At 60.5% G+C, this 55,718-nt stretch carries 55 protein-coding genes and 1 pseudogene; 34 read left to right on the top strand and 22 right to left on the bottom strand.

The features are described from left to right. Nucleotides 1–238, top strand: a 238-nt coding sequence (locus NF876_RS23120; protein WP_315975065.1) for an adenylate/guanylate cyclase domain-containing protein, incomplete at its 5' end; no start/stop codon positions are given. A 524-nt stretch (nucleotides 239–762) separates the two neighbouring features. Then, nucleotides 763–1,785 carry a TRAP transporter substrate-binding protein gene (locus tag NF876_RS23115; RefSeq protein WP_262270895.1) on the top strand — a complete coding sequence of 341 codons (1,023 nt, stop codon included), beginning with the start codon at nucleotides 763–765 and terminating at the stop codon, nucleotides 1,783–1,785. Nucleotides 1,786–1,894: 109 nt separating this feature from the next. Here the strand turns inward: NF876_RS23115 and NF876_RS23110 are convergent, their stop codons facing one another. The 3 genes from NF876_RS23110 to NF876_RS23100 all read right to left on the bottom strand — a co-directional run bounded on the left by NF876_RS23110 (nucleotide 1,895) and on the right by NF876_RS23100 (nucleotide 4,482). Continuing rightward, on the bottom strand, nucleotides 1,895–2,677 hold the full coding sequence (locus NF876_RS23110; protein WP_373696707.1) for a GntR family transcriptional regulator: 783 nt from the start codon (nucleotides 2,675–2,677) through the stop codon (nucleotides 1,895–1,897). A gap of 63 nt (nucleotides 2,678–2,740) precedes the next feature. Then, nucleotides 2,741–3,190, bottom strand: coding sequence for a type II 3-dehydroquinate dehydratase (aroQ, locus tag NF876_RS23105; RefSeq protein WP_262270893.1), 450 nt, complete (start codon nucleotides 3,188–3,190; stop codon nucleotides 2,741–2,743). A gap of 623 nt (nucleotides 3,191–3,813) precedes the next feature. Next, nucleotides 3,814–4,482, bottom strand: coding sequence for a TetR/AcrR family transcriptional regulator (locus tag NF876_RS23100; RefSeq protein WP_262270892.1), 669 nt, complete (start codon nucleotides 4,480–4,482; stop codon nucleotides 3,814–3,816). Between the two features lie 451 nt (nucleotides 4,483–4,933). Here NF876_RS23100 and NF876_RS23095 point away from each other — a divergent pair, with 451 nt between their 5' ends. From NF876_RS23095 to NF876_RS23040, 12 genes are all read left to right on the top strand, one after another. Continuing rightward, nucleotides 4,934–5,794, top strand: a complete 861-nt coding sequence (locus NF876_RS23095) for a shikimate dehydrogenase (protein WP_262270900.1) — start codon at nucleotides 4,934–4,936, stop codon at nucleotides 5,792–5,794. Nucleotides 5,795–5,841: 47 nt separating this feature from the next. Further along, nucleotides 5,842–6,453, top strand: a complete 612-nt coding sequence (locus NF876_RS23090) for a TRAP transporter small permease (protein WP_262270891.1) — start codon at nucleotides 5,842–5,844, stop codon at nucleotides 6,451–6,453. Continuing rightward, nucleotides 6,450–7,730 (top strand): TRAP transporter large permease, encoded by a 1,281-nt coding sequence (locus tag NF876_RS23085; protein ID WP_262270890.1) that lies wholly within the window; start codon nucleotides 6,450–6,452, stop codon nucleotides 7,728–7,730. The genes NF876_RS23090 and NF876_RS23085 overlap by 4 nt, the downstream gene beginning before the upstream one ends. Nucleotides 7,731–7,798: 68 nt before the next feature. Continuing rightward, nucleotides 7,799–8,815 carry a TRAP transporter substrate-binding protein gene (locus tag NF876_RS23080; protein ID WP_262270899.1) on the top strand — a complete coding sequence of 339 codons (1,017 nt, stop codon included), beginning with the start codon at nucleotides 7,799–7,801 and terminating at the stop codon, nucleotides 8,813–8,815. Nucleotides 8,816–8,901: 86 nt separating this feature from the next. Further along, complete coding sequence (locus NF876_RS23075) at nucleotides 8,902–10,794, top strand: bifunctional sugar phosphate isomerase/epimerase/4-hydroxyphenylpyruvate dioxygenase family protein (protein ID WP_262270889.1); 1,893 nt, start codon at nucleotides 8,902–8,904, stop codon at nucleotides 10,792–10,794. Nucleotides 10,795–10,866: 72 nt separating this feature from the next. After that, nucleotides 10,867–11,592 (top strand): protocatechuate 3,4-dioxygenase subunit beta, encoded by a 726-nt coding sequence (pcaH, locus tag NF876_RS23070; RefSeq protein ID WP_262270898.1) that lies wholly within the window; start codon nucleotides 10,867–10,869, stop codon nucleotides 11,590–11,592. 4 nt (nucleotides 11,593–11,596) lie between these two features. Beyond that, nucleotides 11,597–12,226 (top strand): protocatechuate 3,4-dioxygenase subunit alpha, encoded by a 630-nt coding sequence (gene pcaG / locus NF876_RS23065; protein WP_262270888.1) that lies wholly within the window; start codon nucleotides 11,597–11,599, stop codon nucleotides 12,224–12,226. Nucleotides 12,227–12,248: 22 nt separating this feature from the next. Then, nucleotides 12,249–13,097 (top strand): 3-oxoadipate:acetyl-CoA acetyltransferase, encoded by an 849-nt coding sequence (locus NF876_RS23060; protein WP_262270887.1) that lies wholly within the window; start codon nucleotides 12,249–12,251, stop codon nucleotides 13,095–13,097. Between the two features lie 40 nt (nucleotides 13,098–13,137). After that, complete coding sequence (pcaDC, locus tag NF876_RS23055; RefSeq protein ID WP_262270886.1) at nucleotides 13,138–14,322, top strand: bifunctional 3-oxoadipate enol-lactonase/4-carboxymuconolactone decarboxylase PcaDC; 1,185 nt, start codon at nucleotides 13,138–13,140, stop codon at nucleotides 14,320–14,322. Nucleotides 14,323–14,354: 32 nt separating this feature from the next. After that, nucleotides 14,355–15,089 (top strand): CoA transferase subunit A, encoded by a 735-nt coding sequence (locus NF876_RS23050; RefSeq protein ID WP_262270885.1) that lies wholly within the window; start codon nucleotides 14,355–14,357, stop codon nucleotides 15,087–15,089. Further along, nucleotides 15,089–15,769, top strand: a complete 681-nt coding sequence (locus NF876_RS23045; protein WP_262270884.1) for a 3-oxoacid CoA-transferase subunit B — start codon at nucleotides 15,089–15,091, stop codon at nucleotides 15,767–15,769. Before NF876_RS23050 ends, NF876_RS23045 begins: the two co-directional genes overlap by 1 nt. Before the next feature lie 303 nt (nucleotides 15,770–16,072). Beyond that, entirely contained in the window at nucleotides 16,073–16,594 is a 522-nt protein-coding gene (locus tag NF876_RS23040; protein ID WP_262270883.1) for a Rossmann-fold NAD(P)-binding domain-containing protein, read from the top strand. Between the two features lie 290 nt (nucleotides 16,595–16,884). On the opposite strand, the gene NF876_RS23035 is transcribed toward NF876_RS23040, so the two are convergent. The 3 genes from NF876_RS23035 to NF876_RS23025 all read right to left on the bottom strand — a co-directional run bounded on the left by NF876_RS23035 (nucleotide 16,885) and on the right by NF876_RS23025 (nucleotide 20,376). Further along, nucleotides 16,885–18,324 (bottom strand): amidase, encoded by a 1,440-nt coding sequence (locus NF876_RS23035; RefSeq protein ID WP_262270882.1) that lies wholly within the window; start codon nucleotides 18,322–18,324, stop codon nucleotides 16,885–16,887. A 126-nt stretch (nucleotides 18,325–18,450) separates the two neighbouring features. Continuing rightward, complete coding sequence (locus NF876_RS23030) at nucleotides 18,451–19,647, bottom strand: MFS transporter (RefSeq protein WP_262270881.1); 1,197 nt, start codon at nucleotides 19,645–19,647, stop codon at nucleotides 18,451–18,453. Between the two features lie 81 nt (nucleotides 19,648–19,728). Continuing rightward, on the bottom strand, nucleotides 19,729–20,376 hold the full coding sequence (locus NF876_RS23025; RefSeq protein ID WP_262270880.1) for a GntR family transcriptional regulator: 648 nt from the start codon (nucleotides 20,374–20,376) through the stop codon (nucleotides 19,729–19,731). 206 nt (nucleotides 20,377–20,582) lie between these two features. Between NF876_RS23025 and NF876_RS23020 the strand changes: the two genes are divergently transcribed. The 5 genes and pseudogenes from NF876_RS23020 to NF876_RS23000 all read left to right on the top strand — a co-directional run bounded on the left by NF876_RS23020 (nucleotide 20,583) and on the right by NF876_RS23000 (nucleotide 27,759). After that, nucleotides 20,583–22,043 carry an SLC13 family permease gene (locus NF876_RS23020; protein ID WP_262270879.1) on the top strand — a complete coding sequence of 487 codons (1,461 nt, stop codon included), beginning with the start codon at nucleotides 20,583–20,585 and terminating at the stop codon, nucleotides 22,041–22,043. 52 nt (nucleotides 22,044–22,095) lie between these two features. Further along, nucleotides 22,096–23,472: a malonyl-CoA decarboxylase gene (locus NF876_RS23015; RefSeq protein ID WP_262270897.1), complete on the top strand. Its 1,377-nt coding sequence runs from the start codon at nucleotides 22,096–22,098 to the stop codon at nucleotides 23,470–23,472. A 62-nt stretch (nucleotides 23,473–23,534) separates the two neighbouring features. Further along, nucleotides 23,535–25,058, top strand: a complete 1,524-nt coding sequence (locus tag NF876_RS23010) for a malonate--CoA ligase (RefSeq protein ID WP_262270896.1) — start codon at nucleotides 23,535–23,537, stop codon at nucleotides 25,056–25,058. A 957-nt stretch (nucleotides 25,059–26,015) separates the two neighbouring features. After that, nucleotides 26,016–26,700: pseudogene (locus tag NF876_RS23005) on the top strand (IS6 family transposase). 243 nt (nucleotides 26,701–26,943) lie between these two features. Next, nucleotides 26,944–27,759, top strand: a complete 816-nt coding sequence (locus tag NF876_RS23000) for a class I SAM-dependent methyltransferase (RefSeq protein WP_262270878.1) — start codon at nucleotides 26,944–26,946, stop codon at nucleotides 27,757–27,759. Between the two features lie 178 nt (nucleotides 27,760–27,937). Here NF876_RS23000 and NF876_RS22995 read toward each other — a convergent pair whose 3' ends face one another. Then, entirely contained in the window at nucleotides 27,938–28,336 is a 399-nt protein-coding gene (locus tag NF876_RS22995) for a PRC-barrel domain-containing protein (protein ID WP_262270877.1), read from the bottom strand. Between the two features lie 173 nt (nucleotides 28,337–28,509). Here NF876_RS22995 and NF876_RS22990 point away from each other — a divergent pair, with 173 nt between their 5' ends. Together NF876_RS22990 and NF876_RS22985 are read left to right on the top strand one after the other, a co-directional pair. Further along, entirely contained in the window at nucleotides 28,510–28,746 is a 237-nt protein-coding gene (locus NF876_RS22990) for a hypothetical protein (RefSeq protein ID WP_262270876.1), read from the top strand. Between the two features lie 143 nt (nucleotides 28,747–28,889). After that, nucleotides 28,890–29,144, top strand: coding sequence for a hypothetical protein (locus NF876_RS22985; RefSeq protein WP_262270875.1), 255 nt, complete (start codon nucleotides 28,890–28,892; stop codon nucleotides 29,142–29,144). Between the two features lie 248 nt (nucleotides 29,145–29,392). On the opposite strand, the gene NF876_RS22980 is transcribed toward NF876_RS22985, so the two are convergent. The 3 genes from NF876_RS22980 to NF876_RS22970 form a co-directional block, all read right to left on the bottom strand. After that, a complete protein-coding gene (locus NF876_RS22980) occupies nucleotides 29,393–29,629 on the bottom strand; it encodes a hypothetical protein (protein ID WP_262270874.1) in 237 nt (78 codons plus the stop codon). Further along, nucleotides 29,622–29,915 carry a hypothetical protein gene (locus tag NF876_RS22975; RefSeq protein WP_262270873.1) on the bottom strand — a complete coding sequence of 98 codons (294 nt, stop codon included), beginning with the start codon at nucleotides 29,913–29,915 and terminating at the stop codon, nucleotides 29,622–29,624. Before NF876_RS22975 ends, NF876_RS22980 begins: the two co-directional genes overlap by 8 nt. Before the next feature lie 1,117 nt (nucleotides 29,916–31,032). Further along, on the bottom strand, nucleotides 31,033–31,293 hold the full coding sequence (locus NF876_RS22970; protein WP_262270872.1) for an SWIB/MDM2 domain-containing protein: 261 nt from the start codon (nucleotides 31,291–31,293) through the stop codon (nucleotides 31,033–31,035). A gap of 193 nt (nucleotides 31,294–31,486) precedes the next feature. On the opposite strand from NF876_RS22970, the gene betA reads away from it, so the two are divergent. Beyond that, a complete protein-coding gene (betA, locus tag NF876_RS22965) occupies nucleotides 31,487–33,157 on the top strand; it encodes a choline dehydrogenase (RefSeq protein ID WP_262270871.1) in 1,671 nt (556 codons plus the stop codon). Nucleotides 33,158–33,524: 367 nt separating this feature from the next. Further along, nucleotides 33,525–34,103: a hypothetical protein gene (locus tag NF876_RS22960; RefSeq protein ID WP_262270870.1), complete on the top strand. Its 579-nt coding sequence runs from the start codon at nucleotides 33,525–33,527 to the stop codon at nucleotides 34,101–34,103. 391 nt (nucleotides 34,104–34,494) lie between these two features. Here the strand turns inward: NF876_RS22960 and NF876_RS22955 are convergent, their stop codons facing one another. Both NF876_RS22955 and NF876_RS22945 read right to left on the bottom strand, forming a co-directional pair. After that, entirely contained in the window at nucleotides 34,495–34,698 is a 204-nt protein-coding gene (locus NF876_RS22955) for a hypothetical protein (protein ID WP_262270869.1), read from the bottom strand. Between the two features lie 595 nt (nucleotides 34,699–35,293). Continuing rightward, a complete protein-coding gene (locus NF876_RS22945) occupies nucleotides 35,294–35,503 on the bottom strand; it encodes a cold-shock protein (protein ID WP_262270868.1) in 210 nt (69 codons plus the stop codon). A gap of 192 nt (nucleotides 35,504–35,695) precedes the next feature. Between NF876_RS22945 and NF876_RS22940 the strand changes: the two genes are divergently transcribed. Continuing rightward, complete coding sequence (locus tag NF876_RS22940) at nucleotides 35,696–36,394, top strand: hypothetical protein (RefSeq protein WP_262270867.1); 699 nt, start codon at nucleotides 35,696–35,698, stop codon at nucleotides 36,392–36,394. Between the two features lie 150 nt (nucleotides 36,395–36,544). Continuing rightward, on the top strand, nucleotides 36,545–36,778 hold the full coding sequence (locus NF876_RS22935; RefSeq protein WP_262270866.1) for a hypothetical protein: 234 nt from the start codon (nucleotides 36,545–36,547) through the stop codon (nucleotides 36,776–36,778). 90 nt (nucleotides 36,779–36,868) lie between these two features. On the opposite strand, the gene NF876_RS22930 is transcribed toward NF876_RS22935, so the two are convergent. From NF876_RS22930 to NF876_RS22920, 3 genes are all read right to left on the bottom strand, one after another. Then, nucleotides 36,869–37,309 carry a flavodoxin family protein gene (locus NF876_RS22930; RefSeq protein WP_262270865.1) on the bottom strand — a complete coding sequence of 147 codons (441 nt, stop codon included), beginning with the start codon at nucleotides 37,307–37,309 and terminating at the stop codon, nucleotides 36,869–36,871. A 238-nt stretch (nucleotides 37,310–37,547) separates the two neighbouring features. Further along, nucleotides 37,548–38,102, bottom strand: a complete 555-nt coding sequence (locus tag NF876_RS22925; protein ID WP_262270864.1) for a DNA-3-methyladenine glycosylase — start codon at nucleotides 38,100–38,102, stop codon at nucleotides 37,548–37,550. Nucleotides 38,103–38,147: 45 nt separating this feature from the next. Then, entirely contained in the window at nucleotides 38,148–38,636 is a 489-nt protein-coding gene (locus NF876_RS22920) for a YciE/YciF ferroxidase family protein (protein WP_262270863.1), read from the bottom strand. Nucleotides 38,637–38,779: 143 nt separating this feature from the next. Between NF876_RS22920 and NF876_RS22915 the strand changes: the two genes are divergently transcribed. Continuing rightward, on the top strand, nucleotides 38,780–39,988 hold the full coding sequence (locus NF876_RS22915) for a coiled-coil domain-containing protein (RefSeq protein ID WP_262270862.1): 1,209 nt from the start codon (nucleotides 38,780–38,782) through the stop codon (nucleotides 39,986–39,988). Between the two features lie 188 nt (nucleotides 39,989–40,176). On the opposite strand, the gene NF876_RS22910 is transcribed toward NF876_RS22915, so the two are convergent. Beyond that, entirely contained in the window at nucleotides 40,177–40,386 is a 210-nt protein-coding gene (locus NF876_RS22910; RefSeq protein ID WP_262270861.1) for a hypothetical protein, read from the bottom strand. Between the two features lie 401 nt (nucleotides 40,387–40,787). Beyond that, nucleotides 40,788–41,609, bottom strand: coding sequence for an SHOCT domain-containing protein (locus NF876_RS22905; RefSeq protein WP_262270860.1), 822 nt, complete (start codon nucleotides 41,607–41,609; stop codon nucleotides 40,788–40,790). 488 nt (nucleotides 41,610–42,097) lie between these two features. Between NF876_RS22905 and NF876_RS22900 the strand changes: the two genes are divergently transcribed. The 5 genes from NF876_RS22900 (at nucleotide 42,098) to NF876_RS22880 (ending at nucleotide 48,711) form a co-directional block, all read left to right on the top strand. Continuing rightward, complete coding sequence (locus tag NF876_RS22900) at nucleotides 42,098–42,901, top strand: PQQ-dependent sugar dehydrogenase (protein WP_262270859.1); 804 nt, start codon at nucleotides 42,098–42,100, stop codon at nucleotides 42,899–42,901. Nucleotides 42,902–43,386: 485 nt separating this feature from the next. Continuing rightward, the gene (gene istA / locus NF876_RS22895) at nucleotides 43,387–44,922 is read left to right on the top strand and encodes an IS21 family transposase (protein ID WP_262270858.1); all 1,536 of its coding nucleotides are present in this window, start codon (nucleotides 43,387–43,389) and stop codon (nucleotides 44,920–44,922) included. Between the two features lie 14 nt (nucleotides 44,923–44,936). Further along, nucleotides 44,937–45,680 (top strand): IS21-like element helper ATPase IstB, encoded by a 744-nt coding sequence (istB, locus tag NF876_RS22890; RefSeq protein ID WP_262270857.1) that lies wholly within the window; start codon nucleotides 44,937–44,939, stop codon nucleotides 45,678–45,680. Nucleotides 45,681–45,758: 78 nt separating this feature from the next. Continuing rightward, nucleotides 45,759–46,028, top strand: a complete 270-nt coding sequence (locus NF876_RS22885; protein WP_262270856.1) for a hypothetical protein — start codon at nucleotides 45,759–45,761, stop codon at nucleotides 46,026–46,028. A 1,840-nt stretch (nucleotides 46,029–47,868) separates the two neighbouring features. Further along, nucleotides 47,869–48,711: a hypothetical protein gene (locus NF876_RS22880; RefSeq protein WP_262270855.1), complete on the top strand. Its 843-nt coding sequence runs from the start codon at nucleotides 47,869–47,871 to the stop codon at nucleotides 48,709–48,711. Between the two features lie 194 nt (nucleotides 48,712–48,905). Here NF876_RS22880 and NF876_RS22875 read toward each other — a convergent pair whose 3' ends face one another. Both NF876_RS22875 and NF876_RS22870 read right to left on the bottom strand, forming a co-directional pair. Continuing rightward, nucleotides 48,906–49,346, bottom strand: coding sequence for a MucR family transcriptional regulator (locus NF876_RS22875; protein ID WP_262270854.1), 441 nt, complete (start codon nucleotides 49,344–49,346; stop codon nucleotides 48,906–48,908). Nucleotides 49,347–49,960: 614 nt separating this feature from the next. Beyond that, on the bottom strand, nucleotides 49,961–50,395 hold the full coding sequence (locus NF876_RS22870; RefSeq protein ID WP_262270853.1) for a hypothetical protein: 435 nt from the start codon (nucleotides 50,393–50,395) through the stop codon (nucleotides 49,961–49,963). A 1,106-nt stretch (nucleotides 50,396–51,501) separates the two neighbouring features. Between NF876_RS22870 and NF876_RS22865 the strand changes: the two genes are divergently transcribed. After that, nucleotides 51,502–52,668, top strand: coding sequence for an ATP-binding protein (locus NF876_RS22865; protein ID WP_262270852.1), 1,167 nt, complete (start codon nucleotides 51,502–51,504; stop codon nucleotides 52,666–52,668). Between the two features lie 214 nt (nucleotides 52,669–52,882). Next, nucleotides 52,883–53,221: a hypothetical protein gene (locus tag NF876_RS22860; RefSeq protein WP_262270851.1), complete on the top strand. Its 339-nt coding sequence runs from the start codon at nucleotides 52,883–52,885 to the stop codon at nucleotides 53,219–53,221. A gap of 15 nt (nucleotides 53,222–53,236) precedes the next feature. Here the strand turns inward: NF876_RS22860 and NF876_RS22855 are convergent, their stop codons facing one another. From NF876_RS22855 to NF876_RS22845, 3 genes are all read right to left on the bottom strand, one after another. Further along, a complete protein-coding gene (locus tag NF876_RS22855; RefSeq protein WP_262270850.1) occupies nucleotides 53,237–53,479 on the bottom strand; it encodes a phage tail protein in 243 nt (80 codons plus the stop codon). Further along, entirely contained in the window at nucleotides 53,466–54,443 is a 978-nt protein-coding gene (locus NF876_RS22850) for an antitoxin Xre/MbcA/ParS-like domain-containing protein (RefSeq protein ID WP_262270849.1), read from the bottom strand. Before NF876_RS22850 ends, NF876_RS22855 begins: the two co-directional genes overlap by 14 nt. A gap of 84 nt (nucleotides 54,444–54,527) precedes the next feature. Further along, nucleotides 54,528–54,995, bottom strand: coding sequence for an MbcA/ParS/Xre antitoxin family protein (locus NF876_RS22845; RefSeq protein WP_262270848.1), 468 nt, complete (start codon nucleotides 54,993–54,995; stop codon nucleotides 54,528–54,530). A gap of 138 nt (nucleotides 54,996–55,133) precedes the next feature. Here NF876_RS22845 and NF876_RS22840 point away from each other — a divergent pair, with 138 nt between their 5' ends. Beyond that, the gene (locus tag NF876_RS22840) at nucleotides 55,134–55,481 is read left to right on the top strand and encodes a hypothetical protein (RefSeq protein ID WP_262270847.1); all 348 of its coding nucleotides are present in this window, start codon (nucleotides 55,134–55,136) and stop codon (nucleotides 55,479–55,481) included. Nucleotides 55,482–55,718 lie beyond the last annotated feature (237 nt).

Below are 55,718 nucleotides of genomic sequence, written 5' to 3'. Positions count from 1 at the left end.
AGTGAACGTGGCGCAGCGCTTGGAAGAGGCTTGTGAACCGGGCCGCGTGAATATCTCCGCCAGCACCTGGCATCAGGTCTCCCGTCTGTTCGAGACCGAACCCCGTGGCTCGGTTCAGGTAAAGCATGTCGGGGCCATCGATATGTACTTCCTCGATCGTATCCACCCGGACTTCTGTACGGATTCAGAAGGCGTCAGCCCAAACGAGGCGTTCTGGCGGGCCAGCGGCACCGGATGAAGGGTGGCATCTGAAAACCTTGTGATCTGAGATGCCAAACATAAACTTGAGCTTCCCACAGAGCGAAATCTTGGGTTGAGCAGTGGCGGTGACGGTGGGGCAACGCGTCAGACGAATGTCAGCCCTTGGCAGGTAGTGTTGATAAAGTCCAAAATGTAGCTGAAGCGATCAACATCTGGCTCTGTCCCAGCGAACCAGACCCAACATCCAGTATGTTGAGGAGGCACAAGCGGCGATAAGCTAACGTTCAAAGGATAGCTTTCAACTGTACCTTTCACGGGGCATAACCACGCTGACGTCTTTCTGCCTAATCGCTACGCTGGTTCCGGATGCATTGGGTGAAGTGCGACGCCTTATGGAAAAGGGCTCGCTGTCGATGATGCGGTTCAATAGCCCCAAGAATTCCGAGTGTAGAGGCTCGACCCTGGTGGCGCATGCTGTCGAATTGATAAGCTTGATAAGTAGTCGGGACTTTTGGGCAACAGATGTAGAATGAAGCGCCGGATCCCTTAGAGGAGGAAATGATGGCGATTGGCACACTTCTCTCCACGTCATTGGTCGTCGGTTTATTTCTGCTTTCTCCCGCCCGTGCGGCCGACATCAAAGACCGGACCATCAAGATAGGCATCGGTTTAAGTGCCGACCATCCGCAAGGACAGTCAGTCACAAAGTTCGCCGAGATCGTCAGTCAGAAGAGTGGCGGCAAGATCAAGGTGCGCCTCTTCGCAGGTGGTGCTCTCGGGAATGACGTTACGATGATCTCGGCCCTCCAGGGCGGCACACAGGAGATGACCATCCCCGACACCTCAACTCTGGTTGGGATTTCCGGGTTGAAGGAATTCGGACTGATCAATCTGCCGTTTCTGATTCAAAGCGGCCAAGAAGCCGATGCCTTATTGGACGGCCCGTTCGGGCAGAAGCTCATGGCCAAGCTTCCCGAGAAAGGCTTGATAGGGTTCGGGTTCTGGGAAAATGGCTTCCGTCAGGTAACCAACAGTCGCAGGCCGATCACCAAAGCGGAGGACTTTGCAGGCCTTAAGCTACGAGTCATTCAAAACCCGCTGTTCATCGACACGTTCCGGGAACTCGGAGCCAATGCGGTTCCGATGCCCTTCACAGAGGTTTATACCGCCCTTGAGACTAAGACCATCGATGGGCAGGAGAACCCGCTCGCCACCATTCTCGCGTCGAAGTTCTACGAGGTACAGAAATACGCAGTCCAGTCCAACCATATCTACAGCGTTTGGGCTTTCCTGATGAGCAAGCGATTCTGGGATCGTCTCACGCCGGACGAGCAGGCCCTCATCACGGACGCTGCCAGTGAAGCCAAGGACTTTGAACGGAAGACCATTCGGGCGTTTGAACTTACTGCTCTTGATGAGCTCAAATCTAAGGGCGTGGAGTTTTCGACCTTGTCAGAGGCTGAAGTGACAAAGCTGAGGGAGAAGACCAAGGCCGTGCGGGAGAAGTTCACTGTCGAGTTTGGGCAAGCCGGTGCAGCAGAGATGATGTCGGACTTGGAGCGAATTCGCTCGACCAAACAGTAGTCTTGGCGTGCTATCCGCTTCGACTGTCCATGGAGGTGCCGGCTCTCTTTGTCGGCACCTCGCAGCCACAGCTCCAAGGCCACGCCAAGGCTGCTCAATGCCCGGTGATCTATCCTGAAATTGATCGCGCCCTGGCAGGACGGTCACCGCGCCGATTGACTTGTTTGCCATGTGCGTCATTGGAATTTGTCGGAGCCGATGCTCGTTTGGAAGCAAACGTCGTCACCCAGTTCGTATCACGGACAAGAGCTTCCTCGACGCAGCCTTGGATATGATCAATCAAAACCTGCTGGGCTGTCCCAAATTCTCGCGCCAAGGCGCATTCGAGAAGTTTTTGATGCTGGTTTGCTGCAACTTCGCCGCGGAACACCACTGCTACCATCTGGTAGGGGAGATACTTATCATAAATGGCAGCATGCGTATCGAGAAGCAATTTGGAGCCGCAGGCGGAGATCAGTGCGTGATGAAACTGCCAGTCGGATTGCTTCCAGATCTCTGGCTCGGAGTGGTCGCCGGCAAGCATCCGCTTCTCCAGCACTGATAGCTTATGATGGGCGGCGACAACACGGCTTTCCCACTCCAGATCACCTCGTTGGAAGGACCGCTCCAGAGCGTGACACTCAAGGAGCTGTCGCATTGCCCCCACTTCCCGGAAGTCCTCTGCGGAGACGGGCGCCACCTCAAACCCACGCTGGCCTTCAGCGACGGCTAAGCCCTCTGAGCACAGCCGGCTCAGAAGCTCCCGCAGCGTGCTGATGCTTACACCATAGGCCTCACTGATCCGGTCAAGCTTGAGCTTCTCGCCTGGGATGAGCCGGCCGAACACGATGTCCAAGCGGATCCGGCGATAGGCGGTTTCGCCGACCGTCTCACCCTGCGACGGGTCTGACAGCATAGCCTTACTCCCTTGAACTCCAGCGTGGGGTAAAAACACAAATGGCTGCCGGAGTCGAAGCTATTGTTGGCTCTCATTAATGAGACGTACAAGCCGCTGAAGAGCCAATTGGTAACCTTGCGTACCAAAGCCAGCGATCACCCCGGAGGCAACGGTTGAAACATAGGAATGATGCCGGAACGCCTCACGTTTATGCACATTCGAGATGTGCACCTCAATGATCGGGAACTCGCAGGTGTTCAGGGCATCGAGGATCGCGACGGATGTATGGGTAAAGGCCGCTGGGTTGATGACAATGCCACCCGCTCGCTCCCGCGCCTCGTGGATCCAGTCAATGATCTGATGTTCAGCATTGCTTTGGCAAAACTCAATCTCAAGCTTAAGTTCAGCCCCAACGCGGCGGCATTCTGCCTCTACATCCGCTAAGGTTTCATATCCGTAGATCGCCGGCTGGCGCTTTCCGAGAAGATTCAGATTGGGGCCATTCAAGACATAAACGATGCGGCTCATGGTGGCTTTCCTGCTGCTGTCGGTTAAAGTTGATACTGAGGTTGCATCTCCAGTGAGAAACGCGGCTCCATAAGCTGTTCTGGACCATTGCCCAGGTGATATCCGACAGCGCGAGCCAAAAACGTCAATTCACATCCAAACTTCAGCCAATTCGGCTGAAGGCATCTGCCGTGATGACGCGAGATGCCTCCGTTGGACGCGCACACTATTCTCTGAACGCCACCGCTGCTGTGGAGACCGATGCTTGCGCTGGATGCAGACAATTAAGCATTCGTTGCTCTTGGTATGCATATTGTGCAGGCGAACTATGTCGCGTTTTCGCTGGTGCAGAGCGGCAAGCCGACCCATATTCCTTGGAAAGATTAAGAAGGAAACGCCTGAGGTCACGCTCTCACTGAGAAAGATCCTCTTATGGCCGCTACCCACTTCCCTGCTCAAAACCTGCCCAACCACAAGACAAAAAACCGCACACATTCACTGCTTTTGTTGCTTGGCCAGTTCGTCGCCAAATTGGTTAAGGTTGTGGGAGAGGCGGATCACACCCATCAGGGACTTCGCCGTCAACGCTATGCGTCCCTCCTTGGCTAAGTGCTGGCGTCGCCGTAGCTTATCCGTTCGCGGTATCACTTCCTCAAATAGCGGATAACCGTATCGATTACGGTTTCCCGCCGTTTAGCGAGCATGTCCGCTGACGCCATGTCTCTCTTGAAGATCTGCGAGAAAGTTGCACGGTTCGAGACGTTGAAGAAGCACAAAGCACTGATCGTCATGTGCAGATCGATCTCATCAATGCCTTTCCGGAAGATTCCGTCCTCGACACCCCGCTCGTAGATGCCTCGCAGCGTGTTGATCACAGAGACGTTCAATTCCTGGATTGCTCGGGAGCGTGCGAGATGGACACCTTGGTGGATATTCTCCACCATCACAAGGCGAATGAAATCTTCATTCGAGTTCTGGTAATCAAAGGTGAAGCCCACAAGAGCCCGGATGGCAGCCTCCGGCTCAAGACCGCCTAAATCCAGGGTCGCTTCGATCTGCCTGATGCGCCGGTAGGCGTCTTCAAGCACCGCAACGAACAATCCTTCCTTGTCCTCAAAGTAATAGTAGATCATCCGTTTGCTGGTATTCGTGCGGGCGGCGATCTCGTCGACGCGTGCTCCGCTATAGCCTTTCTCCGCAAACTCCTTGGTTGCGATTGCCAAGATGTTCTGGCGGGTCAATTCGGGATCGTACCCGCCACGGCCGGAAGTCGACCGCTTCGCAACATGACTGGAAGGTTTAACGTCATGCATCGCGGGTACATTCCTCATGACATACCATCGACCTGCCTCTTCTCACCTGATCCTCTTAGGACATAGCTCAGACCTAAGCCCGGTTTGAGAGCAAGATCGTCTGAGCGTCAATATGAAAGCTCCCAACCGCCAATCTAACGGACCGGCGTAATATCCGTTCGCCTAAGGGCAGAGAGAGTTGCGGGAAAAAACACTGATAAGCCCTGTTGACTATACTAACTAGTTCGTACATTAATGATCTCGCCCGTTGGACGCAAGCACTCGAGAGCAGAGAAATGCCTCGATCCCGGGCAATAATGAGGAAACTGCTCCGACCTAAGTGTCGAGCACCAAGAGGGACGTCATGGCCATGCCCACCGACGGCATCCGACGCGCTGATCCCATGCTTCGTGCACGTACCGTCCATTCCCAGTCAGCTGAGACTGGTAGTGATAGCATCGGCACCTCCAGCCTGGCAGCCCAGTACGCCTCCGCCCAATCTGTCCTGGTTGGTCTCGTCGGATCTGGCATCCAAGCCTCCCGTACGCCTGCCATGCATGAGCGCGAAGGAGCTGAGCAGGGCCTCCGGTACATCTACAAGCTGATCGATTTCGACATGCTCCGGCTCGGACCGGAAGCCCTGCCCGAGCTGGTTGCGGCAGCCCGGCGCTTGGGCTTTGCCGGCTTGAACGTCACCTACCCCTGCAAACAGGCCATTATCCCACTGCTGGATGAACTGACACCGGATGCCCAAGCCCTCGGTGCTGTCAATACGGTCGTGTTTCGCGACGGGCGCAGCATCGGGCACAACACCGACTGGTGGGGCTTTGCGGAAAGCTTCAAACGCGAACTGATGGATCTCAGCCGCGATCGCGTTGTGCAGTTCGGGGCCGGTGGCGCAGGGGCCGCTGTGGCACACGCCTTGCTGACTCTTGGCGTCGGCACACTTGAGATTGTCGATACGGACAGGAGCCGTGCTGAGCAGCTCGCTTCCGAACTGAGCAAGCGCTTTGGCGGCGAGCGCGCTGAGGCGGCCGACGACCTTGAGCCGGCGGTGGCGCGTGCAAACGGTATTGTCAACACGACGCCTGTCGGAATGGCCAAATATCCCGGCATGGCACTTCCCGCCCCCCTTCTGCACCCCGGCCTCTGGGTTGCGGATATCGTCTACTTCCCCCTTGAGACGGAACTGCTGCGAGCGGCTCGTGCCCTGGGCTGCCGCACCATGGGCGGCGGCGGCATGGCGGTCTTCCAGGCCGTCGGAGCCTTCCGTCTTTTCACCGGCATCGAGCCCGATCCGGAGCGCATGAGGCAACACTTTCAGTCGATGTGACGCGTCCAACTCACAAACAATAAGGACGCAAACGAGAGGAAACGCCGATGAATATGATCGTGGAAGGCTACTTTAAGCTGCTGAAGATCCTGATTGCCCTCTTCCTGGCCATCATGGTGGTCCTGGTCTTCGGCAATGTGGTGCTGCGCTACGCCTTCAACTCGGGTATCACCGTCTCTGAGGAGCTCTCGCGCTGGCTGTTCGTCTGGCTGACCTTTCTCGGCGCGATCGTGGCTCTACGAGGGCGCGGGCATCTTGGCGTGGACACCCTGGTCAAGCGTCTGCCCAATGTCGGCAAGCGTGCCTGCCTCATCGTCAGCCAAGTCCTCATGCTCTACGCCACTTGGCTTCTCCTGCAAGGCAGCTGGGAGCAGACCCTGATCAACTGGGATGTGGCGGCTCCGGCCTCCGGTCTGTCCACCGGCTGGTTCTACGGCGTCGGTGTGGTGTTCGGCATCTCCACGGGGCTCATTCTGCTTGTCGATCTCTACCGGACTGCGACCGGCAAGCTCTCCGACGAAGAACTCGTCATGGTCAAGGAGTCGGAGGAGCAGGAAGAACTTGAGGCACTCCAGCACGAGCTCGCCGAGCGCGATCGCCGCGAAAGCGCGCTCGCCAGCCAGGCCCCCGAAACCGCAACCCGGAGGGCGCAGTCATGACCATCGCCGTCTTTGTTGGTTCCCTTCTCGGCACCATGGCCATCGGCATGCCGATCGCCTATGCGCTGCTCATCAGCGGCATCGCCCTGATGTACTACATGGACATGTTCGACGCTCAGATCGTGGCCCAGAACATCATCAATGGCGCTGACAGCTTCCCGCTGCTGGCCGTGCCGTTCTTCATGCTGGCCGGCGAAATCATGAACACTGGCGGCCTGTCCAAGCGCATCGTCGATGTGGCTCTGGCGCTGGTCGGGCACGTGAAGGGCGGCCTTGGCTATGTGGCCATTCTGGCCGCCTGCATTCTCTCGGCTTTGTCCGGCTCGGCCGTGGCCGATGCGGCAGCCCTCTCGGCCCTGCTCGTGCCGATGATGGTCAAAGCCGGCCACAGCAAGCCCCTCTCCGGCGGGCTCATCGCCGCCTCCGGCGTCATCGGGCCGGTGATCCCGCCCAGCATCGGCTTCGTGATCTTTGGTGTCGTGGGCGGCGTGTCGATCACCAAGCTGTTCCTGGCCGGCCTGGTTCCCGGCATCCTGATCGGCCTGGGCTTGGCCTTCGCCTGGTGGTGGGAAGTGCGCAAGGAAAACATCGCCAGCCCGCCGAAGAAGTCGGCCGGTGAGATCGGTCGTGCCCTGCGCGAGGGTGTCTGGGCCTTGATGCTGCCCTTCATCATCATCTTCGGGCTGAAGTTCGGTGTCTTCACGCCAACAGAGGCGGCCGTCGTGGCGGCGGTGTACTCCCTGATCGTGGCGGTGTTCGTCTACCGCGAGCTCAAGATCTCGGAGCTGTTTGCCGTCTTCGTGACCTCGGCCCAGACAACAGCCGTCGTCATGCTGCTGGTGGCCGCAGCCCTGGTCTCGGCCTGGCTGATCACGGTGTCGGAGATTGCCACCTCCGTGATCGACCTGCTCCAGCCGTTCATGGGCAACCAGACAATGCTGCTGATTGCCATCATGGTGATTGTTGTGATCGTCGGCACGGCCATGGACATGACCCCGACGATCCTGATCCTGACGCCGATCCTGATGCCGGTGGTCAAGGCAGCAGGGATCGACCCGGTCTACTTTGGCGTGCTGTTCATCGTGAACAACTCGATCGGCCTGATCACGCCGCCGGTCGGCACCGTGCTCAATGTCGTGGCCGGAGTGTCGCGCATCAGCATGGAGGATCTGATGAAGGGCGTGTGGCCCTTCCTGCTGGCGCAGCTTGTCGTGCTGTTCCTGATGGTGCTGTTCCCGCAGCTCGTCATGTGGCCAGCCAAACTGATTGGAGGCTAGCAAGCCCCTCAATACGGAGACCGCAAGAGGCGGCTCCTGACGAAGTACTCAATAGGGAGAGAAAACAGATGAAGCGCGTTTGCACGATGCTTGCCGGTGTGATGCTCAGCGGAGTATTCCTTTTACCAGGCTCAGCCAGCGCCGAAATCAAGGAGCGCACGATCCGGTTTGCGTTCCAGAATGCACAGGAGCACCCGCAGGGCCAGGGAGCCAAGAAGTTTGCGGAGCTGGTTGAGCAGAAGAGCGGCGGCAAGATGAAGGTTCGCCTCTTCCCCAGTGGTCAGCTCGGCGGCGACCTGCAAACCGTTTCATCACTTCAGGGCGGCACCATCGACATGACGGTCCTGAACGCCGGTCTGCTCGTCGGCCAGGTCAAGGAGTTCGGCCTCTTTGACCTGCCGTTCCTGTTTGATAGCGCGAAGCAGGCCGACACCGTGGTGGATGGTCCCTTCGGACAGAAGCTCTCAGAGTCTCTCGTCCCTAAGAACCTTGTCGGTCTCGGCTATTGGGATCTGGGATTCCGCAACCTCACAAACAGCCGACGTCCCGTGACAAAACTTGAGGACATCCAGGGCCTCAAGGTTCGCGTTGTGCAGTCGCCCCTCTACATTGACCTGTTCAACACGCTCGGTGCCAACGCCGTGCCGCTGCCCTTCCCGGAACTCTACACGGCCTTGGAGCAGAAGACCGTCGATGGCCAGGAGAACCCCGCGACCGTCATCCAGACGTCGAAGTTCGCCGAGGTCCAGAAATACCTCACCTTTACCCGGCACGTGTACAACCCGCAGATCCTGATCTTCAGCAAGCGCGTTTGGGATCGCTACGATCCGGAAGAGAGAAAGCTCATCGAAGAGGCCGCTGCTGAGGCGAGAACCTATCAGCGTCAAGTTTCTCGCGATGCCGAGGCCAAGGCGGTTGAGCAGCTCAAGGCCCAGGGCATGCAGCTGACCGAATTGTCTCCGGAGGAGGTCGCAAGGCTGCGCGATAAGGTGAAGCCGGTCACCGAGAAGTTCGCCAAGGAAGCAAACGAGGCTGCATCGAAGGAACTCTTTGCGGAAATCGAAAAGGCTCGTGCAACGCGCTGAGCCCGTTGACTGAGTGATCCCCGTACTGGCGGCCGATCGCCGCCAGCACAACCATCCGCATCTTGCAGAATGAAGGTAGCAAAGCCGTGCAAACCGCCATCGCCACTGTTTGTCTCAGCGGGACATTGGACGAGAAGCTCCAAGCTATCGCGGCAGCTCAGTTCAAAGGAGTCGAGATCTTCGAGAACGACTTGTTGTCGTTCAATGGAACGCCGACGGACGTACGGCGAATGGTCGAAGGCCTTGGCCTTGTTAGCGCTGTCTTCCAACCGTTCCGGGACTTCGAGGGCATGCCGGAGCCAAAGCGCGCCAAGGTATTCTCACGTGCCGAGCGCAAGTTCGACGTCATGCAGGAGCTTGGCTGTGACTTCCTGATGGTGTGCAGCAATGTCTCGCCCGACAGCCTTGGCGGGATAGACCGAGCTGCGGCAGACTTTTACGAACTCGGGGAGCGAGCAGCAAAACGCGGCATGCGGGTGGCATTCGAAGCGTTGGCCTGGGGCCGTCATGTCAATGACTACCGTGAAGCCTGGGAGGTGGTCCGCCGTGTCAACCACCCGGCGGTCGGTCTCGTCCTCGACTCCTTCCATATCCTCGCTCGTGGGACGGATCTGACAGGGATCCGCTCCATCCCCAAGGACAAGATTTTCCTTGTCCAGATGGCCGACGCGCCGCAGCTCGACATGGACTACCTGTCATGGAGCAGGCACTACCGCTGCTTCCCTGGGCAGGGGGATCTTCCCATCGACGCCTTCATGGACGCCCTTCAGGCAACCGGGTTCGATGGCCTGCTCTCGCTTGAGATCTTTAACGACCGCTTTCGAGCGGGCTCTGCCCGCAGCGTCGCGGTGGACGGCCACCGTTCGTTGCTTTTCATGCTTGATCAGCTTCAGAGACGGACGGGTACTCCGGTTCCGGGCCTGCCCAAGCTTCCTCCTCGCGCGACGAGCCACGAGGTGGAGTTCGTCGAATTCGCCATGGACGAGAGAAGTGCCAAGCCTTTCGAGGATGTTTTAACAGGGCTTGGCTTTGCCAAGGCTGGCAAGCATCGCTCCAAGGACGTCACGCACTGGCGGCAGGGCGACATCAATGTCGTGGTGAACAGCGACAAGGAGGGCTTTGCCCATTCCTTCAACATCACCCATGGGCCATCAGTTTGTGCCATCGCCTTGCGGGTCGATGATGCCCCGGCAACAATTGATCGGGCCGTGCGGCTCTTGGAACAGCCGTTTGCACAGCAGGTGGGCCCGGGAGAACTGGACATCCCGGCCGTTCGCGGTCTCGGCGGCAGCCTGATTTACTTCGTCGACCACAAAAGCGGCCTTGACCGACTTTGGGATACGGATTTCGAGCCCGTGGCAGATGGTGCCAGCGATTTTACGGGTGCAGGGCTCACGACCGTCGATCACGTGTCCCAGTCAATGTTCTATGAGGAGATGCTGACGTGGCTTCTCTTCTACGTCTCCTTGCTCGATGTGCAGAAAACGCCGGTTCAGAACGTGATTGACCCTGGGGGGGTCGTGCAAAGTCAAGTGGTGGAGAGTGGGGACGGGGCCTTGCGCCTCATTCTCAACGCCTCTCAGAGCCGGCAGACCCAGTCATCCCGCTTCCTGACCGATATGTTCGGCTCGGGCGTTCAGCATATCGCACTCGCGACCTCGGACATTCTCGCGACGGTCGAACGGCTGAAAGCGAACGGGGTCGAGTTGCTGCCGATCCCGGAGAACTACTACGAAGACCTTGAGGCGCGCGCGGATCTCTCGGAGGAGGAAATTGAGCGGCTGCGGGTTGGCAATATCCTTTATGATCGGGATGGGGCCACTGAGTTCTTCCAGGTCTACACGAGAACCCTTGAGAACGGGTTCTTCTTCGAGATCGTGGAGCGTCGCGGATATCAGGGCTTCGGTGCCGTGAATGCGCCGATCCGCCTCGCGGCACAAACCCGCCTGGCACCGGACCCGACGGTGCCCAAGCACTGAATGTCCAGGAGCGGTTCCATGACCATCGACAGCATCCACAAGGGCACTAAAGCAAATAATTGGGAGGAAGGCATGGGACCTGAAAGCGAGTTCATTCAGCGCGATCGCCGCCTTCATCCACCTGCTTTCACACCCAACTACAAGACAAGTGTGTTGCGGTCTCCCCGCATCCCACTCTGGTCGCTGCAGAATTCCCTCTCAGAGGTGACTGGACCTGTATTTAGTCCTGAGGACATTGGCCCGCTCGATAACGATCTGATCCTGAACTATGCCAAGGATGGTGAGCCGCAAGGCGAGCGGATCATCGTGCATGGCCACGTCCTCGATGAGAACGGACGCGGCGTGCCGAACACGCTGGTTGAGTTTTGGCAGGCCAATGCGAGCGGCCGCTACCGCCATGTCAATGACCGCTATCTGGCGCCGATCGATCCAAACTTTGGCGGCTGCGGCCGCACCCTGACCAATCAAGAGGGTTACTACGCCTTTCGGACGGTAAAGCCTGGGGCTTATCCCTTCCGGAACTTCGTCAACAGCTGGCGGCCGGCGCATATTCACTTCTCGGTCTTTGGCTCCGGCTTTGCCCAACGGCTGATCACCCAGATGTATTTCGAAGGAGATCCACTCCTGGGTCAGGATGTGATTTCTGGAACCATTCCGGACCCAGAGGCCATCCAGCGGTTGGTTGCACCTCTTGATCTAGAGGCTGCCGTGCCGCTCGATTGCCTCGCCTACCGCTTCAACATTGTGCTGCGTGGCCGTCGGTCCACATTGTTCGAAAACAAGCTGCAGGGGAACTAAGGCCATGATTCCATCACGCCCATACAAAGAAAGTTCATCCCAGACAGCCGGTCCCTACGTGCATATCGGCTTGATCCCGCACCAGGCCGGCTTTGACATCTTCAAGAAGAACTTTAGCCATGTGCTCGTGGGGCCCGACACGGTCGGTGAGCGCATTCGTATCGAGGGGCGGATCTTCGACGGCCTGGGAGCGCTGGCGCGCGATGTCCTCGTCGAGATCTGGCAGGCCAATGCGGCCGGCCGTTACAACCACCCCGCCGACCGGCAGGACGACAAGGCTATCGATCCTGCATTCCGTGGCTGGGGCCGAACCGGGACTAACTTCGAAACGGGTCTCTATACCTTCGAGACGGTCAAGCCCGGCCCTGTGATTGGCAGGAGGGGGCACCGGCCCATGGCGCCACACGTGAACGTCTGGTTGGCAGCGCGTGGCATCAACATCGGGCTCAGCACGCGGTTGTACTTCTCCGATGAGGCTGAGGCGAACGCACAGGATCCAGTGCTCAACATCGTCGAGCCGCGTGAGCGGCGGGAGACTTTGATCGCCCGGCGCGAGGAGCGGGAAAGGGAGATCGTTTATGTCTTCGACATCCATCTCCAAGGCGAGCGCGAGACCGTCTTCTTCGATCTCTGAGCATCAACCAAGGACCATTTCGATGAACCCTGTTATCATTGCCGTCGCCATCACTGGGTCGGTGCCACGCAAGAAGGACAACCCGGCGGTGCCGATCCTGCCACCCGAGCAGGTCGAGAGTACGCGCGGGGCATACGAAGCGGGCGCAACACTCGTGCATATTCACGTCCGCAACGACGACGAGACGTCCTCGTCCGATCCAGAGCGGTTCCGGCAGGTGCAGGAGGGGGTGACCCGTCTCTGCCCGGGCATGATCGTCCAGTTCTCCACGGGCGGACGCGGGCGTGACCCGTCGCTGCGCAGCTCTGCGCTCTACTTGCGGCCCGACATGGCGTCTCTCTCCACCGGATCGGTGAACTTCCCGACCATCGTCTATGAGAACCATACGACCCTGGTCGAGGAGATGGCCGACAAAATGAAGGAGTTCGGTGTCAGACCCGAGATCGAGATCTTTGACCTCTCCCACCTGCACGGCGCCCGCCGCTTGGCTGACAAGGGTCTGCTCGACGAGCACCCGCACATCCAGTTCGTCATGGGCGTGCAGAATGCCATGCCGGCCGAGGAAGGGCTGCTTGATATCCTGCTCAATGAAGCCAGGAGGCTGTTCCCGGCATGTACCTGGACGGCGGCCGGCATCGGCCGCCATCAAGCACAAGTCATGGAATGGGCCCTGGAGCGCGGGGCCGATGCGGTCCGTACCGGGCTCGAAGACAACATCCGGGTTACCAAAGAGCGGCTCGCCGCCTCGAATGCGGAACTGGTGTCATTGGCGGCTGACGCGGTGCGCCGCCACGGCCGTCGTGTCGCCACTGCTGACGAGGCCCGCGCACTTCTCGGGCTTAAACCTGCTCAAGGCATACAGGCGGCCTGAGTGAGCCTTAGACCTCTCCGTTTGTGATCGGATGTAATCGATGCCCCTGCTACAAGTAAACGGTGTCGACGTTTTCTATGAACTCAGCGGACCGACCGGTGCACCGGTAGTGGTCTTTTCAAACTCACTCGGCACCACGTTAGCCATGTGGGATGGGGTCGTTCCGGCTCTGCGGGGGAAGTACCAGGTCCTGCGTTACGACACGCGCGGTCATGGTCGCTCTCAGGTTGTGGACACCCCCATCTCGATCGACGGCTTAGCGGCGGATCTCGTCGGTCTTCTCGATGGCCTCAAAATGGCCATGCCCCATGTAGTTGGATTGTCTCTGGGCGGCATGACAGGGCAGGCGCTGGCGAGCCGCTATCCGGATCGCGTGGCCAGCCTGACCTTGATGGCCACCTCAGCTTATATGCCGAGCCAGCAATCGTGGGACGAGCGGGCCTCCCTCGTGCGGGCGCAGGGCACAGTTGCCATCGTCGACGCCACGATGGGGCGCTGGTTCACGCCGGGCTATCCCGCCCAGGCGCCGGAGCGGGTCTCCCCTGTGCGAGAGACCTTCATCGGTATCGACCCGGCAGGCTATGCCGTCTGCTGCAATGCGATTGGGCGCATGGACCTGCGATCTGTCATCGGACGGATCTCCGCCCCAACTCTGGTGATCGCGGGAGCGGATGATCCGGCTACCCCCGTACCGATGGCCGAGGAACTCCGGTCTACGATTCCTGGTGCCGAGATGATCGTGCTTCCTCGCGCCGCGCACCTGCTGGCGGTCGAACAGGCCGAGAAGGTTGGGGCCTATCTGGTCTCGTTCCTGGACCAGCACCGTGGCCGGGAAGGCAATGGAGCCTTGGGCGCAGTGCCATTTAATGTCGGGCTCTTGAACCGCAAGAGCGTGCTCGGCGAGGAGCATGTGGACCGCTCGCTGGCGAAGGCCGGGACGTTCGCCCAGCCCTGGCAGGACTTCATTACCCGCACCGCCTGGGGCGAGGTATGGGGCGACCCACGCCTGCCATGGAAGACACGCTCTCTGGTGACGTTGGCCATGATGGTGGCCTTGCACCGGGAGGAGGAGTTCAAGCTCCATGTGAGGCCGGCGCTGAAGAACGGTGTGACGGCTGATGAGTTGCAGTCCCTGCTCTTGCAGAGCGCGATCTATGCGGGCGTGCCGGTGGCAAATGCCGCATTTCGCTGGGTGAGGGATGTGCTCGGAGACGAGCTTGCGTGACGGGACGATCATGCCAACCGAAAGGGCTGAGAATGGATAAGGTGTACAGCGATGCGCAGGCAGCGCTGGCCGGAATGGTCAAGGACGGCATGACCATCATGGCCGGCGGGTTCGGCCTGTGCGGAATTCCGGAGGCCCTGATCGAGGCGATCCGTGATTCGGGGGCGAAGGGTCTGACCTTCATCTCCAACAATGCCGGCGTGGACGGGATCGGCCTCGGTCGCCTCCTGGAGACCCGCCAGATCCGCAAGATGATCTCGTCTTACGTCGGCGAGAACAAGCTGTTCGCTCAGCAATTCCTCTCGGGCGAGCTGGAGCTGGAATTCAACCCGCAGGGCACGCTGGCCGAGCGCATCCGCGCCGGCGGGGCGGGCATCCCGGCCTTCTACACCAAGACGGGCGTGGGCACGCTGATCGCCGAGGGCAAGGAGGTGCGCGAGTTCGACGGCGAGAAATACGTCATGGAGACGGGCCTGTTCGCCGACATCTCCATCGTACACGCGCATAGAGGTGATACGGAAGGCAATCTCGTCTACCGGAAGACGGCCCGCAACTTCAACCCGATGATGGCGACCGCATCCCGGCTGACCATCGCCGAGGTCGAGAACCTGGTGCCGGCCGGCTCGATCGATCCGGACTGCATCCATACGCCGGGCATCTTCGTGAAGCGCATGGTCCATGTGCCGAACCCGGTCAAGCACATCGAGCAACGCACGACCCGCAAGCGCGCCGAGGCTGCGCCTGCCGGAGCAGGGGAGGAAGTCTGATGGCCTGGACCCGTGAGCAGATGGCCGAGCGCGCGGCCAAGGAGCTGCGCGACGGCTTTTACGTCAATCTCGGCATCGGCATCCCGACGCTGGTCTCCAATTTCATTCCCAAGGGCATGCGCGTCCAGCTCCAGTCGGAGAACGGCATGCTCGGCATGGGTCCGTTCCCGTATGAGGGCGAGGAGGACGCGGACCTGATCAATGCCGGCAAGCAGACGATCACCGAACTGCCGACCACCAGCTATTTCTCGAGCGCCGATTCCTTCGGCATGATCCGCGGCGGCCATATCGACCTGTCGATCCTGGGCGCCATGCAGGTGGCCGAGAACGGCGATCTCGCCAACTGGATGATCCCGGGCAAGATGGTCAAGGGCATGGGCGGCGCCATGGACCTGGTTGCCGGGGTGAAGCGCGTCGTCGTGGTGATGGAGCACGTGGCCAAGGCCAAGGACGGCTCCGAAGACCCCAAGCTCCTCAAGAGCTGCAACCTGCCGCTGACGGGAACCGGAGTGGTCGATCTGGTGATTACCGATCTCGGCGTGTTCTCCATCGACAAGAAGGGCGGCACCGGCATGACCCTGGTCGAGCTCGCCGACGGCGTGACCGTGGAGGAGATCAGGGCCAAGACCCAGGCCGAGTTCAAGGTCGCCCTTGGCAGCGGCCAGGCCAGCGCGGCCTGACATTCCTCATGTGTCCGCCTCATCACGACGAAGCCGGCTGGCGCCCATTGCTTCCCTACGGAGCGTGGGCGGACCGGGATCGCGTCCGGTCGAGAGCCGGGTTGGACATCAGAACATCAACTGGGAGGATTCGATGACAGCTCAGAAGCAGTTGCGTACAGAAACTCGTTCGGTCTCCGAGAGGAGAGGGATGGTAGCCCTGTCTCTCCTCTGCGGCTCACTCCTGGCAACCTCCGCCGTCGCGGCACCCTGCGAGGATCTGAAGCGCCAACCTCGGGGTTCCCGTACTCGCGCGACCACGTCATGACCGAGGAGCACCTGAAGGCGAGCGGCATCGGCTTTATGATCCTGCGCGACTGCCTCTATCTCGACCTGCTGCCGGAGATGTTCGATGCCGCCACGGGCGCGGTGCGCGGTCCCGCCGGCGAGGGCCGGGTCGCCTTCGTGGCGCGGGAGGACGTGGCCCAGGTCGCCGCACGGGTCCTGACGAATGCGAGCCACGTGGGTGCCACCTACAACGTCACGGAGCCCGAGACGCTCTCCCTCGACGAGGTCGCCCAACGGCTGTCAGCGCACACCGGACCCCCGCTGCGATACGAGCGGGAAACGCTAGAGGAGGGGCGGCGATGGCGCTCGCGGCTCGGTGCAGCCGATTGGGAGGTGGACACATGGCTGGGATCGTACGTGGCCATCGCCCGAGGCGAACTGGAACCCGTCAGCGATGCGGTCCTCAGTATCAGTGGACACCCGCCTATGGCTCTGGATGGGTATTTCTCCGAACACCCGGGGTTGCTGGATCCGCTGCGAACCATCGCCGGCCCCTGACAGGCACATCTTACGCGTTAGGGAAATGGCCGATTCTGGCACTTCGCAGAAGAAGCGCCTTGGTCAGCTCATGCGGCGGTGAGCGGACCTTCATTTCATTTGCTGTTCGTTACTCTATGACCCCGAGCGGACCTTCCTGCGCTCCAAATGGCCTTTCCAGGGATCGGCACAGCAATTCGCTTATGCCAATGCGCAGCTTCGCAGGGCCTTATGCATCGGGGATGCCACCACGTCATGCTCGGCCACAGTAGGGCCGCTAGCAAGCTGAGATGCCATCCGACGCTGATAGGCTAACCCGGTAGGTTCATCGCAGGCGGCGATTGCGGATCAATCGGCGTGGTGCCTCGCAGCCCAAGAACGTCCTCGAGGGCCAGCGCTCCGGCCAGGACCGCTCCTTCCGCCCGGGCGCGGCCGACGATCTGCAACCCAACAGGGCGTCCATCGCGGGTAAAGCCACAGGGAAGGCTGAGGGCCGGTGCCGCAGTCAGAGTAATGGCGTAAGCGATGGCCAGCCATTCGACATAGTTCGAGAAGCTGTGGCCAGCGCATTCGCTGACATAGCGTTCGCCCGCTGGGTAGGCGGCTACAATCGTGGCGGGGCAGAGAAGCAGATCATAAGTGTCAAAGAAGACGTTCATCCTCCGAAACAGGGTAGCACGCTGGTTCTCCGCTCGGACAACATCGGCCATCGAATAGTTCAGGCCCTGCTCGATGTTCCAGATCACCTCCGGCTTCATCTTGTCCCGATGGTTCTGTAGGAGGCCGGCATGGCTGACGGCAAACGTCACCCCGCGCAGGACCTGGAAGGCATCATGGGCTTCCGATAAGTTGGGATGCGCCTCTTCGACGATGGTACCCAGCTCCGTGAACCGTTGGGCCGCGGCCTGGCAAATGGCGGCGACCTCCGGGTCGACGGGTGTAATACCCAGGTCGGCAGAGTAAGCCACCCGCACTGGTCGCCACCCCGAGCGTGCCGCAGCCAGAAAGCTTTCTGTCCTGGGCAACGAGATGGGATCGCCAGGGCTCTCCCCTGTCATGGCATCGAGAAGCAGAGCGGTGTCTTCCACGGTGCGGCCCATCGGGCCGTTCACGCTGAGGAGCCGGTCAATCTTCGCGCCGGGCGTGCTGGCGACGCGGCCGGGACTCGGCCGCAGGCCGACCACACCGCAGAAGCTGGCCGGATTGCGCAGGCTGCCGCCCAAGTCGGATCCTTGCGCTACCCATGCTGTTCCCGTGGCGAGTGCGACCGCGGCCCCACCCGATGATCCTGCGGCGGAAAGTGCTGTGTTCCAGGGATTCAATGTGGTGCCGAAGACCTCGTTGAAGGTGTTGCCGCCGGCGCCGAACTCCGGGGTATTGGACTTGGCGTAGATCAACCCACCTTCAGCTTCGAGCGTCTGGGCCAGGATATCCGAGGCCTCGGGCACGAAGTCCGCGAAGATGGGCGAGCCCTGGGTGGTGCGCACCCCTGCCACGTCGGTCAGGTCTTTGATTGGCACAGGTAGTCCCGCCAGACGGCCGCGCTCGCCAAGGGGGCGTTGCATCAGCCGGCGAGCCTGCTCGCGGGCGCGCTCGAAGCACAGGATGGGAAGCGCGTTGACCGTATCGTCGACGGCGGCTATGCGGGCCTCTAGAGCGTCGAGGCAATCGAGCGGGGAGACCTCGCCCCTTTGCAGAAGGTCGACAACCGCACAGGCTGTGAGTTTGGTCAAACCCATGTCAGTCGTCATGATCCTACACCCTTGCGTTAGCATTCCATCGCGGCGGTTTGGGTCCACTGCATAGCACATCCTGCGCTGGCCCGAACATCAACCTGCACAGGGCTTGACGAAGGCACTGGCAATGGCCCTCAGTTATCACGCTGCGGGAACGCTCGATGACTGTGGGGATGTCTGAGCAGTGAGCAGAAAGAAAATTGAGCAGAGAAAGATGACCATTCCAAAAGTGGCTGCTGTGCTCAAAACAAGGGTAAACCCGCTCATCCCGTGAAGAAGTGCGATGAGGGGCACGGCTAGACCGCTCGTCGTGAACCCAAGGAAGTAGCGGACACTGAAGGCTCGGGCCCTGAACTGGGCTGGGACGTAGCGGGCGACCATTGCGTCGTTTACGACCACCTGCCCGTAGATCGCCGCCATAGCCAGAACCAGGCCAGCCAGCATGGGGATCCCGCTCGTCAGAGCGGCAAGCCCAAGCCCGAGCGGCTGCAAGATCGAGAGGCCGACAAAGATCCTCGGCAGCGTGTATCGATCAACGAGGCGCCCCATCAGGAGCTGCGTCAACGCTCCGAAGACAAACACGAGGGTGGCCAGGGAACCGATCACGACTAGGGGGAGGGCGGTACCGGCACGTTCATCGATGATCTTGGGAAGTGCGATCGTCGTAATGTTGAAGGTCATGCCACCCGCCACGATCGCCGTTGCAAACAACAGGAAGAGGGTGATCGGGCGCGTAATTGGGGTTTCGGCATGAGTGCTGCCGGACTTGCCATGAGGGTCTCCGTCACCAGGCACAAGGCTGATGAAGGCAATCCCAACTACGAGGCAAATTAGTCCAGGAAGAATGAAAGCAGCGCGCCAGCCAAGGCTCGCGGCCAATAGAGCGGTGATCCCTGAGGCGAAAGCGGCGCCAAGATTGCCCCACACCCCGTTGATGCCGAGATCCCGTCCAAGACGGCTTGTATGGGTGACCAGGATCGTCGAGCCGATGGGATGATAGATCGCGGAGAACACCCCGAGCACGAAGAGCCAGATGCCGAACGTGACCGGAGAGTTCGCGGTCGACAGCCCCAGACACGCAATCCCGCACCCGCCGAAGAAGATCGCCAGCAGGTTGCGGCGCCCTAAACGATCTGCGATCCAGCCCATCGGGAGTGAGAACAGGCCGAAGGCCACGAAGGCACCCGTCGAGAGGCCGATGAGGCTGGCATAAGACAGTTGCCGCTCGGCCGCGATGGCGATCACAGCCGTTGGGTAGATCAGAAGGACGAAATGATCGAGCGCGTGTGCGATGTTGACGAAGGCAATCGTGCGGCGAGATAGCAGGTCAGGAGACATCCTTCGTATTCTCCTCGGTTTTCGCGCGCGACACTCCGCAGCAATCTGAATCTGCCAGAATTCTTCAATGCTAATCGGCAGCTAGGCGGCTCGATCGAAACTTGCGATGAAGTCGGCAAGGCGTTCGCCCTGGATCAGGATGTGCTCCCGGAGGAGGCGCTCCGCCCGCTCGCTGTCCCCGGCACGGATGGCCTCCACGATGCCTTGGTGCTCCGCCAGTGAGTTCGCCACACGGCTGCGGGCTCGGAGCTGGAGCCGGCGGTACGGCTTAAGCCGGGCATGCAGTTGGTGCGCTTGCTCCGCCAGAAACGCGTTCTGACAGGCTTCATAGATGACGTGGTGGAAGCGCTCATTTGCATAGTAGTAGGCATCGGCGTTCTCTTGTGATGCCTCCCGAACACACTCCTCGTGCGCCGCCTCGAGCTCCTTCTGCATGGGCTCGATGATCCGGCGGGCCGCCAGAGCTCCGCACATGCCTTCGAGGGCAGCCATGACCTCGAACCGTTCAACGACGTCCTTGAAGCTGAGTGAAGCGACGAAGGCGCCTCGTCGTGCCTGCAACTCAACCAGTCCGGTCGAGGCAAGCTGCATCAAGGCTTCCCTGATCGGGGTCCGGGAGACCTCGAAACGATCTGCTAAGCTTTGCTCGTCCAGCCGATCGCCAGGGCGAAACTTACCCGTAACAATGTCCTGCTCGAGGGCGTCTCTCAGGGCTTGAGCGCGTCTCATCTCACATGTCCTGCTCGGAAGCATCATAGAGCAGCTGTCTATAATCTTACAAGGATTTTTTTGTATACAAGATAGTTGACGAATAATGCAATCGCGCGCAGTCTCTCAGGCAAGGGCAATGAGGGATCCACCTGCGCAATCCCCGCGAGCTGGCCTACAGCCGCTCGTCCACCCGACGCAGAGGAGGAAACGGAGGAGCGGGTGCTATGTCACCACAGCTGATCTCAATCTACGCTCTCGCGGCGATGTTCGTGGTCGCCACCATCCTTCCGATCAACATGGGGGTGCTGGCCTTCGTTGGCGCCTTCCTGGTCGGAACCCTGGTGGCAGGCCAGACCACCAGCGCCATCATCGCTGGATTTCCCGGCGGCCTCTTCCTGACCCTTGTCGGGATCACCTTTCTCTTCGCCATTGCTCAGAACAATGGCACCATCGACTGGCTCGTCCGCTTGGCGGTCCGGGGTGTGCGGGGCCGGATTGTGGCGATCCCCTGGATCATGTTCGGGATCTCTGCGGTTCTGACGTCGGTTGGCGCTGTCAGCCCAGGCGCCGTTGCGATCATCGCGCCGATCGCGCTCGGCTTTGCTCTCAAATACAGCATCAATCCGCTGCTTATGGGACTGATGGTCGTCCATGGGGCTCAGGCCGGCGGGTTCTCGCCGATCAGCATCTATGGCGGCATCACCAACCGGGTCGTGGCCAAGGCCGGCTTGCCGCTCAATGAGATTGTGACGTTTCTGGCGAGCTTTGGCGTCAACCTGGCCGTTGCTGTTCTGCTCTTCTTCGCACTCGGCGGCCGCAGGTTGCTCCAAGCCCGGGCGGATGTGTTGGCAGGGCAAGCAACGGCTAATGCTGCGACTGCTGCACAGCCTCCGGCACCAAGAGCCCCTGCCGTTGCGCGCGCAGCTGGCAATCTGGCTCTCGCCATTCCTCCCATTGCTGTGACTGTCCCGCAGGCTGGCCCTCAAGTTTATGGCGATGCCGAGTCGGAGGCTCTCACCGAAGAGAGGATGCTGAGCGATCGGCGCGACGATCCACTCGCCAGCGATAATGTCAGCGCCAAGCCGGCTGAGGGGCCGCACTGGTACCGGGTGCTCACCCTCGGAGGCCTCATTCTGCTGGCGGTGCTCACCTTGGCCTTCAATCTCGACATCGGCTTTGTGGCGATCACCATTGGTCTTGGCCTGTCGCTGATCGCGCCGAACCTGCAGAAGCGGGCCATGGGCCAAGTCTCGTGGCCGGAGATCATGCTCATCACCGGTGTGAGCACCTACGTGGTCGTGCTCGAGAAGATGGGCACCATCTCCTTCGTCGGCGACAGCGTGGCCGGACTGGCGTCCCCGATGCTCGCCGCCCTGCTCCTGTGCTTCATCGGCGCGGTCGTCTCCGCCTTTGCCTCCTCGACGGCGGTTCTCGGATCCCTCATCCCACTTGCCGTGCCGTTCCTGCAATCGGGAACCGGCGTCAGTCCGATCGGCTTCATTGCCGCCATGGCTGTCGCCTCGACCATCGTTGATGTGAGCCCCTTTTCGACCAATGGCGCCCTCGTTCTGGCGAATGCCCAGGGCGTCGACCGGGAGGCGTTCTTCCGCAAGCTCATGGCCTATGGCGCCCTTGTGACGGTGGTTGCGCCGATTGTCGTCTGGGCTCTATTCGTCGTGCTGTGACGCTAATCCTCTGGTGTGGATGAAGGAGATGAACGTGAAGCTCTCTCGATCAATGGCAGGGTTGGAGGCGGCACCAGCCTTCCTGAGCGATCTGATAGATACGCTGACCGAGCGGGGGCGCTCCCTGCTCGGTCAGAAGGCAGGGCGGGAGATTGTCGCAAAAGACGCTCTCCCGACGATCGGCGAGTTGCTGCTTTCACGCCGAGGCGAGGCCTCAGGGGTGGCGCTCGCGCAAACTCTGTTGGCCAGTTACAATGCTGCGTCGGGCGAGGATCGCCTCGCGTTCCTCCAGGCGCTGGCGGATCGCTTCGGGCCCGATCGCCGCCGGATTGAGATGGCCATCGAAGCTGTGCGTCAGGATCAGGGTACGGACGCGTTCGAGAGCCTGCATGCCGCGGCGGAACCAAGAAGGCAGGAGCTGATCCGACGCCTGAACCTGGCTCCTGGCGGGACCTCCGCCTTGGTGCAGATGCGCGAGGAACTGCTCGCGTACCTGCCCAAGCACCCGGAGCTGAAATGCGTCGACGCGGACTTCACCCATCTGTTCTCATCCTGGTTCAATCGGGGGTTTCTGGTGCTGCGGCCGATCGACTGGACCACGCCTGCCAATATCCTGGAGAAGATCATCCGTTATGAAGCGGTGCATGCAATCCAGAACTGGGATGACCTGCGCAACCGCCTCCAGCCGGACGACCGTCGCTGCTACGGCTTCTTCCACCCACAGCTCGTCGACGAGCCGCTGATCTTCGTCGAGGTCGCACTGACGAAAGAAATCCCCGGCGCGATTGGTCCGCTGCTCGATCTAGCTCGCACGCCGATTGCCGCAACTGAGGCGACGACGGCCGTGTTCTACTCGATCTCGAATACGCAAAAGGGCCTGGGCGGGGTGTCCTTCGGCAACTTCCTGATCAAGCAGGTGGTGGAGAACCTCAAGCGCGACCTGCCGAACCTCAAGACCTTCGTGACCCTCTCGCCGGTCCCGGGCTTTGCCCGCTGGCTCGACCGCGAGCGCAGGACGGAGGAGTTATCCTGCCTGGATGCCGAGGCCAAGGAAGTGTTGACAGTCCTTGATGAGCCAGGCCGGAGCCGCGACCCAGAGAAGCTGGAGGAGGTTCGCGATGTCCTGCTCTCAGCAGCAGCCTACTACTTCCTGAAGGCCAAGGATCCTAAAGGTCGGCCTGTTGATCCTGTGGCCCGCTTCCATCTCGGCAACGGAGCACGGCTCGAGCGCTTGAACTTCCTCGGCGATCTCTCCGCCAATGGCTTGAAGCAGTCCCACGGCTTGATGGTGAACTACCTCTACGCTCTCGATGAGATCGAGAAGAACCATGAGGCCTTTGCTGAGAAGGGTGTGGTGGCCGCCTCGCCTGGAGTCCGCAAAGCCATGCCGACCGATTTGCCCTCCCGCGATCAGGTAGCCACCCCATGACCACCATCGCCCACGACACTTCAACTCGGTCGATCCTCGACCCTCGTTTCGGAGCCCATGTCATGAACGCGAACCTGTTCGACCGGCTCGAACGCTCGATCGCCGATCTTTCCAAGACAGCCATCACCACACCGGCCAACGAGACGGTCAGCTATGCCGACCTGATCGCTCTCGCCGGGCGGCTGGCCAATGTGCTGGTCGCCCGCGGGGTTAAGCCTGGTGACCGGGTTGCCGTCCAGGTCGAGAAGTCGGTGCCGGCGCTGATCCTGTATCTGGCCACCGTCCGGGCTGGTGCCGTCTATCTGCCGCTCAACACCGCCTACACGCTGGCGGAGCTGGAGTACTTCATCAGTGATGCCGAGCCATCGCTCGTCGTCTGCGATCCTTCCAAACGTGACGGGATTGAGCAACTGGCTTTGAGAGTGGGAGCGGCCGTCGAAGCGCTCGACGCCAAAGGGCAGGGCTCGCTCATGGAGGCCGCAGCCCATGCTCCTGATGCGTTCGAGACGGTGCAGAGGGCAGGCGATGACCTGGCGGCGATCCTCTACACCTCGGGCACGACCGGACGCTCAAAGGGCGCCATGCTCACCCATGACAACCTTGTCTCCAATGCCCTGACCTTGAAGGAGGTCTGGCGCTTCACGGCGGACGATGTGCTGATCCACGCCCTACCGATCTATCACACCCACGGGCTGTTCGTAGCCAGCAATGTGACATTGTTCTCCGGCGCATCGATGATCTTCCTGCCAAAGTTCGATGCCGACGAGATCCTGGGGCTGATGTCGCGCGCCACGGCTCTGATGGGCGTGCCCACCTTTTATGTCCGCCTGCTGCAGCATTCAGGCCTCACCATGGAGGTGACCTCCGGCATGCGCTTGTTCGTGTCGGGCTCGGCGCCGCTGCTGGCCGAGACCCACCGCGAGTGGAGCGCGCGCACCGGCCATGCCATCCTTGAGCGTTACGGCATGACCGAGACGAACATGAACACTTCCAACCCCTACGATGGCGACAGGGTACCAGGCGCTGTTGGTCTCCCGTTGCCGGGCGTCTCGGCCCGCATCACCAACCCGGACACTGGTGAAGAACTGGCGACGAACGAGATCGGCATGATCGAGGTGAAGGGCCCGAATGTGTTCAAAGGCTACTGGCGCATGCCGGAAAAGACGGCGTCCGAGTTCCGCCCGGATGGCTTCTTCATCACGGGCGACCTCGGCAAAATCGACGAGCGGGGCTACGTGCACATTCTCGGCCGTGGCAAGGATCTCGTGATCACCGGTGGCTTCAACGTCTACCCCAAAGAGATCGAGGACGAGATCGACGCCGTTCCCGGGGTGTTCGAGAGTGCCGTGATCGGCGTGCCGCACAAGGACTTTGGCGAGGGGGTGACCGCGGTGGTTGTCCGCTCCAAGGAGGCAGAGGTTGACGAGAAGACCATCCTAGCGACGCTTGAGGGCCGCCTGGCGAAGTTCAAGCTGCCGAAACGGGTGGTGTTCGTCGATGAGCTGCCGCGCAACACCATGGGCAAGGTGCAGAAGAACGTCCTGCGGCAGCAGTTCGCCGATCTCTATACGGCCAAGGCTTCATAAGCCATTCTCGAGAGTCACGCACGATGCATATGGGGGTCGTAGCCTCAGGTATACGGCCTTCCTCGACTGTGAGATCCAGTGGACAGCGCTGGAGCGACAGGAAACACCAGAAGCCTATGCGCCTATGTACAGGCTGCATGACGAACATGCAGCTTTGCCTGTTTTTAACCGCCAGGTGAACAGCCACATGTGTTGAAGGAAACGCTCAAGGATCCTTGGAATTCCACTAAGGAGTCTGTTCCTTGACGATCATCGCTCTACTTCGCCATTCGCTGGCCAATCTCCGCCGTAAGTCAGTTCAACTCCAACAACAGAAGGCTCTTCGCTCCAGCGAGAGAAGCTACGGCTTTTGGACAACCTTGATTGCAGCGCGGCTGCAGGAGGCGGAGCTCATCACTAGCAGGTATATTGCGCGCCCAGATAATGCGGCCGCTGGGGAGCCTATCCGCCAATTCAAAGGCTGGGCGCACCATCGCTGACGGGAACTAAGCTCTGCTCAGAGATCGCTAAAAATCTAAGATGTTTGGCTGCGTTGCTGAAAGGGCGCAACCGCCCCGGATAGCTTGCAGCGGACGTTTGAGAGCTTCTAAAGCTCGCGTGAGCAGTTGCGCTTCCACGGACCCCCTCCAACCGGCCCAGAGCCGGACTGCCAAAGGCAGTTCAACTCTTCCAGACGGCCTCTCAAACGAAGGGCGGCTTCTGTGAAGGGTTACGGATGCCGGCCCGTCGCAGACGCAACCACATGCACTGGGACCGGCGTCCGAAAGCCTCCAGGGAAGATGCTATGGGACCGGCGGCGAGGATATCATATCCATCAGCGCTGCCATGAACCGATAGAGTGCCTCCCATGCCGAAGCTGAATGACCTAAGCCGGTCCCTCATGCCCCTTGAACTGGACAGCACGCTGATCGGCACCGTTGCATTATCCTTGGCAGTGTAGGGAGAGGCGCCGTCTTGTTGTCAATTTTCAAGCGCCGCCGCTTTCCGTTCAAGATCATCCTGCTGTGCGTGCGCTGGTACTGCAAGTACGGGATCAGCTATCGCGATCTGGCCGAGATGATGCAGGAACGTGGGGTCGCCGTTGCCCATCCACCATCTTCCATTGGGTTCAGCGCTATGCTCCAGAGATCGAGAAGCGGGTCCGACCCTACCAAGGACCTCGCTCAGGATCCTGGAGAGTGGATGAAACATTCGGCCGCGTCGGGGTAGGTGGAAATACCTATTCCGCGGTCGACAAGCATGGGCAGTTGGTTGCCTCCATGCTGTCCGATAGCCGAAATACCAACGCCGCTTACAGCTTCTTGCATAAGGCAATAAAGGTGATTAGCCACTCCCCGCCCTCCTCCATCAGGACGGACAAACTGGCGGCATATGCTAAGGCCATCCTGCGCCTGCAGAATCAAGGTTTGCTGTCGAACACCGCACGTCGAAGTATCTGAATAACATCCTTGAGGCGGATCATGGCGCGCTCAAACGCGTGATCCGTCCGACGCGGGGCTTCCAGACGATGAAAACCGCCGCCGCGACCCTGACGGGTTTTGAAATAATGCCCATGATCCGCCGCGGTCACTGCATCCAGGGGAACCGTCGAGCGACAGGCGAGGTCCGTCTCGTCAATCAGCTTTTCGGTCTTGCAGCCTGAATGACCCGCTCGACGGTGTTCGTTATGCCCTTTCTCAAGTTGCTGCAATAGTGCCACACGACAACACCGTTGGAACTGTGGCGCGCTGACCTGGCGATCGCCGATCCAACAAAGTCGCCGGCGGAAAGCATTGGTGGTATCCTGTGCATGGCATCATGGTGACCTCATGCAGGCGAAGGAAGCAGACTGGTAATCCAAGTGGCCATGGCTTGGGATGTCGCTCGATCATCCGGGGAGCGCCGCATGTCCTCGTCTCACTATATCCACGGAACCAGCCCCGAAGAACAGCAGCGGCTAACCGCAATGAACCGCCTCCTCAACGAGCGGTTTCTCGCACAAGCCGCACTCAAGCCTGGAGAGCGCATCGTTGATTTCGGCGCTGGACTAGGGCAATTCTCACGCGCAATGGCGCGAATAGCAGGTGTTCCTGTCGTGGGGATCGAACGCAGCAATGAGCAGATCCTCGAAGCGATGAGACAGGCCGATGCTGATGGTGAAACTCATCTCGTCGATATGCGGCAGGGGAGCGCAGAGGTCGCTCCCCTGACCAATCGTGAGTGGGGGCACTTCGACTTGGCACATGCCCGCTTTCTACTGGAGCACGTTCGAAATCCCTTGTTCATCGTGCGAACCATGGCGCGTGCCGTGCGCCCGGGCGGGCGGATCATTCTGTCGGATGACGACTACGACGTGATGCGGCTCTGGCCGGAGCCGCCGGGGCTGGCTCCGGTCTGGCAGGCTTACCAGCGAACGTACGACCGCCATGGCAACGACCCCATTGTTGGCCGCCGCCTGGTGCAGCTTCTGCAACAGGCTGGCGTGCAGCCCCGTCGCAACACCTGGATATTCTTTGGGGGGTGCTCCGGGCACCCGGACTTTGAGGGCTATGTCAGCAACTTAGCCAAAATTCTCGAGGGGGCCATCGACGCAATTGCCGAAACCGGGACTCCACGCGAAACCGTCCAGGCGGTCTTGGATGCACTTGCCACATGGCAAAGGCGACCAGACGCTGCGCTTTGGCATGGCATCGCCTGGGCGGAAGGGGTCAAGGTCTGCTGATCTTGCGCTGGCTCCATCTCAGGGCATCAGGCTGGGACGAGGCTCGGAATTCATGAAGACTTCTGGATGACAAACATCGCAGATATTCTGGTTCGCGGAATAGAACGAATACCCTCCGGACACCTGGTGCCGGCATCAGGCTCGTTAGCGTGAGCCTGCACGCGCTCATTGGGACAGCTTATCGCTTCCACTTGCCTTCGTAGCGGAACTCAGGGGCGGATTTGAGCTGCTCGCGATTGGCGTTCATTGTCGCCTGCCACCGGTTTTCGCCCTCTACATACCGGACCGAGATCGAGGATGGGTCCACAGCCACATAACGCTGGCCGCTCCCCAGGACCTCACCGACCGACAACACGACGCCCGTGATCTCGCCACCCTCAAAGACGATGTCTTCAATCCTGCCCATACCCTCGCCACTGGCCGTTTGAACGTTCAGGCCGATGAGCCGCGAGCTCAGGATCGCCTGACTGCCGACGGTGATGAACTGGGGCGCACGGGATGCTGGCGGAGTGCTCTGGGCGTGAGCCAAGCCTGGCAGACAGAGTGTGGCGACAAGGAGAGTTGCAGAGGCGCGCATGGTGGCATTCCCCGAGCCGGAGCTCAGTATCAATCCTCGGCCAGAATCGTGGCCAATTGACGAGGACACCCCAGAGTTGCCTCACATTGTCCTCTCCGAGACCTGGGAGTCGAGGTCGCCGACCCTACATCCAGGCTTGGAGCCGCCGGATGCGCTCCTTGCGGAGCGTTCCCATGCGGGTTCTACAAACCATGGCCCTGATCGCCATCGTCGTGTTGTCTTCGGCGGCCAATGCCCAGGACAAAGCGGCGCCTGAAGCACAGAGCCGGAAGGCTCCCCCATCCCGGCAGTCCACCGCCGAGGAATCGGCGGCGCTGGCGCGAACAGCCCGCAACAAGGCCGAGGCGCTGGAACGCGTCAGGGATCGCCGAATGAGGGCGATCTCGAAGGGCATCTGCACGGGCTGTTGAGATCTGCGCCACAGGATCGCCTTGGCATATGGATAAGCTGAACCGCCAGGATTGGCAGGCTGCCTTGACGAAAATTGTCCCGTCCAGATGACCCATGGGAGTGCTCTCTGCGAGCCTCTTAAGAGATCCAGGAGACCTGCGGCATGAGTTCCGTTCCCGCCGAGAGTGTTGCGCTCCATCTTGTCCGCCACCTCGTTCGTGGACTGGGAAAGACCGAAGGACAGGCGATCTCCATTCAAAGCCTCAGACACTGGCGGATGGTGAGCTTGGGGCAGCGTGGTGATGATCTCGAGCTCGGTCTCGACTATGCGGTCAACCATCACTGGCTCGAGCGTAAGTCCGATAATGTCATTGTGCTCACGAGCCAACGTTCTGAGAAGGGCGCCATGACCCGTTGAACGGCCTGTGACGGGATTATCAGCCCAGAAGGTCCGATTTGGGATGTCCCCTCGTGGATGATTTCAGCACCAGAGGATCTGCGGGCTTTCCCGCCGAACAGCGCTCCTGCTGATCGCGTGGATGCCGGTACAAGGCTGTCGAAAGCCGGAAAGATCACCTTCCCAGCGCTTGATCCAAAGGCTCATCCGCGAGATCCACTGTTGATGGCGCTTCCAACCCCGCAGGGATACGCACCGACCATTCAGTCTCAGCCAGTGGGGCGGCCGTTTCGGAGAAACGCGGGCAGCCGATCCAGGCTGCCCTCAGCCCCCGGAGGGGCAGAGTCCAGGATCTCGTCCAGCACATCCGCCATGTCTTCGATCTGGGTGGAGCTCGCCGCCAGCGTGAGCCTGAAGCCGTCTTCCAGCTCGATGACGAGTTGAGGATTACCACCATCAGACGATGGCGAGACCAGGAAGCGTGCCAGTTTCTTGATGTCAGACATGGTGTTGCGTCAGGTTCAGATTGGCCGGGTGCAGGCAGAGCAGAGCCTCACGGCATTGTTGGAGTGATTGCCGGGCCGCAGGCCGGGGCTGTGGTGTCCGGCAGAGCTCGTGCTCGCCGACGATGCGGATCGCGTGCCGGTGGAGGGAGGCGATCCGATACTGCGGCTCGGCTGCCTCCGACTGGATGCAGGTGATGACCGTGTAAGGGGTCTGCCAGGTGAAGGACGGGTGCCGCCGCTCGGCGCACAGGACGCTCTCTCCGACCGCGAACCGGTGGGTCTGCATGGTGCAGTCCTTCCTTGTTGGGCGCGTGCAGGCCGCAAAGTATGGGCAAGGGAACCCCTCTGCGGTCGGTGAACGGCTCGGAGCCCCCCAGCCTCACACCCGACCAGGCAAGTGTCAAAGGCAGGCTGAGCCTTGGAGGTAAGGGGAAACACGGAAATAGGTTTCAAGCGGATCTCTCCTTCCGACCCGCGGTCTCTGCCCATGTGACACGCGCCGGCTAAAGCCTTCTCCGGCCGTGAGTTGTGGCCGCAGCGCCCAGGCTCCCGGTCGCCCATGCAGGGCATTGCTTGACAGCCTGCGCCTCGGCGCAAGACAAATATCATTATTCTGCGTCGAGCGGAGCAGTTACCATGGATGTGGTAGTGACACCTGCCGCACTCAAATCAGCAGGGACTTGGACGTTGAGCGATCGGCTGGGGCGGCCTCTCGGGACAATCACCGCAGTCTCGCCATCGCTGTTCGTCATCAATGCAACCCGCGACTCCAGGCTGGCTGGAATGGGGACGGCCAACTTCCCGTCTCTTGATGACGCAATGACAGCCATCGCGCGCCACATGAAGGGTGAGTGTCAGCTATCCAGCGGTGACGAATAGCGCAATGCTGGGGCTTGGGCGGTGAGGAAGTGCTATCATGCTGGCTGCGCGTCAGAGGCGTTGTTTGGAGGAGCTGAGGTGATGCTGCATCATCTGCGAGCAAGCGCTCCCGCTTTTGGGCTTATCGCTGGAGTGTCCGCTTCGTCTGGCTTGGCGGCCGAGATGATCGAGGCCATCGGTGCACAGAGATGCGGAGGGCTGCGGAAGCCCTATGCGATTGAGTTCTTGGCCCCGGAAGATGCCGATGTCCAGGCGAGCGCGAAGAGGATGGTCGACGGGCGCGAAGACATCGACAGCGCTCCGCCCGCACTCTTGCTCGATGGCAAGCTATGTACGGACGGGCGCTGCGCCTTTCGAGCCGCAAAGGGGCAACTCTACAAGCTTGCTAGCAAGAGCCCGGGCCCGCAACTGGGCCGGCTTTGCATCTCCGTCACACGACCATGAGGTGATCATACGGTGCTTGTGTGAGAATCACGGTGCGATCTCAGTCACCGCATCCTTCCACACCTCTTACGACATGCGTATCATTTCAGGTGCTGGGCGAGGTACTTGTTCATCTCGAACATGCTGACCTTGTTCTTGCCTCCGAACACCGCCTGAAGCTTCTCGTCCGCCATGATCTCGCGCTTGTTTTCGGGGTTCTGCAAATTGTTGGACTTGATGTAAACCCACACTTTGCGCACCACTTCCGTACGGGGCAGTGGCGAGGACCCGACCACCGCCGCGAGTTCATTCGTCCAAAGGTCTTGATGAAGTCTGCCGCGAGAGTTCGCTTGATGGATCAACGTTGACGCTGCGCTGCTGCATCATCCCAGCCCGACCGCTGATCCCATACTTGCGGTACCGGCCGCACGCACAGCAGGATGATCTCAACCGGAAACTGGCGGCGCTTGAATAGCGTTACTAGAGTGCCTCCTGATCTGGCTGCTCGGGACTACACTGCCGAGGTTGACGCAACAGTGCCGAATGGAGTCTTCCATGGCCGCGGGTGATCCTGAGACGTTCGATTTTGTCATCATTGGAGCCGGATCGGCCGGCTCTGTGTTGGCCAACCGCCTCTCGGCAGACGGACACAACACCGTTCTGGTGCTGGAGTTCGGCGGATCCGACCGCTCGATGCTGATCCAGATGCCGGCAGCTCTCTCGATCCCCATGAACATGGCCAAATACAACTGGCAGTACGAGACCGAACCCGAGCCGCATCTCAGTGGCAGGCGCCTCCACTGCCCGCGTGGCAAGGTGATCGGGGGCTCCTCCTCGATCAATGGACTTGTCTACGTCCGGGGCAACCCGCTTGATTTCGAGCGCTTGGAGGAGGAGGGCGCGGAAGGCTGGGGCTATCGGCACGTTCTTCCCTATTTCCAGCGTGCCGAGGCGCGACAGGAAGGTGGGGACGCCTGGCGCGGCAGTTCCGGTCCTCTTGCGACCTGCTATGGCCGGGTCGAAAACCCGCTCTACACGGCTTTTGTGGAAGCGGCGCAGCAGGCTGGCTATCCCGCCACGACTGACATCAACGGGGAGCAGCAGGAGGGCTTTGGCCGAATGGACATGACCGTCAGGAACGGCGTGCGCTGCTCGGCCGCGAATGCGTATCTCAAGCCGGCCATGCGGCGCCCGAATTTGACCGTACGGACCCATGCCCTTGTAACACGCATTCTGTTTGAGGGTACCCGAGCCGTGGGGGTTCGCTACCTTCAAGCAGACACGGAACACGAAGTGCGAGCCGGACGCGAAATCATCCTGTCAGGCGGTCCGATCAATTCTCCTCACCTGTTGAAGCTCTCCGGGATTGGCCCTGCCGAGGAGTTGACGGCGCACGGAATCGACGTGGTTCATCACCGGCCTGGTGTCGGCGAGAACCTCCAGGACCACCTGGAATTCTATTTCCAGATTGCCTGCACCCAACCGATCACCCTGTACTCGTGGCAGAGCTGGGCCGGCAAAGGCCGGATCGTGGCCCGCTGGCTGACGCGTCATGACGGGCTCGGGGCAACCAACCACTTCGAGACGTGCGGGTTCATCCGCTCACGGGCCGGCATCCGCTACCCTGATATCCAATATCACTTCCTGCCGCTCGCCGTAACTTATGACGGCAAAGGACTTGCATCCGAGCACGGCTTTCAGGCCCATGTGGGGCCAATGCGCTCCAAGAGTCGGGGCTTCGTGAGGCTTAACTCTTCCGACCCACGGGATTATCCCCGGATCCGGTTCAACTACATGAGCCATGAGGACGACTGGATCGAGATGCGGGCCTGTGTGAGACTGACCCGTGAGATCTTTGCCCAGGCGGCTTTCGACCCTTATCGCGGCCGGGAGATCCAACCAGGAGCCCAGGTCAGGACAGATACCGAGATCGATGCTTTCATTCGCGAGAAGGTGGAGAGTGCTTACCATCCCTCCTGCTCCTGCCCGATGGGCCGTTCATCGGATCCGATGGCAGTCGTCGACCCTGAGACGCGGGTGATTGGACTGGAAGGCCTGCGGGTCGTCGACAGCTCCATCATGCCATCCATCACCACCGGCAACCTGAATGCGCCCACCATCATGATTGGGGAGAAGGCTGCCGATCATATTCTCGGTCAGTCCCTCGCGGCAGCCTCGAACGCGCGCTACTACGTGGCGGAGAACTGGCTCACAGCGCAGCGCTGAGCGTCTGAGTTTCTGACTCGCAGCGGCATCGGGAGCGTCCTGCAGGCCGGTGAACTGCAAGTCAACCAAGCCAGCATACCTGTGCCATCCCACCCCAGACGAGACGACGCTGGTTCAGACCAAAAGACTCTACCAATCGAGTTTGGCTGCTTTTGTTACTGGCAAGGCTGATGAGCACCGATCCGGGGTTGGTTCTTTTCTGAATCCGGTTGGACGGCACATGCCCGGCGCTCAGCCCCATTAACCTTAAGCCCAAGAACCTGAAGCAACCTTGGTGATCCTGCTTCCGCCCACTGCGTCTCCCCCATAGCCTGCTGGTACCTGGCTGATCCACTGAAGAACCACTCCGATGAGGGAGCCTAGCCTGATGCCCGTCACCCGCTGCTTTCTGCTGGCTTCCTCTCTGGCGCGCCTGATCGAGAAGGAGAGGGGAGGCCATCACGTTACCGAGGGCTACTTCCCCGACCAGACCGGCCGGACCACCTTTGTGCGGGTGGTGGAGGGGATCGGCAGCCTTATCCTGGTCCGGCATAACTCCGGCGAGCAGGTGGAGGAACCAACAGAGCTGCCCCGCAACCAGACGGAGGCTCTGCTCGATCTGGCGCAAGGTGGCCTTGTATATCGGCACGTTCTCCTGAGCCTTGGCGCCAGCCGAGTGCAGGTCTGCCGCTTTGCTGCGCCAGGGTCATTGGATCTGGTCTCGGTCGAGTTCGACCGAAACGAGCATGCGCGCGACTTTCAGCCATTGGACTGGTTTGGTCCTGAGGTGACTGACGAGTCTGCTTATCGGAACCGATCTCTTGCTCTTGTCGGATGGCCTGAAACACCAGAAGTGAACCCCACGGACGCCGCTCTCAACAGCCTCTTGGATTCGCTGGAGAACAGGCCTGGAGCACGGCGTCGCGCGCAACAGCGCACTTGGATCAAAGAACGCGCAGCTTCCTAACCGCCAACGGTATCAGCGCTGGCTGAACCAATATGTTCATCCCCTCAGTGAGTCTGAGGTCTCTAGGCGTTCCCGCGGGAAGGATCGCAAGAGAGAGATCATCGGTGGGGATTGCGATCGCGCCGGAGGCGGCGCCGGACTCGAGTGCAAATGCATCAAGCCACAGCTGGCTCGGCCGTCCGTTGACGTGCATGGGATCGGAGTGAAGAGGCGCACGTTGCCACAACGAGGGCTGCAGACTTCGGGTCGAAACCAAAGCTCACCGAAATGCGGCGATAGAACTGGTGTCGAAGGCCGATCCCGAGCCGGATCAGCCGTGTGACCGAAGACATTCACGACAACTCGCTATAGGACGCCCCACAATTTCCATGCTCCCGGATCTGACTGCGTCTCATGTCCCTTGGGCGTGCTGCACCTTCTTGATGAGTTCCTCAAGCGCAGGACCAGGCCCCTCATCATGTTGTGTCAGATAGACAGCCGCTTTCCCCAAGCTTGTGAAGTCGGCCTGCTGAAAATCCTCTGGCGTGTAAGAGACTAAGATCTCAAGCGCCAGATCGTCCGCCAAGGCTCGGATCAGCTCGACTTCAGGGGTCATGCTGGATCTCACGTTCTGCTGCAGCAGCTTACCAGCATCGATCCATTCAGGCCAGTCCTCGTCAGCTCGTGCCGGCTGAGCAATCGCCCAAAACGGCTCTTGCCGGCTTGATCTAGCACCATGGGCCTCATCGCTCGACCGAACTGGCCCGGGCACCGAACCCATGGTGCGAACACCAGGTGCTCAGGAGCCGGATCAATCACCTCCTCAGTTATGACGTGAAAGTCGACCAGGGTGCCAGGCCCAAAGGTGAGTGTCAGCGGCACGTCGGCAGCATCACGACCGCGGGCGTGACTTGCCCGGGCTCGTACGTCATCTCGCAGCCGACACAGATCCGCATGGTTTTTCCTCAAGCACGGAGCAGGCCGAGATTTGGGCTCCTTCCGATCATGGTTGATCCTCGCCCGGACAGTGCCAGCAGACGCCCCGGGTGTGCTTCTCGATGGCCGCCAATGCAGCATCAAGCGATGCGAAGGGACCCTGCTCGATGCCAGCCATGGTCTCCCGCGCATGGCCATCTTGGTCCAAACAGTAAGCCGCCCCGTCAGGGGCGGCTTGAAGAGCCAGCACTGAGCTGACCCTATGACAGGATCCATCAAGCCTTCTGCAGGTTGGTTGCCGACTCTTTGCCGGACCGGCGGTCAGCCTCCACCTCATAGGAGATCTTCTGGCCTTCGACGAGGCCGCGCATGCCGGCCCGCTCAAGCGCTGAGACATGGACAAACACATCCTTGCCACCTGCATCAGGCTGAATGAAGCCATAGCCCTTCGTATGGTTATACCATTTCACAGTACCAGTCGCCATTGAATATTCCTCAAGTCCCATCAGGTGCGCTGTCGCAGGATTATCCTGCCGTGTTCGGCCACGAGGTCAAGCGTTTGGCTGACCGCTCGATCGTCACGCACATCAAGCCACTTTCATCCACTAGTACAGGGCCCTAGCTTCAGGTCGGGGTGGCTCTAGAGCCGATCGAACCAACTGAGAGGGACAAGCCGGATGACCATTCTCCGCCAGTTCATCATCGCTCCATCTCTGGCGCGCCTGATCCAGAAGGAGAGGGGAGGTGAGCGGGTGCTGGAGGGCTACTTTCCCGACCAGCCGCAGCGCCGCACGTATGTTCAGCTAGAGGAGAGCCGCAGCAGCCTGATCCTGGAGGCTAGTGAGGGCGCAGCGCCCGATGAGCAGGCAGACCTGCCTCTGGCTCATGCCCAAGCCCTGCTGGCCGTCAGCCATGGTCAAGTGGAGTACGTGCGGACCACGCTCTCGATCGGCCCGCAGGAGATCCAAGTCCTTCATTTTGTCAGGCCTGGTACTCTGGACCTGGTTGGCGTCGCCAGTGCACCCGAGAACGGGCAGGACTTGCCTCCTCTGCCGTGGTTCGGGCAAGAGGTCAGTGCTCAGCCCGCCTACCAGCGCCGACGCCTGGCTCTGGATGGCGCTCCGGACGCTCCAGAGGTGGATGTCACGAACGCGGCTCTCACCAGCCTGCTCGATCTCCTCGAGGACCGGTACACCACCTGGCCGGTTCAGGGGCAAGCCGAGGAGTCGGGCGCACCCGCGGCTGAGATGTCTCCAGCCTTGGATGCTCCTGTGCCCGCGCCGGAGACCGAGACGGATAAGGCGATTGATGACCTCGGCATTGAGGATGCGGTCATCCGCGAGCTGGCCCGCTCGCTGCAGCCCCGGCGGGGCTGATGGGTGATGACCCTTCCGATGGAAGGTTCAGCCTTGCTGTCACGGCCGCTCGATCACACCCTGGATCCTGGTTGGACAGCTCTTCAAAGCCTTGCTACAGGCGCGCCGTGCGCAGGCCGTGTCTGAGTCGCGGCCAGAGAGGGGAACGAGATGTCCGACTGTTTACACTGTGACATCAATCAACTCGTGCAGGAGCGCCTTGAGCACGGCGACACGGATCTCGTCGAAATGGCGTCCATGATCGTCGAGAGCCTCGCCGACCTGATCCTGCTCGCGCCCGAAAGCGACCGGTCCAACTTGATGGCGCATGCGCTCTCGGCCTTCGGGCAAATCGTGCTGGAAAAGAGTGGCGCGCTCGACGGCGGCTCCAACGCCACACATTGATCGTCAGCCTACCGTCTCCTCCCAGCTCAGCCCAGCCCAGCTCTTCGCAACAGGGAAAGTTGGCTGTGATTGGCACCTACGTTGGGCCCATCAGAACACCCCGATGCTCATCCCTGCCGCGAGGGCGGCCCCAAGCTCTTCGCAGCGTTTCAGATCGTCTGGGCCGATGACCTTCGGAGCAAGGATTGCTTCCGGTGTCTGCGCGTGGGTGCAGACGATCAGCGGATCCGCCATGGCTTTGAGCCGCCATCCGGTTGCGATGCGCTCCACCTGACGCGCCGCGTTGTGACCGTCGCTGCCGGCGCAGATCAGCGTCGCGTAGGGACGCCCGTTGATGCGGTCCAGAGCCGGATAGTAGGTGCGGTCAAAGAAGTCCTTCATCAGACCGGCCATGGCCGCGAGGTTCTCGGGCGTGCCAAAGAGATAGCCGTCCGCCTCGAGGAGATCGGCAGCTTGAGCATCTGGCGCCGGGAGCAGGCGGACGCGGATGGCCGGCTCTGCCGCCGCGCCACGGGCAGCCGCCTCAGCCATCTGACAGGTGCCTCCGGTCATCGAATGATACACGATCAGAAGTGTTTTCGTCGTGCCTGGGTGCAGCGGATCGTCCATCGACCGAGATCTTGGATCTGATGGAGGTTGGTAGCAAGAGGATCAACCCGAGCAGGGATCCGGGCCCGGCAAGGGCCGCAGACTTCTTGTCAGGATCCTTCCGAATAATGTTAGCGCTATTCAATCAACATGCGCCAGCTCTCGCCGCAAACGGTTGCCATCAGATCTTCCGGCTGATGAAGCGCGATCCAGTAAGCGCACAACGCCAAGGCATGTCAGCAGCGCGGGTGATCCCGACTCGCATCCCGGTGGTTACTTCAACCGGACGTTCGCAGTCGAAGAGCTGAAAAGGTGCTTGGTCCAGCGGCAGCTCATTATGGGCGATGGTCACGCCCAGAGCCTGGCACAAGCGACCAGGCCCTGAGCAGAGACGACGCAGGTCTTCAACACCGCGTCGCACCTTCATGATCTCGATGCCTGGGGTTGGCTCAAGAGCTCTGACCAGAACCGCGCTGCCCGGCAGACAGACGAAGTTCGGGCACCAGTGCATGCCATACGACCGGTACACGTAGGCACGCCCAGCCGGACCGAACATGGCTCTGTTCCGGGGTGTCGGGCCCGAAAAGCTGTGCGACGCAGGATCGTCACTAGAGTAGGCCTCAGTTTCGACAATCCAGCCTCCGATCCCATCGACAAGGAGGAGGGCTCCCGTCAGATCGCGGGCGACTGCAACCGCATCGCGCGCGAAGTAGGACTGGGGCAGCGTTGTTGCCATTCGCTCGTGCGCTTCGGCAGTCTATTCGGTTCTCCTCAGAGCCTCCTAGGCGGCGGCCGGATTGATGGCATCCTCGGCCAACTCAGACAGGATCTGATCGGTGTTCTCTTCCTCGATCAAAGTCTCTTGGATGAGCCCTTCGGCCTCTGTGAGGCCCAGTTGCTTGGCCCATGCCAGCAGGGTGCCGTAGCGGGTGATCTCGTAATGCTCCACCGCTTGAGCGGCGGCGATCAACCCGGCGTCGAGAGCCTCGCCGCCGCCGAACTCCTGCACGATCTCCTGCCCTTCCTCGATGATGCCCTGAATGGCCCTGCACTCGACACCCGCAGGCTTCTCTCCGAGCAGTTGAAATACCTGCTCCAGACGCTTTACCTGCCCCTCGGTTTCTTTCAGGTGCACGGCAAATGCTCCCTTGAGCTCCTCAGCCTGTGCGGCGTCCGCCATTTGCGGCAGAGCTTTGAGAATAGCGTTCTCGGCGAAGTAGGTGTCCTTGAGCTGGTGCAAAAAGAGGGCTTTTAGATCCTTATCGGCCATTCTCGGTCTCCTGGTCAGGTGGTGCAGCGATACGGACAATCCGTCAGGCCCCTGGGTGTTCCGCGCAGCTCGCGAGCCTCGGGCGGGCAACGCTCATGAGACTCTAGCGTTAGAACGTGCAGCCCATGTGCAGGAGGATCATAATGCCCATCGATTACCGCTCCGAGTTAAAGCGGCCTGTAACTTTGGCGTTAGCTGGAGCTGCCATGCTGGGCTGGCTTGTGGCCTTTGGCGTTGGGCTCTCTTCCTCCGACCAGCGGCAGAAAGCCCAAACGGAAATAACCCGCCTGCAGCAGGCTGAAGCCACCCTGCGACGGCAGCTCGACGAGCAGCAGCGCACCGGAGGAACTCTGGCAGACTTGCAGGCCAGGGTCGCTGGTGCGGAGCAGCAGCTAGCCCAAGTCGCGCAGGCTCGAGAGCAGGCCCAGGCGCAAGTTGCAACCCTGCAGCAAACGGCCCAGACGTCGCAGCAGCAACTCACGCAGACAGCCCAATCCCGTGACCAGCTTCAGGCTCAGCTCGGGACCGTGCAGCAGTCGCTCCAGACAACCCAGCAGCAGCTGGCCCAAGTGACGCAGGCGCGCGAGCAGGCCCAAGCACAGCTCACTGCCACTCTGCAGGACCTGCAGACGCAACAACAGCAACTGACGCAACTCACCCAGGCCCGAACCGAGGTTCAGACCCAGACCGCCACGGCTCAGCAAACGCTGCAAGCCAACGAGCAAAGAGCCGCTGAGCTGGACCGCAGTGTCACGGCACTGTCGCAGCGCCTGCCGGAGATCCAGAACCAGCTCCAGCAGGCGGAGCAACGACTGGCTTCTGTGAAAGAGGAGATTGCCACAGGTGAACAGACGCTCGCGACACGTACGCAGGAAATGTCCGATGTGAGCCGCCGGTTGGAGGAGGCCCGACGGGAGGAAGCAGCAGTTCGCGAGATGATTACTCAAGCTACACAGGAGCTGCTGTCAAGCAGATCAGAACTCGCTGATGTCGAGCAACGCCTCCAGCCGGCGCGCGAGGCACAAGCGTCCACTCAGGCAGAGCTGACCAACCTCCGCTCGGAGCGGGAGCGCCTGACACGGGAACAGACTGAAATCCAGAACCAGGTAACTCAGCAGCGGGCTGATCTTCAGGCCCAATTGGCGAGAGCAACGGATGACTTGGCCGCCCGCAACCGGGAGGTTGCAGAGCTGGAGGGGCGGCTTCAGGCCACTCGTCAGGACCTCGCTGATGCTCAGAGCCAGCTGGCCGGGGTAAGGCAGCAGCTTGGCACGCCACTGGGTGCTCAGGAGCCCTCTGGAGCAGGTACTCCAGCCGATGCGGTTCCTATGTCGCCTGAAACACCCCAATGATCAGCGCGTGTGCCCGGCTCCTCAGGCGTCAGGGCCCCTCAGAAAACGGGTGAGGTGCTCGCTATGTCAGCCCAGGTCAAAAAGAACCCGGCGCGGAGCCGGGTTCGTGTCGATAGGACCGTCAGGAGCATCAAAAGGGCTGCTGAGTAACGCCTGATGCCACGGGTCCGTTCCTGCTGGATACCTGATTACACGCCCCTGCGGCTGCGGGAGAAGTACCAGATCGCGGCCGCGACAATGATCACCAGCAGGATGATCCACCAGTAGTCTGCGATCCCTCCGCCCGTGGCAGCGGGGGGAGCGCCGGGGGCAGGGGCAGGGGCAGGAGCAGGGGCCTGCGCCCAGGCTGATGAAACAGCCAGGAAGAGAAAGCCCAGCAAGGCCGTGAGTTTGCTCATGAGACGTCTCCGTGTGAGGAGGCCCAGCACAGCTACGCCACGCTATTGCCAAGCTGGCCTTCTTGGGCAACGCAGTGTGCGACCGCATGTTCCTGGGCAAGCCGATCTGCGGCGCATAAGCTTTGATCATCATGACGAGACCGGAGCCGCCGCGATGATGAAGAGGGAGACGATCGCCATCGCAGATTTCTATGTGCCGGTGCAGCGGCGTCAAATACTTGATCCGCAGGAAACCTTCCGAAGCAATTCGCGCGGCTCGCCGCATGATAGCCTACCGTTCGCTCTGGCATCTTCTCTGTGTCTGTGGCCCGGAAATCGCGACAGGACCAGAATCCCTGGTCCTCCCTAGTTGAGGTATAGCGGATGAGTGGCTGAACGTAACGGTGAGCTGACCCTCGTCCTTAGATGCGGGCCAGCAACTCTGCCTTCTTGGCGGCAAACTCCTCATCAGTCAGCACCCCGTTCTTGTGTAACTCAGCAAGGCGCTCGAGCGTGGTGAAGATGTCCTCTGAGGATGAGGAGGCCTGGGACGGTGTCGGCGGCGCGGCGCCGGCCGTCATCGAAGCCGCAGGCTTTGGCCCTAGCCCGTTTCGGGTTGGATCAGGGGTGGATGAGCGGCAGCCCGTCTCCACCACCGGCAGATCGTGAAGCCGAACGAGACCGTGTTGACTTACGAACCTCAGAGATTGATCAGCCCCCTGTTGCTGAGACACTCCAGAGATCAGGTGATCCCGCGTGTCGTAGAGGGTGATCTGCCCGCTCCGCTCGATCGCAAGCCTGTGCGCTGCCGGGAAGATCGCGTAGCGCAGGTCATCCTGAGATCCGGCAGACGATGGTTGGCCCAGCTCCGGTGGCCACCACATCCTCGACGGGGAGGCTGCTCCTGCCCCGAACAGGCCTACACCCAGCGCGCTCGACTGCGGGTCTGCCTGCGAGCTGGGTGCTTCCATAATGGATGGCTGCTGGCGCAGGAGTGCGGCCAGTTCGGTGCAGAGGGCATCCACGCGGGCCTTCAAGCCGTGATCGAACAGGGCGCCCACCATGGTCATGCCACCCTGTGTCCACTGACCCATCCCGCCGAGCTCAGGATGGTTGAACTGCGCCATGGTGCCATGACCCACCTCCAGCGCACGAAGTAAGGTTAGAACAGCATCGGCGCTGACCTTATGCCGCTGGGCAGCGTCCGCGACGATCTGCTGACCTTCAGGGGTGAGTTCATGCATCACAGGACGTGCCCGAGGTTGGGTGGTGACAAGGATGAGCAAGCGGCTCCCAGTGACCATACCTGCACCTGAAGGGGCTCACCAGCCTACATTGGAGGGTAGCTTAGGCGTGTATCGGCGAGCGTGGGATCCTCCTGAGCGGCGGATCCTGGCAGAGCGCGAGTTGCACTATCCCTGATCTCGCCCGTTCCCGCGAACTCGTGAGTTTCCAAACTCAGCGGTCGGCGCCTAAATGAGGTGTTCGATCCGGTCGCGAGGACATGATGCACCTCAGAAAGCCGTTCCGGTCCTTAGCTTTCGCCAGCCTTGCCACCGCTGGTTTGGTCCCACCGTGCCTTGGCCAAATTGTTCACGCCGCACCCGGAGCCCGCATCGAGGTATTCGCCCGTGTGCCGGCTGCCCGCGCCATGGCTGTTTGCGGCGAGGCGCTCTACGTCGGCACCAAAGGTAACGCGGTCTATGGCGTCCCTCTGGCCGGTGGACCTGCCGTGCGGGCCGCCTCCGGGCTCGTCGCCCCCAACGGCGTCACTTGTCTCGGAGATCGGCTCTACGTTGCATCGCGCGACCGCATCTCGGCTTTTACGCCCGTGCCTGGCGGCACACTGGCCAACCGAGCCGACCTGCCGATCAGGCTGCCGAACCAAGCCCACCACGGCCTGCGCTACATTCAAGCCGGGCCGGACGGTCGGCTGTACATTTCGATCGGTTCGCCTTGCAACATTTGCCAGCCCGAGGGCTTGCAGGGGACCATCATCAGCCTCAGCCCCAGCGGCGGGGACCTGCGGCGTGTCGCTTGGGGCATCCGCAACTCCGTCGGCTTCGATTGGAACGGCGGCACCCTGTATTTCACCGACAATGGCGCCGATGGAATGGGCGACAACACACCGCCTGACGAGCTCAACGAACTGCAGCCCGGCGCCTTCTATGGCTTTCCGTATTTCGGTGGCTTGACGCGATTGCGCGGATTCGAGGCGGCAGCTCCGCCAGTACCACAAATCCCACCCACGTATGAGTTCCAGGCTCACGTGGCCACGCTCGGGATTCACTTCTATCGCGGTGCCATGTTTCCGGAGTTGCGTGGCGAAGCGCTGGTTGCCGAACATGGGAGCTGGAATCGCAGCACACCGGTCGGGTACCAGGTCGTGCGGCTGCGTTTGGGCAGCAGCCGCTCCGGCAGTGGACAAAGCTTCCTGAGCGGCGTTGGGCGTCCGGTTGACATCGAAGAACTGCCGGATGGATCGCTTGTCGTGTCTGATGACGCCGGAGGTCGGATCTGGCGCGTCAGACGCTGAGCGAACTACCAGCAGGCGTAATGCGGCGGGTGCACCGATAGTGAATGGAGAAGCTCCCGCAGTCCCAGACTTCTTGTCAAAATTCTCCTTATGCGAAATGTTATACTAGATTGTTAGATTCTATCCTGATGTGCGAATCCCTTTACAAACAACGGATTTGCACTCGGATACCGAATGACCCTGCCCTACATCCACCTGAGCCTGGCTGAACGGCGCGAGATCGCTCGCATGCAGCGGCATCGGTCGACCATCTAGCGCGAGATCAAGCGGAACTGGGTTCACGATGCAGATTCCGATTTCATTCGGCCAGGGATTCCGAGATGAAGCCGGCCACGGTTCCGATCAATCTCCGGCCAGCGTTCCGAGATCAATCCGGCCACCATTCCGATTATTGTCCGGCCAGGGGCTGAGACAGCGTCGAAGGGGTATTCCCAGGGTCCGCCGATCAGGCATGAAGGCTCCATTGTTGCAAACAAGGAGCGGCCATGCCGGCAAAGAGAAGGCTGACCATGAGAGCCATACGCCACATCCTGCGCCTGCACGCCAGCGGCGCGAGCGACCGGTCCATCGGACGATCCGTTGGAGCTGCCCGCTCCACTGTCCAGGACACCCTCAAACGGGCCAAGGCTGCCGGGCTGACCTGGCCCTTGCCCGCCGATCTCACCGACACCCTCCTCGAGCAGCGCCTGTTCGCCAAGACTGGCGTCAAGACCGGCCTGCGCCGGCGCCCCGAGCCGGATTGGGCTGCTCTCGCCAAGGAGATGAAGCGCCCGGGCGTCACCATGACCATCCTGCATGAGGAGTACAGGGCAGCCTACCCTGAGGGCTACGGCTACTCGCGCTTTTGCGATCTGCTGCGCGAGTTCGAGCGCCGCCTGTCGCCGACCATGCGCCAGAACCACGTGGCCGGCGACAAGGTGTTCGTCGACTACTCAGGCAAGAAGCTGCCCATCGTCGATCCCGCCACCGGCGAGGTGCGCCAGGCCGAGATCTTCGTGGCGGTGCTCGGCGCCTCCAACCTCACCTACGCCGAGGCGACCTGGACCCAGACCCTGCCGGACTGGGTCGAGGCGCATGTGCGGATGTTCCGCTTCTTGGGCGGCGTGCCCAAGCTCATCGTGCCGGACAACCTCAAGAGCGGCGTGCATAAGGCGTCCTTCTACGATCCCGAGCTCAACCGCAGCTACGGCAAGCTCGCGGCCCATTACGATGTTGGCGTCCTGCCCACCCGCAGCCGCAAGCCCCGGGACAAGAGCAAGGTGGAGGTGGGCGTGCGCTTTGCCCAGTTCTACATCCTCGGGCGTCTGCGCAACCACACCTTCTTCTCGCTCGCCGAGGCCAATGCCGCCATCGCGGGCGTGGTCGAGCGCATGAACGCCGCACCCCTGCGTCGCCTCGGCATCAGCCGGCGCGAACTCTTCGAGACGGTGGAGAGACCCACCCTCGCGGCCTTGCCGGCAGATGACTATGAGTTCGCGCAATGGCAGTTCGCCCGCGTCGGGCTGGACTATCATATCGAGGTGGAAGGCTTCTTCTACTCCGTGCCCTTCGGCCTCATCGGCGAGCAGGTCGATGTGCGCCTGACGCAGCGCACCCTCGAGGCCTTCCACAAGGGCGAGCGGGTGGCCGCCCACAGCCGTCGCTATGGCGGACAGGCGCATGGCACCAAGCCCGAGCACATGCCGGCCTCGCATCGGCATTACGCCTCCTGGTCGCCGGAGCGCTTCCGCTCCTGGGCCGCTGCGTTCGGTCCCAACACTGAGATGCTGATCGGCGCCATCCTGGCCTCCCGCCGCCATCCCGAGCAGGGCTATCGCACCTGTATTGGCGTGCTGCGCCACATGCGCGGTCTTTCCAAGGAGCGGGTCGAGGCGGCTTCCGCCAAAGCCCTGGCGATCAGAGCCTTCTCCTCCAAGGGCATCGTCGTGCTGCTTGATGCCCGCCCGAGCCCTGAGCCTGCTTCCCCCGAGCGTCCTGCCATCACCCACCGCAACATCCGCGGACCGGGCTACTTCCATTGAAGGAGACCACGAGCATGTTGACCCACCCCACTCTCGAGTTGCTGCACGATCTCGGCCTGCATGGCATGGCCCGGGGCTTCAAGGCGCTCAGCGACAATCCTGAGGCACCGGCGCTGGGCCATGCCGAATGGCTTGGTCTGATCCTGGATCATGAGGTAACGCTGCGGCAGCAGAAGCGCTTCGAGACCCGCGCCAGAACTGCCCGGCTGCGCCATCCCGCCAGCGTGGAGGATGTCGACTTCCGGGCCCCGCGCTCGCTCGACCGGGCCTTGTTCCTCAAGCTGGCATCGTGCGACTGGATCCGCGAGCGGCGCAATCTGCTGATCACCGGCCCGTGCGGGGTAGGCAAGAGCTGGCTCGCCTGCGCGCTCGGGCACCGGGCCTGCCGGGAGGATCTGTCGGTGCTCTACCATCGGGTGCCGCGGCTGTTTGCGGCTCTCGCCCTGGCGCGCACGCAAGGCCGCTATGCCCGTCTGCTGCGGACGCTGGCGCGGGCGAAGTTGCTGGTTCTGGACGATTGGGGCCCGGAGCCGCTCACCCCTGAACAGCAGCGGGACTTGATGGAGATCGTGGAGGACCGGTACGATTCCGGCTCGCTGCTGATCACCAGCCAGGTGCCGGTGGAGAAGTGGTACGAGATGATCGGCATTCCGACGCTGGCGGATGCTATTCTCGACCGGGTTGTCCACAACGCCTATCGCCTGAGTTTGACGGGCGAGAGCCTGCGCAAGACCCGCGCGCTCGATGGGGCGGCTTGACCTTCGCAGGAGTGTCACTCACGCTGCAACACAAGGACCCAGGGACTGTCCTCAGGTGGCCGACTTCAGATCGGAATCATGGCCGGCTTGAAATCGGAATGCATGGCCGACATCGCGTCGGAACAACTGGCCGACTTCGTTGGAATCCGCATTCACGATGAAGAGGCGTTGTATCGCGGCTATTTCCATATGGCCGCCAACATGCAAGCCCAGGCTCGGCGTCTGGGCAAACTCTCCGCAACCCGGGGCTTGCAGCCTACGTTAGGGATCGCCTTAAGCTGGATGGTCGCCCGAGCAGATTGCCGGCCGGCTGCGGGTATCAGGCGCACGAGAGCGCGGCTCGCATGAAACAATTACCGGTTTGTCTATGGCCCCCAAGGGCAGCATCTTGGCCTGTACCAGGATCTGCCCCTGCGTGGCACCGGCGTCGAGCGCGCTATCAGCGCAAGCCTCGCGGTCTCGTCATTCCGGCCGGCATCACCATCGAGCAACGCCCGGCAGAGATCGCCAAACGCACGAGCTTTGGTCACTGGGAAGGTGACCGGACGATGTTTTGCAAGGAGTTGGGCGAGCACAATCTGCAGCAGCTCACCAATAGTCGGCTTCGGCCCGTCTGATCAAGCTGCTCCTCTTTGTGCCCTCCTCCCATACTAGCGTGAGTAACGAGAATTGTCGCACCACATCCAGGCTCGGGGAACCCGATCAGCAAGCCGCTTCCTGACTGGGTGTGTCACAAGTACAGGATTGAGCCTGAGCGCTGTCGCTCGTTAGTAACGCAGAAACGGTGACCTTAAACTTGATGCCAACGTCGAAAGCCAAAACATCGGCTCCGATAGCTTGGACCAGCGGGCTGCGTCTCTTGCGCGCGCATCCACGGCGTTGCGCGTTGATCAGGGCGCGCCGACAACCCTCAAAAAGCGCAATCAGAGTTCGCCCACAGGTCCACACGACGGGATGCATAAAGTTAGAGGTATTGAGCCTCGTCCCTGCCAGTCGTTAGTAACACACAAAAACTACGGTATTGAGCCTCGATCAATCCGGCGCCAACATCGCCTCGACGAACAAACCACGATGCTGTTTCGTCCTGTCGGCACATCGGAAGGAGAGCGGCCTCCGCCGACCCCGTTAGTAACGAAGGGACTACACTCGGAGGCAGAAGGTCATTCTATGAATGCGCTCAGTGCGGGATCGGACCGAATCCGCACGAGCAGCCATTGCTACCTTTGGATATTGATCGTGAGCGACATCGCACACTGAGCATGCGTTACTAACACCAACCAGGCCGCACGCCCTGCGTCGAAACTACGGTATTGAGCCTGTGCAGCTCGGGCTAAAGCATGACTCCAAAGGACTGACTCCTGGGTGACCAGCAGCACCAAAGACCAGCAAAAAGTTGAGCGCACGATGTTACGAATTTGAGCCCGAGAGCTCAAGGTTGTTAGCGACCCACACAAACTGAGGTATTGAGCCTTGGTGTGACGGCAGTTACTAACGATCATGACATGGACCGGCGGGTATGCGGTGGGTGCAAGCTTAGAGGCACCTGCGGAGAGTTTGCGGTATTGAGCCTCAGCCCCACCCTCCGTTAGTAACGCACAAAAATACAGTACGAGCTTTGCTCCAGACTTTGCGTTAGTAACGTCTCAACGCGCCGGAGGGATAACATGCTTGGCTCGCCCCGTTAGTAACGAAAAGCTCTGTACTCGGGGAGCATGAAAACTTCGTGAGCCTGCCCGATAGCGGATGGCACCAAAGCCACCGGGCGCGATCAACATGACGAATATCCGATAACCGCGACCGTTCGAGACCAAGCTCTGGAGCACCATCGTGCACTGAGCCGGCGTTACTAACATTGGAGAGGCCGCACGCACTGCGTCGAAACTGTGGTATTGAGCCTGCGCCTGACTCGGTCGGTCCTGCTCCAGGATACCCCGCCCAAAGAGTAGCGAAAAGCTGGACCCATAACATTTGCGGAATTGAGCCCAGCAGGTTCGGAGCCTCGGCTGCAGGAGCTGCCTGCATAAAAACAGTGGTATTGAGCCCTCACCTACCCTTCCACGCGAGCCGCTCCTGACCAAGGTGCCGTCCACAGCTTTTGCACCCGCCTGGAGTTCACGGCGATAGCGTTTGCCGCAATCTCTGTTAGTAACGGAACCTTCCGTAGCCCGTGAGTAACAGGGAGAGATTAGTGGCCCAGTCCAATGCCGAGCGGCAGCGCATCCACAAGGAACGGCTCAAACAGAAAGCTGCCGAGGGCATGGCGCTCGCTGATCTGATGCTGGAGAACCAGCATGCCTTAGAGGGCCTCATCACCCAGATCAGGCAGATCGTGCACCAAGCCGGAGGCAGAGCGGCGGAACATGCGCATCCTCCTGGAACACTGAGCTTGCCGCCAGCGGAGGTCGACCGCCTCGCCAGAATGAAAGAGTTTCGGTCCTTCGGCGAGGACGGCAGCACCGAGCACCAGGCTTTCCGCTTTCTTGGGATGTCGGTGCAACAATGGGCCACAATGCCTCGTGAGCTGCTGGAGGTCTTCGGGCTGACTGACGTGGTTGCCGAATGGCACCGGCAGCCCGATGAGAGCATCATCAAAGATAACGAGCGGCAGCCTGAGAATGCAGAAATTGAGGAGCATCTTGCCCAAACGCCAAGCCCTGCAGGTGAGGAATTCCATCCTCTCCCGGAGACCGCAGAAGGCTCATGGATACCGACACTCGAGATCACCTCTCCAAAGGCTCCAGAGCCCCTAGACTTCCAATCACTCCATAGGGCTTATCTCCAGTGGCTGGACGTGTTTTGTCCGCATCCGGCGCGCACAATAGAACGTTGGGGGTGGGTACAGGAGAACCTATTTCCACATGATGGAGCCCTGTGGAGGTACATTGGTAGACCCAGGGACATACCTGCCGCCAACTGGTCTCCACGTTATGAAAGCGAGGATGGGCGGATAATTATCCAGTCTATTGAGCCGGAAGACGACAACTCTGCCTCAACACAGAGCATAACGGCGAAGCACAGCGACCATTCATGACCAACTTGGACTGATATCCCGGGTGCACTCTATGCCCACGTGGACAGGGCAGGCGAATGTGCGCATGTCATGATCAGTATGGAGGTAAAGATTTTCATAAATGGCAGCTCCACAGAGTTGGGCTCTGTGGAGAATTCCGTCACCTCCGCCTGAACCTGGCCTCAGACGGGACGTGCTGGCATCGGCGGAATCAATCATCCGTCTCGGTGGCAGCGTCGCCGCCGTCTTCTTCTGCGGCAGGGAAATTGTCCGCAGCATTCGCGCTGGGCCCTCAAGCGCTCCCGCTCGGCCGGTGCAGCCATTGGATAATCGCGGGGCAGACCCCATTTTTTACGGTAGGTTTTAGGGGTGAGTTTGAGACTGCTCAAATGCGAGTAAAGCGACTTGTACAGCTGGCCGTCCTCGAGCGAGATTATGGCGTGATGAAGGATCGAGCGCTCGACCGGGACTGCCGGAGCTGGTCTTGGGCCACTCTGTGGCTTTGGCGCCGCCGCGATGATTTCGTCGAGAAAGATCTTAAGGCGATCTTCGACTCGCTCGGAGGCGGAAGGAGCGTCTTGCCGGGACAGAATCAGAGCGAGCCTCACGCTCAAGCGGACGATTTCGTCAATTGAATAAGAAGTGTGTTCCGTCATGATTGTTATTTGGATGAGTGGGTTGAATTTAGCCTGAGCCGGTAGCGCCAACGTTCTGAGGACACTGCGCCGAACGAGGGTCTGAGCACATCGTTTCCTTGGCTCTTATGTTGACCCTAAGCGGATCATGGCTTCGTTGAGTTCGAAATCGGCTCAGGATGTTGTTCGATAGTCAATTTGCATTTGTCTGATTGCGATTGACTCTTTCCTAGTTGGTGTTGCTATTCTCCGACCAAGCCGATCCTCCAGTGAGGATTTAGAGGGCTGGCGGCAGACCTGGATATACGCAGGCGTTGCTCAGCATCCTCTGCCCGTCTCCGGGATCTTTTGGTTGCCCTTCTTTGACCTTCAGCTTCCGCGATGACTGTCTCAAACCCAACCAAGGGATCGGCATACCTCACCCTTCCGTTGCCCTGTGTGGAGGGCTGTCGTCCCAGGCTATCCACATTCATGCGTGCTGCTGCTGTTGTTAGTAATGAAGGTCCTGTCTCCTGCTCTAACCGCGCTTCAGTTCTGCGCCGGCAGTCTTCACCTTGAGGGGATTCACTGGTTCCAGTGATACCCGAGCGAACGGCCCGTCTCGTTGTCCGAGATCTCCGCCCTCAACAGCGCGCTCAGGCCGTCTCAGGTGTCTTCCAAGGGATGAACGAGATGTAGGCGAACGTGACGAACAACACAGTCAGCGACCCTTGCACGGCAATGCGCATCTCCGTTGGCTCCTTGCTGCTGACGTCATAGATCAGGGCACAACTCTGGCCTGTCCGGTCAGCCCGGGTCTCGGCCCACATGAGCTCGATTTCGACATGCCCGGGCGTGTGGGTCACCACATAGCCGCCAACCCGGTGCGAAGTTGGCAGGTTGAGGGTGAGGGTTTTCTGCTTCGCCTTCCCCTCCAGGGTGATGTCGCCAATGCCGGCGGCATGGCCCCTGGCACCCGGTCCGCGACTTCGGAAGGCACCGGTGAAGGAGATGCGGGAACCAGGCGCCAATGGGATCAGATCGATGAGGCGGCGGGCGGCGCCGGCCGGGAAGGTTGGTCCGTCGGCCACGAGGCGGTCCAGGATGGCATGCGCCTCCAGCCGAGCAGATAGGTCAAGCTGTTGTTCATTCATAATGGTACGGCAGGTCAGTGATGGGCCGCGAGCCATCAAAGCGTGGCAAAGCGGCCCGATGAGAGGATCCAACCTCGAGTCCCTGGGCTCAGGTCAGCTGTTCACTTCAGGGATTTTTTCTTTTCGTCCCTCAAAACAAACACTCTCGTCCACCTTTCGCTGCGCACTCCCTGTCGCTGGCAAATGCTTCGTTAGAGAACCTTTATGTACGGCCAGCCCGGAGGTGCTGTGGCGATCTCCACCACAGGGCGCCTCATCGACCTGTCGAAATTGCAGTGCACCGTCGAAGCGCCACCCCGAGATTGGTAATAGGCAAGCATCTCGGAAGGACTGCTCGTTTCCCAAATAGGATCTTTACTGGTGATCATGGCCGGCGACCGCGCCGTCTGAGGCGAGGCGCGACGGGGTTGAAGGGGCCTTGATCGGCCCACCCCAACGCCGAAGCCTCAGTGGCCGAGGCGAACTGGCATGGCAATCTTGTCGTGATTGAACGCGGCCTGGGCTGTTTGATGTCGACGCCGTTCAGGCAACGATAGGCATGCCGTGAACTGCAAATGTCCTATGCGGTAGTGATCAACGCCGCGCTGGCCAAGCATGGCTCGGAAGACCCGATGGGTACGGATGCAAGAGGTGCGATGCAGGCGCTCGACGTTCTGACATAGGCGGGTTAGACGATACATCGCCCGAAATTGTTGCTCTCCCTGGTCCATGTGGCCGGCGCGAACGAGTTCAGTTCCAAGTCGTCTGGATCGGAGGATCGTAGGAGAAAACGGCGGATAACGGCCCTTTTGACAAGAAGTCCGTGGCCGTTGGATTGGCCTGTCGCTGCGGAGCTGAGTTGGCTTCCGTTCCCGATCATTCAGCGCCTCGGTGATCTCGACCTGCGTCCCGAAGGCATCAAAGCATACAGAGTTGATTTTATTGGCTATTCGGATTTAGGTGTAGCTTCCGTTTCACCGGTGCCAAGGGGCTGACGCCAGAGGCCACACGACCAATAAAAAATTTACCTTGCATTTATGGAGATAAGATCCACAAATGCAAGGATGATCGAACGTCGTATTACCGCCGAGCTGAACGAATTGCTCGACAGCTATCCTGCCGTCGCCCTCCTGGGCCCGCGGCAGGTCGGCAAAACGACACTAGCTCTGACCATCGGGGAGCACCGTCCGTCGATCTATCTCGACCTGGAATCCGATGCTGATCGCGCCAGGCTGTCAGAACCAGAACTCTATCTCGCCGGCCATGAAGACAAGCTTGTCATTCTTGATGAAGTCCAGCGGCTACCGGATCTGTTTCAGAACTTGCGCGGTCTCATCGACCGCGGTCGCCGCAAGGGGCGGCGGACGGGCCGCTTCCTTCTGCTCGGATCCGCGTCACTCGATCTCCTGAAGCAGTCGGGCGAAAGCTTAGCCGGCCGGATCGCCTATCTCGAAATGCACCCGATCGATGGATTGGAGGTTCCGGCCTCAGACTTGAACCGATTGTGGCTGCGTGGTGGCTTCCCGGACAGCTATCTGGCCGCCAGTGATCGTAGCAGCCAGCGGTGGCGACAGGATTTCATCCGAACGTACCTGGAGCGCGATATTCCCTTGCTGGGGCCGCGCATTCCGGCCGAGACCCTACGTCGCTTCTGGACCATGCTGGCGCACCACCAATCCGGGCTCCTCAATGCCGCCGAATTCGCCCGTGCCCTGGGCGTGGATGGCAAGACCGTGGCCTCCTATCTCGATCTGCTGGTCAACCTGCTGCTCGTTCGCCGCCTGGAGCCCTGGCATGCCAACGTCGGCAAACGCCTCGTCAAGTCCCCGCGCGTCTATGTCCGCGATAGCGGCGTCACACATACCCTGCTTGGACTTGCAACGCAGGATGACGTGTTGGGTCACCCTGTAGCTGGAGCCAGTTGGGAGGGCTTTGTCATCGAATCCCTGATTGCCGCCGCCCCTTCCGACACACAGGCAAACTTCTACCGGACATCCGCAGGCGCGGAAATTGACCTACTCCTCACCTTGCCCGGTCGTCACTCATGGGCCATCGAGATCAAGCGTAGTCTGGCACCGAAGGTAGAGAAGGGTTTCCATCACGCCTGTGAGGATCTCAAACCCGAACGCCGCATCGTTGTCTATCCAGGAGCAGAATCTTTTCCTCTGAAGGATGACATTGAGGTGATGCCATTGCCAACTCTCGGTCAGGCGCTGTTGGCGGAAAGATGACCTTTGCATCAAAACCTCTAGCGACCCCTCCACACCCAAATCCGAATAGCCATTTTATTGATTGGATCGGGCTCCATAGCGTTTCTTGGCCCCGCTTGGTATGCTGGCTTGCTTGGCTGTCGTGGAACTACGAAGCGTTGTCATGACTCCTCTCGAAGAAATCATCGGATCCCATCGCTGGCAAACCGCGCATCCATCACTCTGGGAGCCGGAGATGAACCTGCGGCCGTTCCTGGGCCTTATCCTCGATCGGTCTACAGGCACTATCAGTGTCGAGGCTTTCGCGGTCGATCTCGAGGCCGACGAGTGGATCCTTCTGCTCCTCAGGTCAGATGATACCTGGGACGGGCGAAAGGCTTGGGCGGACGATCTGCTGGCATGGGCGATACCCTTGGGCGGCATGAGAACGCCGATCGATATCCCGATTGTGTACGAAGCACCGGATGGCAGTGATAGCCTCACACCGTGCGATCCAGAGGTCGGACGCCAGATCGCACTGGCGGAGGAGATCATGCACGAGGATCATGATATCCTGCAAGCCTTGGCAAAATGATGGATTGGCATCCGCCTATAAACCATTGAGATCCGCAACCTCGCCCTGCGACAACCGTCGACAACTGTTGTCCGGCATCATCACACACAAGCAGCCGGCATCGTCTGTGAAGTACACAGGATTTCCTTTTTTCTGATGCTCCGCGACAGCCTCGGCGATGGCCTCCCTGATTGCAAACCTGAGTTGCTCAGACCATTTGGGTCCTCCGTACTTGAGATCGTCGTCCTTCTTTGTGTGCCCGTCCTCATTGGTAGTCATGCGCACCTTCTACAGCCCGAATGACCTCTTCGCTGTGCCCTGACCGCAGCCGGTCGATCGGTGCCGCGCTATCGGTGTACGGGTTGGGCGTGACCAACCACTCCCACGCCTCCTCCGGTGATGGGAAGTATCCAGCAACCCGATCGAGCCCTTCGATCGGTCGGGAATGATCAAACTGCCGAACCGGATAAACGAACCCATGGGCGTCCTTGCGGAAGGCAATAACCGTCCCGCTATCTCGCCAACGTTCGAGCCTCGCGATGGAGATACCGAGCTTCTCCGCGATGCGGTCAGCAGCCAGGAGTTCGGATGCGGCCCAGTCCGTCGAGTCATCATCGACTGTGATTTCGTCCAGCAGCGCTGCCCCCTCTTCCAGGCTGACCAATGGACCAAGGCCGGATCCCTTATGGAAGTGCACGCCGTTCCTGGGAGCGCCGAGCGGTCTGTCCAAAGGCCGAGGGCCGTTTTCCACTGCCCGAGGAGCCCCATGGTCAAGACTTGCAAGATCGTCTGCAAGGAGGGCCGTGATGTCGCCAGGGGTTTCCTCTGTGGACAGAACCCGTCCCGGATCTGGTCCTTCATGATCTCGAGCAATGTCGATGACGTGCTCGAGGCGCCCTGCTCTGAGAGCCTCAAGCGGAGAAATCCCCTCCAGCGCATCGTCTGGAACCAGGAGCCATTCGAGCCGCATCCAGTCCGCCCGGATCGACATCACGGCTAAGTCCTCGGAGAGCCCTGTCACGACCCCGTCCGGCGTGAACTGACAGGCTGGATAGCGGTAGCCTTCTTGTGTCTCGACAGCGATAAGCTCCCCCGCCTTACGCCGCTCGTCGACTAATTGCTCGGGTATTTTGAGGATCGCGCCGACGTACGAGGGCATGTAGAGCCCACCAGCCAGTTCGACCAACTCGGCTTTACGCATCTCACCGGCCGCCATCAACTCGGCTATCGCTTTCTCGGTCATCTCAGTAGCAAGTCTCCGTATGCGTCTCCGATGCTTTGCCGATTGTTCATCGGCGAGAGGCAATCAGTAGCCCCTCCTCTGTGCTCACGCGTACACGCCGTGCTCAATCCGTCCACGCTGCGTCAGGACGCGCTCGGCCTTACCTTGGAGCACGAGTTCCAAAGGTGTCGTCTGCAGCACTTGGTTATACTCAAGGAGCCACGGCAGGCCCTCTTCACCATGAACCTCCTGTGCCCGTCCGATGACCGTGGCGATCTCCGGCCCAGATCCTTTGAGTGACCTGAGTTGCTCGATGTGGCCTTCAAGACGGGCGATCGCTTGGTCAATGGCTTGATCGGCGTTTGCGGTCGCGTAGGGCTTGAAGTCTCTATCTGGTTCGATGGGCGGCATGTGAACTCCTCCGCGAAGGAACTTCAGGAGCACGAACTGGCCCGCCTCCGTCGCCAGTAGCTCATCGGGCGAACGCCCGCCGAACCACTGGTGAGGTCTCTTCAGGAAGTCCTCAGGATCATCGTAAAGATCTGCAATCAGGGCGCGGATCTCGTCGGCCACCTGTGTCATGGACGAGAGTCTAAAGAGAGTCTAACATCGCGGCTGCTTGGGGCGAATTCTGTCGGAGATCGCGATTGCAATTGAGCTGACGTGAAACATAATCCCGATCATGGGGACGGGGTTCTCTGTCGAGCGGTCATGACCTCCACCGAGTCTCATCAGGACATTATGGCGGCGATCGAACGCCACTGGACGATGCATGCACTCCGGCGGTTCTGCGAGCGCTACAATCTCGACGATTATGATCCCGCCTCCTTGATCGACCTCGTCGATCGGATCGAGCTCAAGTACCGAGTTGCTTTTGCGAATCCGTACTGGGACCCCTACCCCAGGGTCATGATCATCGCCAAGCTGACACGTCGCAATCTCTCAGCATCTTCGAAGGTAAGGATCGTCTACCAGCGACGAGAGCAGATGATTGTGACCGTGCTCCCGCTGAGGCTGGACCCCAACCGCCCCAACAAGCTCAAGACGCTGAGGGTGTAATGCAAGTCGTGCATTCAGCCTGCGGGGAATGGGGCCTGAGAGTTTTGACAAGAAGTCGGTAACCGGTGCCGTGCCATGTTGCTCCCGATCGGGAGGATTTCATGCGCACTAACCAGCGGCTGGCCCAGCTCTGGCTCGACGCCCTGGCCACCGAACTCGGGGCCTCGGCGGGCACCATCGCCACCTACACCGATGATCTCAACTGTTACCTCACCTGGCTGGAGGAACACCACCTCG

Source organism: Microvirga yunnanensis, assembly GCF_025460875.1.
Note: the sequence above shows the minus strand (reverse complement) of the source record. Positions and strands in the feature narration are given on the sequence as shown.

Excerpts from the sequence above, each read along its gene's own strand:
- NF876_RS23020 (WP_262270879.1), top strand. The coding sequence starts at position 20,583 with ATGTCACCACAGCTGATCTCAATCTACGCTCTCGCGGCGATGTTCGTG.
- NF876_RS22915 (WP_262270862.1), top strand. The coding sequence starts at position 38,780 with ATGCCCATCGATTACCGCTCCGAGTTAAAGCGGCCTGTAACTTTGGCG.
- NF876_RS23025 (WP_262270880.1), bottom strand. The coding sequence starts at position 20,376 with ATGAGACGCGCTCAAGCCCTGAGAGACGCCCTCGAGCAGGACATTGTT.
- betA (WP_262270871.1), top strand. The coding sequence starts at position 31,487 with ATGGCCGCGGGTGATCCTGAGACGTTCGATTTTGTCATCATTGGAGCC.
- NF876_RS23040 (WP_262270883.1), top strand. The coding sequence starts at position 16,073 with ATGACCGAGGAGCACCTGAAGGCGAGCGGCATCGGCTTTATGATCCTG.
- NF876_RS23090 (WP_262270891.1), top strand. The coding sequence starts at position 5,842 with ATGAATATGATCGTGGAAGGCTACTTTAAGCTGCTGAAGATCCTGATT.
- NF876_RS22905 (WP_262270860.1), bottom strand. The coding sequence starts at position 41,609 with ATGCATGAACTCACCCCTGAAGGTCAGCAGATCGTCGCGGACGCTGCC.
- NF876_RS22840 (WP_262270847.1), top strand. The coding sequence starts at position 55,134 with ATGACCTCCACCGAGTCTCATCAGGACATTATGGCGGCGATCGAACGC.
- NF876_RS23050 (WP_262270885.1), top strand. The coding sequence starts at position 14,355 with ATGGATAAGGTGTACAGCGATGCGCAGGCAGCGCTGGCCGGAATGGTC.
- NF876_RS22975 (WP_262270873.1), bottom strand. The coding sequence starts at position 29,915 with ATGCAGACCCACCGGTTCGCGGTCGGAGAGAGCGTCCTGTGCGCCGAG.
- NF876_RS22925 (WP_262270864.1), bottom strand. The coding sequence starts at position 38,102 with ATGGCAACAACGCTGCCCCAGTCCTACTTCGCGCGCGATGCGGTTGCA.
- NF876_RS23030 (WP_262270881.1), bottom strand. The coding sequence starts at position 19,647 with ATGTCTCCTGACCTGCTATCTCGCCGCACGATTGCCTTCGTCAACATC.
- NF876_RS23080 (WP_262270899.1), top strand. The coding sequence starts at position 7,799 with ATGAAGCGCGTTTGCACGATGCTTGCCGGTGTGATGCTCAGCGGAGTA.
- NF876_RS23060 (WP_262270887.1), top strand. The coding sequence starts at position 12,249 with ATGAACCCTGTTATCATTGCCGTCGCCATCACTGGGTCGGTGCCACGC.
- NF876_RS22995 (WP_262270877.1), bottom strand. The coding sequence starts at position 28,336 with ATGCGCGCCTCTGCAACTCTCCTTGTCGCCACACTCTGTCTGCCAGGC.
- NF876_RS23100 (WP_262270892.1), bottom strand. The coding sequence starts at position 4,482 with ATGCATGACGTTAAACCTTCCAGTCATGTTGCGAAGCGGTCGACTTCC.
- NF876_RS22920 (WP_262270863.1), bottom strand. The coding sequence starts at position 38,636 with ATGGCCGATAAGGATCTAAAAGCCCTCTTTTTGCACCAGCTCAAGGAC.
- NF876_RS22940 (WP_262270867.1), top strand. The coding sequence starts at position 35,696 with ATGACCATTCTCCGCCAGTTCATCATCGCTCCATCTCTGGCGCGCCTG.
- NF876_RS23045 (WP_262270884.1), top strand. The coding sequence starts at position 15,089 with ATGGCCTGGACCCGTGAGCAGATGGCCGAGCGCGCGGCCAAGGAGCTG.
- NF876_RS23010 (WP_262270896.1), top strand. The coding sequence starts at position 23,535 with ATGAACGCGAACCTGTTCGACCGGCTCGAACGCTCGATCGCCGATCTT.
- pcaH (WP_262270898.1), top strand. The coding sequence starts at position 10,867 with ATGGGACCTGAAAGCGAGTTCATTCAGCGCGATCGCCGCCTTCATCCA.
- NF876_RS22860 (WP_262270851.1), top strand. The coding sequence starts at position 52,883 with ATGAACCTGCGGCCGTTCCTGGGCCTTATCCTCGATCGGTCTACAGGC.
- NF876_RS22910 (WP_262270861.1), bottom strand. The coding sequence starts at position 40,386 with ATGAGCAAACTCACGGCCTTGCTGGGCTTTCTCTTCCTGGCTGTTTCA.
- NF876_RS22850 (WP_262270849.1), bottom strand. The coding sequence starts at position 54,443 with ATGACCGAGAAAGCGATAGCCGAGTTGATGGCGGCCGGTGAGATGCGT.
- NF876_RS23115 (WP_262270895.1), top strand. The coding sequence starts at position 763 with ATGGCGATTGGCACACTTCTCTCCACGTCATTGGTCGTCGGTTTATTT.
- NF876_RS23035 (WP_262270882.1), bottom strand. The coding sequence starts at position 18,324 with ATGACGACTGACATGGGTTTGACCAAACTCACAGCCTGTGCGGTTGTC.
- NF876_RS22955 (WP_262270869.1), bottom strand. The coding sequence starts at position 34,698 with ATGACCCCTGAAGTCGAGCTGATCCGAGCCTTGGCGGACGATCTGGCG.
- pcaG (WP_262270888.1), top strand. The coding sequence starts at position 11,597 with ATGATTCCATCACGCCCATACAAAGAAAGTTCATCCCAGACAGCCGGT.
- NF876_RS23085 (WP_262270890.1), top strand. The coding sequence starts at position 6,450 with ATGACCATCGCCGTCTTTGTTGGTTCCCTTCTCGGCACCATGGCCATC.
- istB (WP_262270857.1), top strand. The coding sequence starts at position 44,937 with ATGTTGACCCACCCCACTCTCGAGTTGCTGCACGATCTCGGCCTGCAT.
- NF876_RS22930 (WP_262270865.1), bottom strand. The coding sequence starts at position 37,309 with ATGGCTGAGGCGGCTGCCCGTGGCGCGGCGGCAGAGCCGGCCATCCGC.
- istA (WP_262270858.1), top strand. The coding sequence starts at position 43,387 with ATGCCGGCAAAGAGAAGGCTGACCATGAGAGCCATACGCCACATCCTG.
- NF876_RS22990 (WP_262270876.1), top strand. The coding sequence starts at position 28,510 with ATGCGGGTTCTACAAACCATGGCCCTGATCGCCATCGTCGTGTTGTCT.
- NF876_RS22985 (WP_262270875.1), top strand. The coding sequence starts at position 28,890 with ATGAGTTCCGTTCCCGCCGAGAGTGTTGCGCTCCATCTTGTCCGCCAC.
- NF876_RS23015 (WP_262270897.1), top strand. The coding sequence starts at position 22,096 with ATGGCAGGGTTGGAGGCGGCACCAGCCTTCCTGAGCGATCTGATAGAT.
- NF876_RS23000 (WP_262270878.1), top strand. The coding sequence starts at position 26,944 with ATGTCCTCGTCTCACTATATCCACGGAACCAGCCCCGAAGAACAGCAG.
- NF876_RS22980 (WP_262270874.1), bottom strand. The coding sequence starts at position 29,629 with ATGTCTGACATCAAGAAACTGGCACGCTTCCTGGTCTCGCCATCGTCT.
- aroQ (WP_262270893.1), bottom strand. The coding sequence starts at position 3,190 with ATGAGCCGCATCGTTTATGTCTTGAATGGCCCCAATCTGAATCTTCTC.
- NF876_RS22935 (WP_262270866.1), top strand. The coding sequence starts at position 36,545 with ATGTCCGACTGTTTACACTGTGACATCAATCAACTCGTGCAGGAGCGC.
- pcaDC (WP_262270886.1), top strand. The coding sequence starts at position 13,138 with ATGCCCCTGCTACAAGTAAACGGTGTCGACGTTTTCTATGAACTCAGC.
- NF876_RS22865 (WP_262270852.1), top strand. The coding sequence starts at position 51,502 with ATGATCGAACGTCGTATTACCGCCGAGCTGAACGAATTGCTCGACAGC.
- NF876_RS22885 (WP_262270856.1), top strand. The coding sequence starts at position 45,759 with ATGGCCGGCTTGAAATCGGAATGCATGGCCGACATCGCGTCGGAACAA.
- NF876_RS22945 (WP_262270868.1), bottom strand. The coding sequence starts at position 35,503 with ATGGCGACTGGTACTGTGAAATGGTATAACCATACGAAGGGCTATGGC.
- NF876_RS22875 (WP_262270854.1), bottom strand. The coding sequence starts at position 49,346 with ATGACGGAACACACTTCTTATTCAATTGACGAAATCGTCCGCTTGAGC.
- NF876_RS22960 (WP_262270870.1), top strand. The coding sequence starts at position 33,525 with ATGCCCGTCACCCGCTGCTTTCTGCTGGCTTCCTCTCTGGCGCGCCTG.
- NF876_RS22855 (WP_262270850.1), bottom strand. The coding sequence starts at position 53,479 with ATGACTACCAATGAGGACGGGCACACAAAGAAGGACGACGATCTCAAG.